A 57,671-nucleotide genomic window follows, 5' to 3' on the forward strand; every position below is an offset into this window, starting at 1 on the left:
CCTTCTGGGCAGCGCGCCCAGCCGCCTGCGCAACGTCCCGGACATCCGAGACGTGCGGGTCGTGCGCGGCCTGCTCCAGTTGCACGGCGTGACGGTGCGGCCGGGCGAGGAGCCGGGCGAGCTGATCCTGGACCCGACCTACGTCGAGAGCGCGAACGTCGCCGACATCGACGCCCACGCGGGTTCCAGCCGCATCCCGATCCTGTTCTGCGGCCCGCTGCTGCACCGCCTGGGCCACGCCTTCATCCCCGGCCTCGGCGGCTGCGACATCGGCGGCCGGCCGATCGACTTCCACTTCGACGTGCTGCGCCAGTTCGGCGCGACCATCGAGAAGCGGGCGGACGGCCAGTACCTGGAGGCCCCGCAGCGGCTGCGCGGCACGAAGATCGACCTGCCGTACCCGTCGGTGGGCGCCACCGAGCAGGTGCTGCTGACGGCCGTACTGGCCGAGGGCGTCACCGAGCTGTCCAACGCGGCCGTGGAGCCCGAGATCGAGGACCTCATCTGCGTACTGCAGAAGATGGGCGCGATCATCGCCATGGACACCGACCGGACGATCCGCATCACCGGTGTGGACTCGCTCGGCGGCTACAACCACCGCGCCCTCCCGGACCGCCTGGAGGCCGCCTCCTGGGCTTCCGCGGCGCTCGCGACCGGCGGCAACATCTACGTCCGGGGCGCCCAGCAGCGCTCGATGATGACGTTCCTGAACACCTACCGCAAGGTCGGCGGCGCCTTCGAGATCGACGACGAGGGCATCCGGTTCTGGCACCCGGGCGGCCAGCTCAAGTCCATCGCGCTGGAGACGGACGTGCACCCCGGTTTCCAGACCGACTGGCAGCAGCCGCTGGTGGTGGCCCTCACCCAGGCCACGGGTCTGTCCATCGTCCACGAGACGGTGTACGAGTCCCGGCTCGGCTTCACCTCGGCGCTGAACCAGATGGGCGCGCACATCCAGCTCTACCGCGAGTGCCTGGGCGGCTCGGACTGCCGCTTCGGCGCGCGGAACTTCCTGCACTCGGCGGTCGTGTCCGGCCCGACCAAGCTCCAGGGCGCCGACCTGGTCATCCCCGACCTGCGCGGCGGCTTCTCTTACCTCATCGCGGCGCTGGCCGCCGAGGGCACCTCGCGGGTCCACGGCATCGACCTGATCAACCGCGGCTACGAGAACTTCATGGAGAAGCTCGTGGAACTGGGCGCGAAGGTCGAGCTGCCCGGCAAGGCGCTCGGCTAGAAGTCCCGAAACCCCGGGTACCCCGGGTACGCAGAATGGGCGGCCCCCCTCACGGGGAGCCGCCCACTTTGCGTTTGGGGATTACTTGCCCTTGGCGGCTTCCTTGAGCTTCGAGCCCGCGGAGACCTTCACGCTGAAGCCGGCCGGGATGTTGATGGGCTCACCGGTCTGCGGGTTGCGCGCGGTACGAGCGGCACGGTGGGTGCGCTCGAAGGTCAGGAAGCCGGGGATGGTGACCTTCTCGTCGCCCTTGGAGACGATGTCGCCGACGACCTCGGCGAACGCGGCCAGCACGGCGTCGGCGTCCTTGCGGGTCACCTCGGCGCGGTCGGCCAGCGCGGCCACCAGCTCACTGCGGTTCATGTTCTTACTCCCGTGTTCTTCTTGCCAATGAGGCGTGAGGTGAGATCGATGCCGATGCGCTCGCGCCCAGAGACGCATCCTGCCCCTACCTGCGGCGGGAAAGCCAATCCGGCACCCGTAGGAGTCATGAGACCACCCTGGGGAGTCACAGGAAAGCGCCTGCCCCGCCGACACCCTAGAGGGCGTCACGACCGGGGAACCGACGACTCGCCGTAGGGGAGGCCGCGCCGGTCCACACAACCTCCCCGACCCTACGGCAAGCGCTGCTAAGACGCCGCAGGCGCCGCTCCGGCCGCCTTGGCGGCCTCCCGGACGGCCCCGGCCACCGCGCCCGCGACCTTGTCGTTGAAGACGCTGGGGACGATGTAGTTCGCGTTCAGCTCGTCCTCGGTCACCACGTTGGCCAGGGCCTGCGCGGCGGCGAGCATCATCTCGGTGTTGACGGTGCGGGACTGGGCGTCCAGCAGGCCCCGGAAGACACCGGGGAAGACCAGCACGTTGTTGATCTGGTTGGGGAAGTCCGAGCGGCCGGTGGCCACCACGGCGGCCGTCTGGCGGGCGATGGCGGGGTCGACCTCGGGGTCCGGGTTCGCCAGTGCGAAGACGATCGCGCCGTCCGCCATGGCGGCCACGTCGGTGCCGTCCAGGACGTTCGGGGCGGAGACGCCGATGAAGACGTCGGCGCCGCGCACGGCCTCCTTGAGGGTGCCGGTGAGGTTCTCGGGGTTGGTGTTGTCCGCGATCCAGCGCAGCGCGGAGTCCGGGTGGGCGTCCACCAGGTCCTCGCGGCCGGCGTGCACCACGCCGTGGATGTCGGCGACGACGGCGTTCTTGACGCCGGCGGCCAGCAGCAGCTTCAGGATGGCCGTGCCGGCCGCTCCGGCGCCGGACATGACCACCCGGATGGACTCCATCGAACGGCCGGTGACGCGCAGCGCGTTGGTGAGCGCGGCGAGCACCACGATGGCGGTGCCGTGCTGGTCGTCGTGGAAGACCGGGATGTCCAGGGCCTCGCGCAGCCGGGCCTCGATCTCGAAGCAGCGGGGCGCGGAGATGTCCTCCAGGTTGATGCCCGCGAAGCCGGGGGCGATGGCCTTGACGATCTCCACGATCGCGTCGGTGTCCTGGGTGTCCAGGCACAGCGGCCAGGCGTCGATCCCGGCGAACCGCTTGAACAGGGCCGCCTTGCCCTCCATGACCGGCAGCGCGGCCTTGGGGCCGATGTTCCCGAGGCCGAGCACCGCGGAACCGTCCGTCACGACCGCAACGGAGTTGCGCTTGATGGTCAGCCGGCGGGCGTCCTCGGGGTTCTCCGCGATGGCCATGCAGACGCGGGCCACACCGGGCGTGTAGACCATGGAGAGGTCGTCACGGTTGCGGATGGGGTGCTTGGACTGCATCTCGATCTTGCCGCCGAGGTGCATCAGGAACGTACGGTCGGAGACCTTGCCGAGCGTGACGCCCTCGATGCCGCGCAGTTCCTCGACGATCTCGTCGGCGTGCGCGGTGGAGCTGGCCGCGATGGTGACGTCGATCCGGAGCTTCTCGTGCCCGGAGGCGGTGACGTCGAGGCCGGTGACGGAGCCTCCGGAGGACTCGACGGCGGTGGTGAGCTGCGATACGGCCGTTCCGCTCGCGGGCACCTCCAGCCGGACCGTCATCGAGTAGGAGACGCTGGGCGCCGTTGCCATGGCCGACTTCCTCTGCTTTCACCGTGTCGCGTGTTGTGCCGTCCGATCGTCGCACCTACCGCCGAGTACGTGGTAGTCGGCTCCGATTGCGGACGTTGTGTTCTCGGGCCCTCGCCCAAGACGAGAGGCCCACGTCACAGGGACGTGGGCCTCTCTCACGTTCATGACACCGACCCGCCATGCTCGCCTCGCGGCAAGTGGTCGCTCGTAGCGACGAAGGTTGGGCCCGGGGGCTTGGATCGGGCCGGTGCCACGTCAAGGCTAACAAACGGACCCCGAGGGGCATTCCCCCGTGCGCACAGTTGTGGAAAGTCGTGCGGAACAGTTCCCGTTCAGTCCCGCAGCAGGTCCGGGACGCGGGCCGCGTCCGGCTCGTCGCGGTCGCCGGAGACGACGGTGAGCTGCTGGGTCGCGCGGGTGAGGGCGACGTACAGCACCCGCAGGCCGGCCGGGGACTCGTCGGCGATCTCGGCCGGGGAGACGACCACGGTCGCGTCGTACTCCAGGCCCTTGGCCTCCAGGCTGCCGAGGGCGACCACGCGGTCCCCGAGCCCGGCGAGCCAGCGGCGGGCCTCCTCGCGCCGGTTCATGGCGACGACGACGCCGACGGTGCCGTCGACCAGGGAGAGCAGCCGCTCGGCCTCCGCGCGGACCGTGGCGGCCAGGGAGTCCCCGGCGACCTCGAAGCGCGGCTGGACGCCGGTGGAGCGTACGGCGCGGGGGGACTCGGAGCCGGGCATGGCGAGGGCGAGCACCTTGGCGGCCAGCTCGGCGATCTCGGCGGGGTTGCGGTAGTTGACGGTCAGCTCGAAGCGGCGCCGGGGTCTGGAGCCCAGGGCCTCGTCGCGGGCCTCGGCCGCCTCGTCCGGGTCGGACCAGGAGGACTGGGCGGGGTCGCCGACGACCGTCCAGGTGGCGTGCCGGCCCCTGCGGCCGACCATGCGCCACTGCATCGGGGTGAGGTCCTGCGCCTCGTCCACGATGACGTGCGCGTACTCGGTGCGCTCCTGGGCCAGCCGCTCGGCGCGCTCGCGCTGGGTCTCCTCGCGCACCGGCATCAGCTCCTCCAGGCCGGTGAGCTGGTCCAGCGGGTCCAGTTCGCGCTTCTTGCGGGGGCGGGCCGGGGCGCCCAGGATCGCCTGGAGTTCGTCCAGCATGGCGATGTCGTGCACGGAGAAGCCGTCCCGCTTCAGCGCGCGGGCGACCTTGCGGACCTCGCCCGGGTTGAGCACCCGGCGGGCCCAGCGGCCGAGGCGTCTGTCGTCGGCCATGGCGGTGAGGACGCCCTTGGGGGTCAGCTCGGGCCACCAGGCGTCGAGGAAGGCGATGAAGGAGTCCTCGTCGGCCACGTCGTCGTCGAAGGAGGCGCGCAGCTCGGCGGCGAGTTCCGGGTCGGTGTGCCGGGAGGCGGCGCCGGACTTGGCCCACAGGGCGTCCAGCAGCAGCTTGCGGGCACGGGGGCGGAGCAGGTTGACCGGGGCGGTGCCGCCGAGCGCGGTGCGGCGGACGTTCTCCAGCTCGCCGGCCTCCAGTTCCAGGCGGCGGCCGAAGGCGACGACGCGGAGCCGGTCGGGCAGCGCGTGGTCGTCGGTGCCGAGTTCGAGGGCGCCGCGCGCGGCCCGGCGCAGCACCTTCAGCATCCGGTACGAGCCCTTGGCGCGGGCGACGGCCGGGGAGTCGTGGAGCGTGGCCTCGACACCGTCGACCAGGGAGCCGATGGCGCGGATCGCGACCTGGCCCTCCTCGCCGAGCGAGGGCAGCACGCCCTCGGTGTAGGCCACCAGCAGCGGGGTCGGCGAGACGATCAGGATGCCGCCCGCGTAGCGTCTGCGGTCCTGGTAGAGCAGATAGGCCGCGCGGTGCAGGGCGACGGCGGTCTTGCCGGTGCCGGGGCCGCCCTCCACGTAGGTGACGGAGGCGGCAGGGGCGCGGATGACCTGGTCCTGCTCGGCCTGGATCGAGGAGACGATGTCCCGCATGGTGTGCCCGCGCGCCTGGCCGAGAGCGGCCATCAGGGCGCCGTCGCCGATGACGGGCAGTTCCTCGCCGTGCAGGGTGGCCTTCAGCTCGGGGCGCATCAGGTCGTCCTCGACGCCGAGGACCCGGCGGCCCTTGGAGCGGATGACCCGGCGCCGCACGACCCGGCCGGGGTCGACCGGGGTGGAGCGGTAGAACGGCGCGGCGGCCGGCGCCCGCCAGTCGATGACCAGCGGCGAGTAGTCCTCGTCCAGCACGCCGATCCGCCCGATGTGCAGGGTCTCGGCGATGTCGGCGGTGTTGTCGGGACGCACGGCCCCCTCGGCGGGCTCGACGGCGGTGTACGCGCCGTCCGGGCCCTTCTTGCCGTCCTTGCCCTGGAGCAGGTCGACCCGGCCGAAGAGGAAGTCCTCGAACTCGTTGTTGAGCCGGTTGAGGTGGATGCCGGCCCGGAAGACCTGCGCGTCCCGCTCGGCCAGCGCGCCCGGTGTGCCCACATGGCCGCGCTGGGCCGCGTCGTGCATCAGGAACTCGGCCTCGTGGATCTTCTCCTCGAGGCGCCGGTACACCCGGTCCAGGTGTTCCTGTTCGACGCTGATCTCTCGGTCCCGGACGGAGTCGTTCGCGCCGTGTACCGAGAGATCCGCGGACTGCTGAACCTGAGCGGCCACCGGGCCCCCTTCTGACGTGCTGGGCAGCCGTCAACCGTACGCGAAGAGGACCCGGCAAAGCTACGCGGGCGTGATTCCGGGCGCCTGTCAGGCGTCCACTTGGACCAGCTTCTTGCCGTCCAGGGTCATGACGTCGAAGTGGTCGATGTCGCCGGGCTGGAGAGCGGTGCCGCCCCCGATGAACAGCGGGTTGCGGGCCTGCTCGGTCTTGGCGTCCGGGAGGCCGTAGCCGTCCTTGGGCACGCTCCAGGAGCCGAGGGTCTGCCGCTCGCCGTTCTTGCCGACCGCGATCAGGGAGCACTTCTGGTCGCCCTTGACGCCGCCGAGCCGCAGCACCGCGTCGGTGCCCCACGCCTTGCTCTGCAGGGCGACGGTCGCGGTGACGCCGGTGCCGGCGTCCGTGCCGGTGACCTTGGTGGGCAGCTGGTCGAAGTGGTCCTTGGCGGAGGCGGCCAGCGGGGTCGCCGTCTGACTCGTGCCACCGCCGCTCACCGACATCACGGCCACCGGGCCGCCGATGATCAGCGCGGCCGCGGCGGCGACCAGGTAGAAGCCGCGGCGCCGCTTGCTCGCGCGCCGTTCCGCGACCTCGTCGACCAGCTTCTCGACCAGTCTCGGGGTGGGCCGGGCGGACAGCGACTCCCCGATGACCGGGGTGCTGCCGGTGCCCGGCAGGTCGGCGAGGGCGGCCAGCATGGGCTCCATCCCCGCGAGTTCGTCCAGCTGCTGGGCGCACCACTCGCAGCCCGCGAGGTGCGTCTCGAACGCGGTCGCCTCGGTGTCGTCGAGAATCCCCAGCGCGTAGGCGCCGACGGTCTCGTGCTCGTTCGGCACCGGAGATCCCTGCATGGGGCCAGACATACCCGTACTCCCCGCGCCGAATCCTCGCATTCCCCCGTACACACCCATCACGCCGTCACCCCCCGCTCCTCCAGCGCCAGCTTCATCGATCGCAGGGCGTAGAAGACCCGTGAGCGGACGGTGCCGCTGGGTATCCCGAGGGTCTGGGCCGCCTCGTTGACGGTACGCCCCTTGAAGTAGGTCTCGACGAGCACCTCCCGGTGGGCCGGGGTCAGGTCGTCGAGCGCGTCCGTCAGCGTCATCAGCCACAGCGCCTTGTCGATCTCGTCCTCCGCGGGGATGACCTCCAGCGGCGACGGATCGACCTCCTGCGGCCGGGCCTGCCGGCTGCGGTGGCCGTCGATGACGATGCGCCGGGCGACCGTCACCAGCCAGGGGCGTACCGAACCGGTCGCCCGATTGAGCTGACCGGCGTTCTTCCAGGCACGGATGAGCGTTTCCTGTACGACGTCCTCGGCGCGCTGCCGGTCACCGGCGACCAGCCGGAGGACATAGGCGAGCAGCGGTCCGGCGTGCTCCCGGTACAGGGCACGCATCAACTCCTCGTCGGGTTCCGACGACTGCGAGGGCTGCGAGGACATGCGATGTCGGGCCCTCGATCCACGTTCATTGGCCACGGCCGCATCCTTGCGCACGCCCACCTCCGGTGTCCGGGGCTTGCCCCCGTCGGTCGCTCGCCCCTTCGTACGGGGCGGGAGGCGTGGTTGTTCAAGGTGAGGTGGTGTTTTTCTCAAGGCCGGTGTGACGAGCGGGACATGCGCGCACATTCTCACCGCGCGATCTTTACATTTCCGACACGGCGCCAAGTGGGCGCGGACTGCCCTGACTCATGGTCAGGCAAACCCCGTGTTGCCCAAATCACACGGCTCAAGTGGATGTGTCTTTCCGGCACTTGGGCCGTACCGGGACGTTCAGGGCCGGGCGAGCGCGATCCGCCTGCGATGCCGGGCGACCCGCTCACGATTCCCGCACACCTCGCTGGAGCACCACCGCCTGCGCCGCCCGCGCGAGGTGTCGAGATACAGCAACGGGCACCCCTCCCCCGCGCATTCACGCACGGCCGCCCGCGCGAGGGGATCGGTGAGGAGGTCGACGGCGTCACGGGCGAGCAGGGAGAGGAGCGCGGCGGCCGTGGGCACCTCGGCCAACTCCCGGACCAGCGGCCCGCTCTGCTGGGCGACGGCCCGGACGGCCGGGGGCGCGGCGGCGCGGGCGGTTCGGTTGAGCCGGTCAAGGGAGTCGGCGGGGGCTCGGGAGGCCCGTAGCAACCGCTCGGTGTGCAGGCGCAGTTCGAGGAAGCGGGTGACCCACACCCCGTCCGCCTGCCCCAGCGGGGTCCCGGCCGGCACCAGTCCGGCCGCGACCACCCAGGCGGCCAACTCCCCCGCTGTGCCGATCCGTTCCTCCGGGTGCGCGGTGGCCAGCAGGTCCAGGCAACTTCGCCCGGCGTCGAATCGGGGCGTACCGAGGGCCATGCGCTGCGTCACCGCCTGGGCAGGAGGGCGTCTTCTCGCTCCCCTCCACAGTGCGCCTCCGTCCCGGCGGCCGGAACCCCCCGTGCCCCGGCGGCCCGGTCAGGCCGCGCGGTGGCGGCTGGCCGGGCGGGGGCGGCCGTCCGGCCACAGCCGGGGGCTCCGTTTCGCCGCCAGGTCCTCCGCCCAGCCGAAGGTGACGACGCAGGCGCAGACCAGGACCCAGGTGAGGGCGAGGACGGGCCAGGAACTCTCCAGGAGCCAGGGGCACTTCTCGTCCAGGACGTCGTAGCGCCAGAGCTGGTCCCAGAGGGTGGAGGCGATCAGGATGCAGAGGTTGTGCCAGAGATAGACGGTCACCGCGCGGGAGTTGAGCAGGGTGACCAGGCGGTCGAAGGGGCGCAGCAGGCGGGGCCACTCGGTCCACGTCGGGCTGATGTGCAGCAGGAGCAGCACGGTGGCCATGGACCAGAGGGACTGGGCGAACGGGATGTCGTCCAGGTCGTGCCCCTGCCGGAAGCCGTGCGTGAGCGCGTACCAGAGGCCGAGCCCGGCGACGACCGGGGCGACGGACGGCACCACGTAGCGCGGGACGCGCTTCAGCACCCCCTGCTGATGGGCCATGCCGAGAATCCAGCAGGCACCGAAGGTGCTGAAGTCGGTCAGCGCCGACGGGACGCGCTCACCGGGGAGCTGGAGGTGGCCGAACTCGAAGGCGGCGGCCAGCGCGACCGGCGCCAGCACGGTGGTCCACGGGATCGCCTTCAGCGCCCTCAGCAGGAGCGGGGAGAGCAGCACGAACCACAGGTATGCGCGGAGATACCAGAGCGGTCCGGCCAGTTCGGCCGCCCAGTCCGGGCCGAGCACCCCGTGGACGCCGGGCAGCGTGCCCGCGTACGGCGGGTCGCTCAGCGGCAGCACCCAGAAGCCGAGGTGGACGAACCACCAGCCGGGGTGCCCCTCGGCGTCCGGACGCCAGCCCTGGAGCACCATGCCGGACACCCCGAGGGCCCCCAACAGCCAGAGCGGGGGCAGCAGCCGTCGCAGCCGGCCCCGGACGACCTCCACCGGGGGGCGTTTCAGGGAGCGGACCATCAGGTTGCCGGCCAGGGCGAACATCACGCCCATGGACGGGAAGACCACGGGCAGCCAGGCCCATCCCATGAGGTGGTAGAAGACGACCCGGAAGAGGGCGAGCGCGCGGAGCAGGTCGAAGTAGCGGTCCCGGGCGGGGGCGCGCCGCCGTACCGGCTCGGGCGCCACCTCGGGAGTGAGGGCCGTGGTCATCGCAGTGCTCCTTCGGCCGGGACCGGGGCCGACACCCCGCCCTTGCGGCGCAGCTTCTGCCAGCGCAGCCGGCCGCCGGTGAGTGCCGTGATCCAGGACTGGAGCAGCACGACGTACATGAGCTGGCGGTACAGGAGTTGCTGGAGCGGCAGGGAGATCAGCGGGGCGAGCCGCTCCCGGTCCAGCGCGAAGGCGTAGGCCGCGCAGACGGCCTGCACGGCCAGGACGGCGAACCAGGACGCGATGGTCTTGCCGGTGGGGCCGAAGACCAGGCCGTAGACGAGGAAGAGGTCGATCAGCGGGGCCAGCAGCGGGGCGAGCACCATGAACAGGGAGACCAGCGGCAGCCCGATGCGGCCGAACCGCCCGGAGGGCCCGCGTTCCAGCATGGCCCGGCGGTGCTTCCAGATGGCCTGCATGGTGCCGTAGGACCAGCGGTAGCGCTGGGACCAGAGCTGCCGTACGGACTCCGGGGCCTCGGTCCAGGCGCGGGCCTTCTCGGCGTAGACCACCCGCCAGCCGTCGCGGTGCAGGGCCATGGTGATGTCGGTGTCCTCGGCGAGGGTGTCGTCGCTCATCCCGCCGACCCGCTCCAGCGCGGTACGGCGGAACGCGCCGACGGCGCCGGGGATGGTGGGCATGCAGCGCAGCACGTCGTACATCCGGCGGTCCAGGTTGAAGCCCATCACGTACTCGATGTGCTGCCAGGCGCCGATGAGGGTGTCCTTGTTGCCGACCTTGGCGTTGCCCGCGACGGCGCCGACGCGCGGGTCGGCGAAGGGCTGCACCAGCTCGCGGACGGTGGACGGCTCGAAGACGGTGTCGCCGTCCATCATCACGATCAGGTCGTGACTGGCGTTCGCCAGGCCCCGGTTGAGGGCGGCGGGCTTGCCCGCGTTGTGCTGCCGGACCACCCGGACGCCGGGCAGCGCGAGCCCCTCCACGATGCGGGCGGTGCCGTCGCAGGAGCCGTCGTCGACGACGATCACCTCCACCGGGTGCTCCCCGCCGACCAGTGAACGCACCGTGTTCTCGATGCACTTGGCCTCGTTGTACGCGGGCACCAGCACGGTCGCCGGTTCGGTGACCGGCTCCGGGCCCCAGCGGAAGTCCCGGCGGCGGGTGCGGCGGGCGTGCGCGGCGGACAGCAGCAGCATCAGCCCGAACCGGCCGAAGACCAGCACCCCGATGACGGCGAGGCCCACGACGAGCCCTGTGGTGATGCCGTCGGCCGCCCCGACCAGCGCGATCCACGCCTTGCCGGTCCACAGCCCGGCCCCGGTGACCGGGGTGTCGGCGCTCGGCGCGTCGAGCGCCTGGGTGAGGGTCTGGAAGCGGTAGCCCTCGGCCTGGAGCCGGGGCAGCAGGGTGTCGATCGCCTGGACGGTCTGGCTCCGGTCGCCTCCGGAGTCGTGCATCAGGACGACCGCGCCCCTGCCCTTCTCCGGTGTCGCCCGGCGGATGATCTCCTCCACCCCCGGGCGGCGCCAGTCCTCGCTGTCCCGGTCGTTGAGCACGATCAGATAGCCCCGCCCGCCGACGTACCTGGCCACCGGCCAGGACCGGTCGTCCATCGCGGAGGCGAAGGAGGAGTACGGGGGCCGGAACAGCGAGCTGCGGATGCCGGCCGCGCCCGCGAGGGCCAGCTGCCCCTGGGACAGCTCCCAGTCGACCCGGCGCTGGGACTGGTAGGAGAGGTCGGGGTGGTTGAAGGTGTGCAGGCCGACCTCGTGCCCCTCGGCCACCATGCGCCGGACCAGCTCGGGATAGCGGGAGGTCATGGTGCCGGTCACGAAGAAGGTGGCCCGCGCGTGGTTCCGCTTGAGCGCGTCCAGGACCTGGGGTGTCCAGGTCGGGTCGGGACCGTCGTCGAAGGTGAGCACGACGCGGTGCTTCGGCACCCGGAGGCTGTCGGTGCGGCCGCCCCGGGTGTCGATGACGGGACCGCCGCCGGTGACCTTCGCGGGTACGTGTCCGCCGGGCGCCTCGGGCCGCACACGGTGGTCGGCGAGGATCTCGTTGTGGACGTAGCCGCGCAGCATGAGCATGGCCAGCGTGGCGAGCAGGAACAGGAAGGCCAGCACCGGGCGCAGCGGGAGCCGGCGGCGCCGGGGCAGCGCCCGGCGGGCGGTTCGCGGAGTCATCGGAGGTTCGTTCTTCCGGTGTCAGGACGCGGCGGGCCGGCCGGCCGAGCCCTGGGGCTGCTGGGCACCGCCGCCCACCGGGGACTCGGTGGCGGCCGGGCTGGGCGCGGTGGTGCCCGGCTCCGGGGACGCCTCGGTGGACGCGGTCGCGGTGGGCGTCGGCCTCGGGCTGCCCTCGCCGGGCGCGGGCGGCGCCGACCGCCGGGGCGTCGGGCTCGCGGCGGCGGGCGGCCGGGCCGCCGTGGTGCCGGTGGCGGCCGGGCTGTGCCCTCCCGTGACGGGTACGGCGGCGACGGTGGCCGGCGCGCTGCCCGGCGCCGCCGGCTGCGTGGCGCCGCCGGTACCGGTGCGGGCGTTTCCTCCGGGCGCGGCCGGGGCCGAGGCGCTGGGGGCCGGCGAGGAGTCGACCCGGCTGGCGGGCTTGTCCCCCTTCTGCGGCACCGGCAGCCAGGGCGCGTCGGAGCTGCCGGAGAGCAGGGTGACGCCGATGACGACCGCGTATCCCGCGCAGAGCCCGGCGACCAGCAGGCCGAGGCGGCGGAAGGTACGGCTGCGGCGGCCGGACTCGTCCACGAAGACCGGGCGGTCCGAGGCGTCGGCCGGATCAGGACCCTCGGCCCGGACGGAGTCGAGCTGGACGGTCACCTCGTGCGGGTCGTGCGCCCCTGGTGCGGGCCGGGTGGGCAGCAGCGCCGTCCGCTCGGTGCCCGAGGGGCGGAACTCGGCCGCCGCGCGCGGGGTCACGGTGCGCGGGAGCAGGGCTGTCGCCTCGGCCCCGGCGAGGGCGGCCGGACCGCCCCGGAGTATCTCCGTCGCCGCGAACATCCCCGCGTCGGACGGACGTACGACGCGGGGGAACGCGGCGCGTCCACCGCCCGGCCGGTTCCCGCGCGATGGCGCCGAGTCGGCCTCCGCGAAGGTTCCGGTTTCCGGAAAAGCCTGCGTCGAACCCCCTGCCACCTGCATGTCTCGTGCCGCCGAGGCCACATCGGGCCATTCCGGTCGGCGCTCTTCCCGCCACTGTTCCATGTATGCGCATCCCCCCACGGGACTGTTCCGGGGTGCGCCGGCGACACCGAGCACGCGCCGGCCGGACCAGGCCCCCACCCGGTCCGAGCGCCCCCCTCTACCCCAGTGCTCGGGTCCCCGAATGTAGCGCAAGGTGAGTTCGCGTGTGCTCGGAGTGTCAGAAAGGGCGGCTCATCACCTCCAGATCCATGGCCGGAATCCATCGGTCACCGGGCGGCGAAAGCCACCTTTCGGCGCGCGCCAGCTCGGCCGCCGCCGCCTTCAGCGCGTCCAGCGCGGGATGGACCAGCCCCTTCCGCCACACCAGCGAGACGGGCGAAAGCGGAACCGGATCGACCAGCGGTCGCAGCGCCGCGCCCGGCATGGCCGGAAAATCCACCACCGCGAGCACCGGCATCCGGCTCGCCGCCATCACACGGGCGAACTCCTCGGCGCCGAGAACCACCGGATGGGGTGGCGCGAGCCGGATGCCGCGTCCCTCGAAGAGCTGACGCGCCAGCTCGGTCCACTCCCGGGTGCCGGGGTTGCCCGCGCCGGCGTACACCGTCTCCCCGGCGAGCGCCCCGAGCGGCACCTCGGGCAGTGCGGCCAGCGGATGGTCCTCGGGCAGCAGCACCGCCATCTGCTCGTGGCGCACGGGTTGTTGGGCGAGGCCGGAGCGCAGCGCCGGGTCCAGACCGGCGTAGCGGCCGAAGGAGACGTCCAGCCGCCCGGCGAGCAGGGCGGCCGCCGCTCCGGTCAGCCCGTGCTCGTAGCGGGCCAACAGCTCGTGTGCGGGCGCCAGTTCGCGAGCCCGGAGCAGCACCCGGTGGGCGGTGAGGGGGCCTTCGGAGTTGACGTCGACCAGCAGCGGGCGGGCGCTGCCAAAGGCGGCGAGGAGGTCGTCCTGGGCGGCGAGCACCCGCCGGGCGTGCGGCAGCAGACGCTCGCCGTCCGGGGTGAGCGTCACCTGCCGGGTGGTACGGACGAACAGCTCGGCGCCCAGCTCCCGTTCGAGCCGCCGTACGTCCCGGCTGAGCGCCTGCTGGGCGACGTAGAGCCGGGCGGCGGCGCGGGTGAAGTGCAGTTCCTCGGCGACGGCCACGAAGGCGCGCAGCAGCCGGGGGTCGATCGCGGGAGGCATGGCCGCGAACTTACAACGCGGGCGCGTGAATCGGCGCGGAACAGGTGTTGGACCGGCGTCCGCCGACCGGGAGAGCGTGAGCGGCATGTCCACACCGACCGCAGTCGCCTACCGCCGGCTCTTCGCCCGCCCCGGCGCCCTCGCCTTCACCGCCGGCAACCTGCTCGCCCGCCTCCCCGTCGGGATGGCCGGGGTCAGCGCGGTGGTGATGATCGCCGGTGCGCGCGGCTCGTACACCCTGGCCGGTGCGGTGAGCGCGACCGGGCTGGTGGCGAGCGGGCTCGCGGGCCCCTGGCTGGCCCGCCTGGTCGACCGGTACGGGCAGGCGAAGGTGGCCCGGCCCGCGACCCTGGTGGCGGTGCTCGGCGCCCTCGCCCTGCTGCTGTGCGTGCGGTACGACGCCCCCGACTGGACGCTGTTCGCCGCGTACGCCTCCTGGGCGGCCACGCCCAACGTCGGCGGGCTGTCCCGCGCCCGCTGGGCCCACCTGCTGCGGGACGACCCCGAAGCCCGGCACACCGCGAACTCCTTCGAGCAGGCCGCCGACGAGCTGTGCTTCATGCTGGGCCCGGCCCTGGCGTCCTTCCTGACCGGCACCCTCTTCCCCGAGGCGGGCACCCTCGCCGGGGCGGCGCTGCTGGCGGCCGGGATGCTGGTCTTCACCGCCCAGAGCGGCACCGAGCCCCCGCCGAGCCCCCGCACCCGGGCGCCCTCCCCGCTGCGTGCCCCCGGTATCCGGCCCCTGCTGGCCTGCTTCACGGCGACCGGGGCGGTGTTCGGGGCGATGGAGGTCGTCACGGTGGCGTACGCCGACGCCCAGGGGCAGCGTGCGCTCGCCGGGGTCGTCCTCGCGCTCCAGGCGGCGGGGTCCTGCGCGGCGGGCCTGCTGTACGGGGCGCTCCCGCCGGGACCGGCCGCCCGGCGGCTCCGGAGGTGCCTGCCCGCGATGGCCGCGCTGATGACACTGCCGTGGCTCGCGGCCACCACCGGCTCGCTGTGGGTGCTGGCGGGGGCCCTGCTGGTGGCGGGCACGGCGACCGCGCCGACCATGGTGACCGCGATGACGCTGGTCCAGGAGCGCAGCCCGGAGGGTCGCCTCAACGAGGGCATGAGCCTGGTGGTGACCGCGCTGCTCACCGGCATCGCCTGCGGCTCGGCCGCCGGCGGCTGGGCGGCGGAGCACCTGGGCGCGGGTACGGCGTACGCGATACCGGCGCTGGCGGCCGCCACGGCCTGCCTGCTGGGCCGGGCGCTGCGGGGCGCCCGGTGAAAAGACGAAGGCCCCGCCGCTGAGAGCGACGGGGCCTTTGCCCACATGGGTTCCGAAGGCCCGAGGGCCTCCCGATCGTGGAGATGGCGGGAATCGAACCCGCGTCCACCGGTGCAGAAACAGGGCTTCTCCGTGTGCAGTCCGCTTCGATTTTCTCGGCCCCGGAGATCACGCGGACAAGTCTCCGACGGGCTCAGTCACTGTTGGATTTCCCTCTTCACCCCGTGACCGGGATCAAGGTTTAGTTCCCTAGCTGATGCCAGGATCCGGGTCGGGAACAGCCCCGGGCTGACACTTCGCAAGTCGCTACTTAGGCAGCGAGGGCGAAGGAATCGCGCTTGGTGTTGGCGATTATTTTTTGCGACATATGGTTTACGAGATCATTGCCGCTTCCTCGACACGCTTCCCCTGCTTCGACATCCGCTGTCGAAACCGATCATCCCCATGTTGTTTTTTCAATGCCCCCCGCAGGAGGCGGCGCACCCTCGACGGGGTGCTGTGCCATCGTACGTGACCAACGCGGGAGTGTGCCAGCCTATTCCCGCGGGCCCGGTCAGACGCCGCGCTGCTTGCGCTTGGCGGCCGCGATGGCCCGGTCCGACTCGCGCCGGTCCTGCTTCTCGCGCAGGGTCTGCCGCTTGTCGAACTCCCTCTTGCCCCGGGCCAGCGCGATCTCCGCCTTGGCCCGGCCGTCCTTGAAGTACAGGGCGAGGGGCACGATGGTGTGGCCCGTCTCCTGCGACTTCGCCTCCAGCTTGTCGATCTCCTCGCGGTGCAGCAGCAGCTTGCGCTTGCGGCGCACCGAGTGGTTGGTCCAGGTGCCCTGGCTGTACTCGGGGATGTGGGCGTTGTGCAGCCACGCCTCGTTCCCGTCGATCTGGACGAATCCGTCCGTCAGCGAGGCCCGGCCCTGGCGCAGCGACTTCACCTCGGTGCCGGACAGCACGATCCCGGCCTCGTAGGTGTCGATGATCGCGTAGTCGTGCCGGGCCTTCTTGTTCTGGGCGACGAGCTTGCGCTTGCCGTCCTTGACCTTGCCCTTGGCCGGGGCCGCCCCGCCCTGCTTGGGCTGGGACTCCTTCGGTACGTACATTCCCTTGCTCATAGTGCCGCCCATTTTCGCACCATGGAGGGGGGCGAAGGGAAGCGGATTAGGGGTGGGGTCAGGGAGCTATCGGGGGTCGCCCAGGCCGGTGAGGACCGTCTCGGCGCGCTTCAGGGCGCTCGGGCCCGGCTCCAGGTCCGGGGTGATGCCCCGGCCGTCGACGGCGTGACCGGAGGGGGTGCGGTAGTGGCCGACGGTCAGCTCGGCCACCGAGCCGTCCGGCAGCGCGGTCGGCATCTGGACCGAGCCCTTGCCGAAGGTGCGCGAGCCGATCACCACGGCCCGGCCACGGTCCTGGAGGGCGCCGGTGAGCAGCTCGGCCGCGCTCATCGTGCCGCCGTCGACCAGGGTGACCAGCGGGCGGGCGGTGTCGCCGCCGGAGGCCGCGTGCAGGGCGCGCTGGGCGCCGTCCACGTCGTAGGTGGCGACCAGGCCGCCGTCGAGGAAGCAGGAGGCGGTGGCGACGGCCTCGGTGACCAGGCCGCCGGAGTTGCCGCGCAGGTCGAGCACCACCCCGGCGCCGGCCGGGGCGCGCCGTACGGCGTCGCGCACGGCCTTCGCGGAGCCCTTGGTGAAGGCGGACACCCGGACCACCACGACCCCGGCGACCGGGTCGGTGACGGTCACCGGGTCGGTGGAGAGGCGGGCCCGGTACAGGGTGCGGGACCAGGAGTCGGCGCCGCGCTGGATGCCGACGGTGACCGGGGTGCCGGCGGAGGCGTCGTCGGCATTGCCGCGCAGCAGGGAGACCACCTCGGTGACCGGGCGGCCGTCGACCCCGTGCCCGTCGACGCTGCGCAGCCGGTCGCCCTCGCGGATGCCGGCGTCGGCGGCGGGCGAGTGGGACCGTACGCGGCTGACGGTGACCTTTCCGTCGCGGGCGCGCTTGGCCCACAGGCCGACGCCGGTGTACTCGCCGTCCAGGGCGTCGCGGAACTCGGCGTACTCGTCCTCGGAGTAGACGGCGGCCCAGCGGTCCCCGCTGCGGCTGACGGCCTGTTCGGCGGCCTCGGTGGGCGACTCGCCCTTCGCCATGGCCTCGGCGGCGGCCCGGCGGACGTCCTCGGGCCGGGGCTTCCCGGTGGCCCGACCGGCTTCGGCCGAGCGGGAGTTGGCGTCCAGACGGCGGGCCTGGGCGGTGTCCGGCAGGGAGCCCGTGACGGCCCCCGCGGTCAGCGCTCCGGCGAACACCAATGTCAGGGCGGCCCCGCGGCGTTTACGGCGGGGCTGGCGGAACAGGGCGTTGCCTGACATGGCGGTGAGTCTAGGACAACGCGAAGGGCCGTACAGACGGATGCCTGTACGGCCCTCTTGGCATGTGTCACACCTTCAGATACTTGCGCAACGCGAAGAACGCCGCCAGGGAAGGCATCAGCACGCTGGTCGCGAGGATCAGCGGCAGCTTGGTCAACACCGAGTCCCAGCCGATGAAGTTGATGAGCGTCAGCTTGCTGGAGAGGGCCATGCCGTGGTCGATGGTGAAGTACCGGCCCAGCACCAGGAAGACGCACGCGAGGCTGCCGCCGATGAGTCCGGCGACCGCGGCCTCCATGATGAACGGCGCCTGGATGTAGAACCCGGAGGCGCCGACCAGCCGCATGATCCCGGTCTCCCGGCGGCGGCTGAACGCGGACACCCGCACCGTGTTGACGATCAGCAGCAGCGCGACGAACAGCATCAGCGCCATCAGGAACAGCGCGGCCCGGTTCATCAGGTTGAGCAGCTGGAAGAGGTTGTCGAGGATGCTCCGCTGGTCCTGCACCGACTGCACCCCGGCCCGCCCGTTGAACGCGGTCGCGATCACCTGGTACTTCTGCGGGTCCTTGAGCTTGATCCGGTACGACTCCTGCATCTGGTCCGGCGTCAGCGAGCTGGCCAGCGGGGAGTTGCCGAACTGCTCCTTGTAGTGCTTGTAGGCGGTGTCCTGGGACTCGTAGGTGACCTTCTCCACGATGGAGGACATCTTGCCGAGGTCGGCCTGGATCTGCTTCTTCTGGTCCTCGGTGGCCGCGCCCTTGGCGCAGTTGACGTCCGACTGGGCGTCGCTCTTGTTGCAGAGGAAGATCGAGACGTTGACCTTGTCGTACCAGTAGCCCTTCATGGTGCTCACCTGGTCGCTCATCATCAGGGAGCCGCCGAAGAGGGCCAGGGACAGGGCGACGGAGACGATGACGGCGAAGGTCATCGTCAGGTTGCGGCGGAGACCGACACCGATCTCCGACATGACGAACTGGGCGCGCATGGCGTCTGGTCGAGCCTTTCCGCTTAGTGCTGGTAGCCGTAGACGCCGCGGGCCTGGTCGCGTACGAGGCGGCCCTTCTCCAGCTCGATGACGCGCTTGCGCATCTGGTCCACGATGTTCTGGTCGTGCGTCGCCATGATGACGGTGGTGCCCGTCCGGTTGATGCGGTCGAGCAGCTTCATGATGCCGACGGAGGTCTGCGGGTCGAGGTTGCCGGTGGGCTCGTCGGCGATCAGCAGCTTGGGCCGGTTGACGAACGCCCGCGCGATGGCGACGCGTTGCTGCTCACCGCCGGACAACTCGCCCGGCATGCGGTCCTCCTTGCCGCCGAGCCCGACGAGGTCGAGCACCTGGGGCACGGACTTGCGGATCTCGCCGCGGGACTTGCCGATGACCTCCTGCGCGAAGGCCACGTTCTCCGCGACCGTCTTGTTGGGCAGCAGGCGGAAGTCCTGGAAGACCGTCCCGAGCTGGCGGCGCATCTGCGGCACCTTCCAGTTGGACAGCCGGGCGAGGTCCTTGCCGAGGACGTGCACCTGGCCGTGGCTGCACCGCTCCTCGCGGAGGACGAGCCGGAGGAAGGTCGACTTGCCGGAGCCGGACGACCCCACGAGGAAGACGAACTCGCCCTTCTCCACTTCCAGGGACACCTCCCTGAGGGCGGGCCGGGTCTGCTTGGGGTAGACCTTGGAGACACTGTCGAATCGGATCACGGATGCACCACGGGTCGCCGGGGGATGATGAGCGTGACCATACGCGAACCGGGAGTGCCTACGCAGGGCCCGGTCGCCGTTGGGAGAGACTTGTGCGTTTTTGTACGGGCGTTTGTACGGGCGGCCCTCCCCGCTTTTCCCGGGCGCCCGCGCTCTTTCGGGGGGAACCTGGCAGAGTGGAGGGGGAACGTTCTCGTTCCCGTCGGCGTTGTACGGGGTTGAAGGGCCTGGCACGAGGAGGGCGAGCGCATGACGTACGACCGGTTGGTGTGCGCGAACTGCGCGGCGCCCGTGAACGAGGGCCGCTGCCCGGTGTGCCGGGCGAGCCGTGAGCGGCTCCAGCAGCAGACGGGGTTCCTGGGCGGGGTGAGCCCGGCGGCGCTGGTCGCGCTGCTGGTGGTGCTGATCGCGCTGACGGCGCTGCTGGCGCACCAGACCGTGTAGGTCCGGCGGGTTCGGCCGAAGACACGGGGAAGGGCCCGGAGCGGGTGCTCCGGGCCCTTCCCTTTCTCCGTGCGGGTTGCGCGGAGTGATGTCTCGGCTACTCTCAGGCGGCCGTGCCGCCGCCGCGGTTGCCCGCGAGGCGCGGCAGAACGCGGAAGGCGACGCCGCCCGCGATCATCGTCGCGGCGCCGACCAGCAGGAAGGTGGTCTCGCCCGCGCCGGTCTCGGCGAGCTGCTTGCCGTTCCCGTTCTGCTGCGCGGCGGTGTCCGAGCCGGTGTCGGTGAGGGCGGAGGTGCCCTCCTCCTGGGAGACGTTGTCGTTGCCGCCGTCGGGGGTGGTACCGCCGGTGGTGTCGGTGCCGCCCGTGGTGGAGGAACCACCCGTGGAGCCGCCGCCCGTGGTGGAACCACCGGAGGTGGAGCCGCCCGAGGTGGAGGAGCCGCCGGTGGAGCCGCCGCCGGTGGTCGAGCCGCCCGTGGTGTCACCGCCGCCGGTCGTGGTGGAGCCGCCGGTGGTGTCGCCACCCGTGGTGCTGCCGCCGGTGTCACCGCCGGTGTTACCGCCCGTGGTGTCACCGCCGGTGTTACCGCCCGTGGTGTCGCCACCGGTGTTGCCACCCGTGGTGTCACCACCGGTGTTACCGCCGGTGGCGTCACCGCCCGTGTTGCCGCCGGTGGCGTCACCGCCGGTGTCACCGCCGGAGTCGCCGCCGCCGATCACGCCGCCGATGACTCCACCGATGCTCGCGTCACCGCCCGTGGTGTCGCCGCCGGTGGTGTCGCCACCCGTGGTGTCCCCACCGGTCGTGTCGCCCCCGGTGGTGTCCCCGCCGGAGGAGTCGCCGCCGCCCGTGCCGGGGTCCGGTTCGGTGCAGGTGCCGAGGATGCCGCAGGTCGGGTCCGGGTCGGGGCCCGGGTCGGCGGAGGCCACGCCGGCCACCATCAGCGAGGCGCCGGCGGCCATCACGGCGCCGGCGGCTATGCGTGCGACGCGGACGCGCGTCTTCTTCGTCATATGGTTGCTACCCCCAGTAGCTGTTGTCGATGTGGCTGCGCATGGGGCGGGCCGTGCTCGACGGAGGCAGCTGACGACACCGGCGCCGGCTCTCGGCCGGCACCTGGCACTCTCCCGATCCCCCGGTTCACATGCGCCCCACGGATACGCATGCCGCGTTTCACCTTTCCCATTTTTTTAAGCAACGTCAAGGCCGTTGCGGGCGCAATGTCCCATGGGGGTGTGTTTGGCGGGAGTTGGTTGATGTGACTGTGACCTGATGCCCACACATAAAACAACTGCCGCCCATCGGACGGCAGTTGCCTTACGTTGTCATGTCGACAAACTTACTTCTCCTGCTGCTTGCGCCAGCGAATTCCGGCCTCCAGGAAGCCGTCGATCTCGCCGTCGAGCACGGACTGCGGGTTGCCGACCTCGAACTCGGTGCGCAGGTCCTTGACCATCTGGTACGGGTGCAGCACGTACGACCGCATCTGGTTGCCCCAGGAGCTGCCGCCGTCACCCTTGAGGGCGTCCATCTTGGCGCGCTCCTCCTGCCGCTGGCGCTCCAGCAGCTTGGCCTGGAGCACGTTCATCGCGGTGGCCTTGTTCTGGATCTGCGAGCGCTCGTTCTGGCAGGAGACCACGATGCCGGTGGGGAGGTGGGTGAGGCGGACCGCGGAGTCCGTCGTGTTCACGCCCTGGCCGCCGGGGCCCGAGGAGCGGTACACGTCGATACGCAGGTCCGACTCGTCGATCTCGACGTGGTCGGTCTGCTCCACGACCGGGAGCACCTCGACGCCCGCGAAGGAGGTCTGGCGGCGGCCCTGGTTGTCGAACGGCGAGATGCGCACCAGGCGGTGCGTGCCCTGCTCGACGGAGAGCGTGCCGTAGGCGTACGGGATCTGCACGGCGAAGGTGGTCGACTTGATGCCGGCCTCTTCCGCGTACGACGTCTCGTAGATCTCCGTCTTGTAGCCGTGCCGCTCCGCCCAGCGGAGGTACATGCGCTGGAGCTGCTCGGCGAAGTCGGCGGCGTCGACGCCGCCCGCCTCGGCGCGGATGTTGACCAGCGCCTCGCGGGAGTCGTACTCGCCGGACAGGAGGGTGCGGACCTCCATCTCGTCCAGCGCCTTCTTCACCGCGACCAGCTCGGACTCGGCCTCGGCGAGGGTGTCCGGGTCGTCCTCCTCCTCGGCCATCTCGAAGAGGACGGCGAGATCGTCGATCCGGCCGCGGAGCCCCTCGGCCTTCCTGACCTCGGCCTGGAGGTGGGAGAGCTTGCTGGTGATCTTCTGCGCCTCGTCCGGGTTGTCCCAGAGGGACGGCGCGGCCGCCTGCTCCTCGAGCACGGCGATGTCTGCCCTCAGCTGGTCGAGGTCCAGGACGGCCTCGATCGACTCCATGGTCGAGGAGAGGGACTTCAGCTCTTCGGATACATCGACGACTGCCACGCCCCCAGCGTAACGGCTCCGCCGGGTGGGGTCGGTCCTCGGCGGTCTGGCCCACGATGGTGCGGGGCGTTATCCGCGGCGTACCAGGGGCTCCGCCCCCGGACCCCCCTTGTCGGCCCCTGAAGGGCCTCGTCCTCAAACGCCGGACGGGCCGGATATGCCTGACCTGGGCTGCGTGGCACCCCGATGTCCCCGACCTGGGCCGGACGCTCGCCCACCCTCGCGGTGCCCGGCGTGTGTGGCCGGGACGGAGTCCGTCGCCGCCCGTCTCGCATGGCAACTCACTCGCCGTCCGCCTCCGCGCCTCGCCTCTCTGCCTGTCAGGGCGTCGACGTGGTCTGGGTCTGTTGGGGTGGGGTGTCGTCGGTGGTGGTGGTCCAGATTCCGTAGCCGGCCGCTGCTGCGAGGAGCAGGGCGGCCACGGTGAGGGTGACTCGGCGGCGCCGGGCCGCTGCCCGGTGGCGGGCCGAGCCGGGGCGGGGGGCGCCGGAAGGACGCGGGGCGCGAGCCGTGCCGTGGGCGCCGCCGGCGAGTTCGTCGGGGGCCGGGACGCGCATCGAGGTGTGGGTGTCGCGGTTGGAGTCGGGCTTGGGGCCGGGGACGAGGGAGACGGCGCCCCTCCGGCGGACGGGTTCGTCGGCGGGGAGGGGGGCCGGGGGCTCCTCGGGGGCCGCCTCGGGGTCGGGCTCGTCGACCTCCAGCGGGGGGATGCCCGCGAGGGCGGGGAGCTGTTCGCGCAGCCGGGCGGCGAGTTCGGAGGCGCGCAGCCGGGAGGCGGGGCCCTTGGCGAGGCACTGGACGATGAGCTGCCACAGCTCCTCGGGGATGCCGGGCAGCGGGACGACGGTCTCCGTGACGTGCCGCCGCAGCACCGCGCCGGGGTGGCCGCCGCCGAAGGGGGTGAAGCCGGCGAGCAGCTCGTAGAGGACCGTGGCGAGGGCGTAGATGTCGACGGCGGCGCGCGGGGGCAGGCCCTCGACGATCTCGGGGGCGAGGTAGTCCGGGGTGCCGATGATCTTCGTCGCACGGGTGCGCCGGGGCGAGTCGATGAGCTTGGCCACGCCGAAGTCGGTGAGCAGCGCCGGGTGCGCGCCCCCGGGGCCGAGCGGGCCGCGCATGTCGAGGAGGATGTTCTCGGGCTTGACGTCCCGGTGGACGACCCCGGCCGCGTGCGCGGCGGCGAGCCCGTCCGCGACGTCCGCGACGATCGCCGCCGCGGCCTCGGGCGCGAGCCGGCGCTCGCGGTCCAGCCGGGTGCGCAGGTCGGTGCCGCGCACGATGTCCATGACGAGGGCGAGGTCGTTGCCGTCGACCACGAGGTCCCGCACGGTGACGATGTGCGGATGCTCGAGGCCGAGCAGCGCGGTCCGCTCCTGCACGAAGCGGCCGACCAGCTCCTGGTCGGAGGCGAGGTCCTCGCGCAGCATCTTGATGGCGACGGGCCCGTCGGGTCCCTCGCCCAGCCACACCGTCCCGGCGCTGCCCCGCCCCAGGATCTGGTTGGCGGTGTACCGGCTGCCGATCTTCCGTGCCAAGACTGCTCCCACCAGACGCGTGTTGCCCCGGTCGACAAAACTACGCGCCCGTGGGGGTCACCTTCGCCGCGGAGCCGGAAATCACCCGCTGGGTGTCGACAAGTCCCCAGAACCGGCTCCGCGAGCGGCAGTTCAGTTGCCGCCGGAGGAACTGTTCAGGTTCTTGACCCAGTCGGAGACGGAGCCGGCCCAGTCGCTGATCTGGTCCCAGTAGCCCTTGCCCTGGCCGACCCAGGTGTGCAGCGGGGTCAGCTCCCAGATCAGCCAGCTCGCCACGACCAGGATGACGATCGTGAAGAGGCAGCCCTTCAGACAGCCCAGGCCGGGGATCTTCATCGGGTTGGCGCTGCGCTGCCGGGGCGGCCGGGGCTCGCGCGCGGGCCGCTGCGGCTCCGGCGCGTACCGCTGGGGCTGCGGCGGCGGGGAGTACTGCTCCGGCTGCGGGGTCGAGCGCCGGGGCGCCGGGCGCTGCTGCGGCTGCTGCTGACGCGGCTGCTGGGGCTGGTGCTGCGGACGGGCGGCCTGACGCTGGGGGCGGCGGCGCAGCGGGTCCTCGTTCGGGTCGAGGTACTGCACCTGCGTCTGTTCGTTGCGGTCGCGGGCCGCGCGCAGCTGGGTCTGCCAGGGGTGCGGCTGGTCCGGGTTCTGCGGGTTCTGCTGGTTCTGTCCGTACGGGCCCTGCGGGTCGTACTGGCCCGGCCGGCCCTGCGGCATCGGGGGCATGACCGTGGTGGGGTCGGCCGCGCCGGTGCTGGGGAGGACGGTGGTCGGGTCGGCGGCGCCCTGCGGGCCGGCGGTGTGCGGCAGGAAGCTGGTGGCCGCGTTGGGGTCGTAGGCCGCCTGGGCGGTGTTCGGGGGCAGTACCTGGGTGGCGCTGTTGGCGTCAGGGGCGCCGGGCACGTCCGGTACCGGGGCCGGGGCGGGGTCGGGCGCGAGCAGGGCGGCGACGCCCTCGGCGGCGGCGATCTGCGCCGGGTTGGCGTGCACCCCGACGCCCTCGGCGACCACGCGCAGGGCGCGGGCGAGGTTCTCGGCGCTGGGCCGCTCGTCCGGGTTCTTGCGCAGACAGCGCTCCATCACCGTCCACAGCGGGTCGGGGACGGTGGAGGGGCGGCGGGGCTCGGCGCTGAGGTGCTGGTGCAGGACTTCCAGGGCGGTGGCGCCGGAGAACGGCGGACGCCCGGTGACCAGCTCGTACAGCAGGATGCCGGCGCCGTAGACGTCGACGGCGGAGGTCTGCGGGCGGCCCTCGGCGGACTCCGGGGCGACGTACGCCGGAGTGCCGACGAACTCGTGGGTGCGGGTCAGGCCGGGTGAGTCGGCCAGCCGGGCGATGCCGAAGTCGGTCAGCATCGGGTACATCTGGCCGTCGTACTGGCGCAGCAGCACGTTGGCGGGCTTCAGGTCGCGGTGGACGACGCCGTCGGCGTGGCTGGCGGCGAGCGCGTCGGCGACCTGGGCGGTGAGCAGGGAGGCGGCGACGGGCGAGAAGGTGCCGTTCTCCCGCAGGTAGCGGTGCAGGTCGGGACCGTCGACGAGGTCCATGACGAGCGCCAGCAGATCGCCCTCGACGACCAGGTCGCGGACCCGGACGATGTTGGGGTGGGTGAGCCGGAGCAGGACGGAGCGCTCGCGCAGGAAGCGCATCACGATGTCCGGGTCGCTCGCCAGCTCCTCCTTGAGGACCTTGATGGCGACCGTCTCGCCGGGCTGGCCCGCCACGGCCGCCTCGGCGCCCGCCGTCTCCCGCTGGCGGGCGCGCCAGACGGTGCCCGTGGCGCCGCGTCCGAGCGGCTCCTCGAGCAGGTACTTGCTGCCGACTGGCCGCACGTCACGCGCTCCCTGCTGCTTGTTCGCTGATCCGCGCCGGGGTGTTCCGGCGTTCCGACCACTGTAGTGGCCCCCTGGGAAGCCGCCCCTTGAGTACTACGTGCGGCTTCCGGCCCGTGTTCGGTGGAAAGACGCTCACCTCCGTCCACCGGTTGCCCGTTCCGGTGCGTGACCGATCTCAAGTGATCGCCGCCGCGTTACTGGTCAGGCACTTTTGGGGGCAGAGCTGACCAATCAAGATCACTTCGCACCGGGATGCGGGCGGGAGGGCCGCGACAGGTGCGAGGATGCGTGCAGTACTGGCCTACGTGCCCGCGCGGAGTGGGGGACCTCCGCGGCCGGGCGGAAGGGACCGCTGACGGCGATGCAGATCCGGCTGACCGTCGTAGATCCGCAGGGCGCGTCCCCGAGGCGGGGTGGCGCCGCGACGCGCGACGTGCTGGTCACCGCGCCCGCCGGCACCGAGCTGGCGGCGGTGGCGCCCGCGCTGGCCTCGGCGGTCACCGGCGAGAGCGGGGCCGGCCGGGACGGCGGCGGCGGTACCTCCGTGGCGCTGTACGCGGGCACCGACCGTCTGGACCCGCGCCGTCACACCCTCGGCGAGCCCCCGCTGGTCGACGGCGCGGTGCTCTCGCTGGGCGCCCCGGCGGCCCCGGAGCCGCATCCCGAGCTGGACGACGCCCCGACCCAGCTCCATGTGGTCGCGGGCCCGGACGCGGGCGGGGTCCATCTGCTGCACGGCGGCCGGATAACGGTGGGCCGCTCCGCCGACGCCGACGTACCCCTGGACGACCCGGACGTGTCCCGGCTGCACTGCGCGGTCACCGTCACCGCCGAGGGCCGGGTCTCGGTGGCCGACCTCGACTCCACCAACGGCACCACGCTGGACGGTGCCCGCGTCACCGACCGCCCGCTGCGCTTCCCGGCGGGCGGTCTGCTGCGCCTGGGTGAGTCCGCGCTCCGGGTGACCCCGTCGGCAGGACCCGGAGCCCGGGTGCGCTCCGTGCCGGACGGCGAGGGCTGTGTCCGGGTGCCCCTCGGGGAGGACCCGGACGCCTGCCCCTGGGACACCCCGGAGAAGACCCCGGCCGCCACCGCGCCGGACGGCCCGACCGGGCACGCGTACGGCACCGCCGGCCGGATCGGCGCCGAGCGTGTGGAGCGGGCCGCCGTGCCCGAGCAGGGCCGCGCGCCTCGCATCGAGAGCCGGGCCCCGGACCACCTCACCGGCGGATACCGGGAGCACGACACCCACGCCGGCCACCGTCCCGACGACGCCCACCCCGACGAGCCCGCCACCCGTAAGGGCACCCCCCTCCGGGGCACCGAGATGCCCAGGCGCCGGGGCATCGGCGCCTGGGCCCGCAAGCTGACCGGCGGCCGGGACGAGCACCTCCCGGCCGAGGAGGCGCCGTACGCCGAGGCGGCCCCCGTCGCGCTGCCCGACGCGTTCCGGCGCCCGGAGACCTGGCCCGACCCGGCCGCGCTGCTGCTGACGGCGCTCGGTCCGGGCCCCCGGCTCTGGGAGCGGGGTCCGGGACACCACGAGGCGCTGGCCGTGCGGCTCGGCACCGCCGACCGGACCGTGCCCGACGGCTCGGCGCTGCCCGCGGTGCCGGTGACGGCCGCGCTGCGCGAGGCGGGCGCCCTGGGCCTGGCCGGGCCGCGCCCCCGGCTCGCGGGGCTGGCCCGCGCGGTGCTGGCGCAGCTGGCCGCGCTGCACTCGCCGGACCTGCTGGAGATCGTGCTGATCAGCGCCGACCGCGCCCGCCCGGTGGAGGAGCGCGCCGCCGAGTGGTCCTGGCTGGGCTGGCTGCCGCATGTGCGGCCGGGGCACGGCCAGGACTGCCGGCTGCTGCTGGCCTACGACCGCGAACAGGCGGCGGCCCGCACCGGCGAGCTGCTGCGCCGCGTGGAGTCCCACTCCGACCCCGCCTCCTTCCGGCACGGCCCGGACGGGCACCCGGGGCCGTACACGGTGGTCGTGGTGGACGGCGACCCCGGCGGCTCGGCGCTGCGGGAGGACGTGGCACGGCTGGCGGTGAGCGGCCCGCGCGCCGGGGTGCACGTGGTGTGCCTGGCCGAGACCGTGCCCGCCTCCCCCGCCTCGCCGCTCATGGAGACCTACGAGGCGGCCTGCTCGGTGACACCCACCTTCCGCGAGTGCGGCGCGGTGGCGCTGCTCAGCGGGGACGTGGCGACCGCGCTGCGGCTGATGCGGGTGGCGCCGACCGGTCCGGTGGGACCGGGCACCCTGGCCGCCGTGGACGCGGTGTCGCCCGCCTGGGCGGAGCGGTTCGCGCGGGCGCTGGCCCCCCTGCGCCCGGACGCCCCGGACGAGGACCGGCACACGCGGGTGGCGGTGCCGCTGCCGCTGTCGGCCCGGCTGCTGGACGAGCTGGGTCTGGCCCGTGCCACCCCGGCCTCGCTGATGGCCCGCTGGGCGGACGCGGCCGACGACTCCGAGTCGCTGGGCGGCCGGGCCCGCGCGGTGCTGGGCGCAGGACCGCGCGGCCCGGTCACCGCCGACCTCGTGACCGACGGCCCCCACCTGCTGGTCGAGGGCCCGCCCGGCAGCGGGCGTACGGAGCTGCTGCGGGCGGTGGTGGCGTCGCTTGCCGCCGCCGAGCGCCCGGACCGGCTCGGCATGGTGCTGATCGACGGCCGGGACGGCGTGGGCACGGCGGCCGGGGCCGGCGAGGGGCTGCGCTCCTGTACCGACATACCGCATGTGACCACCCACCTGATCGCCAACGACCCCGTGCGCATGCGGGAGTTCGCGCAGTCGCTGAGCGCGGAGCTGAAGCGCCGGGCGGAGCTGGTCGGGCTGACCGACTTCGCGCACTGGCACACCGCGCACGAGGTGTCCGGCCGGATGGTCGCCCAGCGCGGTCCCGGCGGACGCGGTCCGGGCAACGGCGACCTGGAGGCGCCGCCCAGCTCCACGCTGCGGCTGCGGCCCGGTGCCGCCCGGCAGCAGACCGAGGCGGCGCCCCCGCTGCCCCGGCTGGTGGTGGTCGTGGACGACCTGGACGCGCTGGTCTCCCCGGCGCTGGGTTCGCCGGGCCGGCCCGCCGCCGGTTCGGTGGTCCGGGCGCTGGAGGCGGTGGCCCGCGAGGGCGAGCGGCTCGGCGTGCACCTGGTGACCGCGACCGGCACCGGCGGCCGTACGGCGGAGACGGAGCCGGCCCGGCGGGCCACCCTGCGGGTGACGCTGGACGCGCCCTCCGGCGGACGCGGTACGAGCCCGGCCGAGCGCGGCGCCGAGGGCGAACCGGCGCCGGGGCGCGGGGTGCTGGCGTACCCCGACGGCCGGGTCACGGGGGTGCAGGGCGGCCGGGTGACGGGCCGTATCCCGCGCACCGCGACCCAGCGGCCGACCGTGCTGCCGCTGGACTGGCAGCGGATGGGCGATCCGCCCACCCGGCGCCCGGTGCGCGAGCTGGGCAACGGCCCCACCGACCTGGCCCTGCTGGCGAGCGCGGTGGAGCGGGCGGCCCGTCAGGTGTCGGCCGGTCAGGTGCCCTCGCTGCTCTGACCGTCGGGCGCCGGAATTACCCCTGTCGGGCACGCATACCCCGATGATCACGAGCCGGTCACGATGCGTGGCCGGACCGTGCGGGTGCTCTTGCCGCACCGGGGCGGCCCGGCGTACACCGGAGCGCACACGCAGAGTTCAGGCGTTCAACGGAGAACGACGAACGGGGAAGTGATGCGCAAGCCGAGCGACACCATGCGAGGACACCGGGCCGGCGCCGCCCTCGCCGCGCTGCTGGCGGGGGCCCTGACGCTCACCGCCTGCTCCGGCGGTGACGGGAAGAAGGAAGCCGACGAGGGCGGCGGCGGGGCCACCGGCTCCACGGTGACCCTGCCGAAGCTGAACGGCACGGAACTCGAGGTCGCCGCCGTCTGGACCGGCACCGAGCAGGCGAACTTCAAGAAGGTGCTGGCCGAGTTCGAGAAGCGCACGGGCGCGAAGGTGACGTTCGTGCCCGCGCAGGACCCGATCATCAACTTCCTCGGTTCCAAGATCGCGGGCGGGCAGCCGCCGGACGTGGCGCTGCTGCCGCAGCCGGGCGCGATCAAGCAGGCGGTGGAGAAGAAGTGGGCCAAGCCGCTCGGCCCGGACGCCGTGAAGGAACTGTCGAAGAACTACTCGCAGGGCTGGCAGGACATCGGCAAGGTCGACGGCAAGCCGTACGGCGTCTACTACAAGGCCGCCAACAAGTCGCTGATCTGGTACAACGCGCCGGTCTTCGAGAACGCGGGCGCCAAGGAACCGAAGACCTGGGCCGAGCTGCTGACCGCCGCCCAGGCGGTGTACGACTCCGGTGTCACCCCCTTCTCGGTGGGCGGCGCGGACGGCTGGACGCTGACCGACTGGTTCGAGAACGTCTACCTCTCCCAGGCGGGCCCGGAGAAGTACGACCAGCTCGCCAAGCACGAGATCAAGTGGACCGACCCCTCGGTGAAGCAGGCGCTCACCACGCTCGCCCAGATCTGGGGCAAGAAGGACTATGTGGCGGGCGGCGCGGACGGCGCGCTGCAGACCGAGTTCCCGGCCTCGGTGACCCAGACCTTCACCGGCGGCGACCAGCCGAAGGCCGCGATGGTCTACGAGGGCGACTTCGCGCAGGTCAACATCGGTGAGACCAAGGCGAAGGTGGGCGCGGACGCCAAGGTGTTCCCGTTCCCGTCGGTCGGCTCGACCGCGCCGGTGGTCTCCGGCGGTGACGCGGCGGTGATCCTGAAGGACTCCAAGGGCGCCCAGGCGCTGGCGACCTTCCTGGCGTCCCCGGACGCGGCGACGGTTCAGGCCAAGCTCGGCGGCTATCTCTCGCCGAACAAGAACGTGCCGGACTCGGCCTACCCGAACGAGACCCAGCGCACCATCGCCAAGGCGCTCATCAAGTCCGGCGACGACTTCCGCTTCGACATGTCCGACCAGGCGCCCCAGGCCTTCGGCGGCACGCCCGGCAAGGGCGAGTGGAAGGACCTCCAGGACTTCCTGAAGAACCCGAAGGACGTCGCGGGCGCCCAGGCGAGGCTGGAGAAGGACGCGGCGGCCGCGTACGGGAACGGGGGCTGATCCGGTCATGGCATCGGCAGCGGCGGCCGGCGCCCCTCCGGGCCCGGCCGCGCCGAAGAGCCGCAGGAGCGTGACCGGGACGCGCAAGGTGGTGGCGGCGCTCTTCCTGCTGCCGGCCCTGGTGCTGCTCGGCGCGCTCGTGCTCTACCCGATCGGGTACTCGCTGGTCCGCAGTCTCTACGACTCCTCCGGCGACCAGTTCGCCGGATTCGACAACTACAAGGCGCTGTTCACGGACGACGGCATCCGCACCGCGCTCAAGAACAACGTGATCTGGGTGGTGTTCGCGCCCACCGTCTCCACCGCGCTCGGCCTGGTCTTCGCCGTGCTGACCGAACGGGTGCGCTGGGGAACGGCGTTCAAGCTGGTCGTCTTCATGCCGATGGCGATCTCGATGCTGGCGGCCGGGATCATCTTCCGGCTGGTGTACGACCAGGACCCGGACAAGGGGGTCGCCAACGCGGTGTGGGTCGGGGTGCACGACTCCTTCGCCCAGGCGTCGGCGTTCCCGAAGGCGCACCCCGGCCGCCAGTCGCCGCTGGTGGGCCAGGGCGGGGCCTTCGTCACCAAGGACCCGGTGAGGGCGGGCACCCCGGTCGCGCTGCCCATGGTCGGCGTGGCCCCGGACCAGTTCCCGGACGACGCGAAGCGGGCCGTCGCCGCCCGGCCGGAGCCGGGGAAGGTCACCGGCACGGTCTGGCAGGACTTCACCCGGGGCAAGGGCGTCGGGAAGCTCGGGGCGCCGGACCCGACCGAGCGCGGGTACGCCGGGATGCGGATCGAGGCCGTGAAGGACGGCAAGGTGGTGGCCTCGGCCAAGGCGGCTGGTGACGGCACCTTCACCCTGCCCGCCTCGGCGGAGGGGGCTCAACTGCGGCTCCCGGCGGCCAACTTCAAGGAGGCGTACAACGGCGTCGACTGGCTCGGCCCGGCCCTGGTCACCCCGGCGATCATCGGCTCGTACGTCTGGATGTGGGCGGGCTTCGCCATGGTGCTGATCGCGGCGGGGCTCGCGGGGGTGCCGAGGGAGCTGCTGGAGCAGGCGCGGGTGGACGGTGCCAGTGAGTGGCAGGTCTTCCGCAAGGTGACCGTGCCGCTGCTGGCGCCGGTGCTCGCGGTCGTCACCGTCACGCTGATGATCAACGTGCTGAAGGTGTTCGACCTCGTCTACATCATCGCGCCGGGCTCGTCCCAGGACGACGCGAACGTGCTGGCGCTGGAGCTGTACCGCAAGGGCTTCTCCGAGGGGCGGCCCGGCGTGGCCAGCGCCATCGCGGTGTTCCTGCTGCTGCTGGTGATCCCGGTGATGCTGTTCAACATCCGCAGGCTGCGGCGGGAGGGCAGGCGATGAGCACGCACACCGAGAGCGCGGAACGGGTGCGCGAGCCGGCCGCCGAGGACACCGGGCGGGGCCGGCGCTCACTGGGCGCCCGGCTGGTGGAGAAGCTGGGCGGCGGGCTGATCCAGTTCGTGCTGGTCGTCGTGGCCCTGTTCTGGCTGGTGCCGACCGTCGGGCTGCTGATCTCCTCGCTGCGCTCGCCGGAGGACATGAGCGGGAGCGGCTGGTGGACGGTGTTCACCGAGCCGTCCAAGCTCACCTTCGAGAGCTACGGCAAGCTGCTGGAGAACGGCGACATCACCCACTCGCTGGTCAACACCGTGCTGATCACGGTCCCGGCGACGCTGGGCGTGGTGGTGATCGGCTCGCTGGCGGCCTACGCGTTCGCCTGGATGGAGTTCCCCGGCCGCGACTGGTGGTTCCTCGGCGTGGTCGCGCTGCTGGTGGTGCCGGTGCAGGTGGCGCTCATCCCGATCGCCGAACTCTTCGGAAAAGTCGGGCTGTTCGGCTCGATCCTGGGTGTGGTCCTGTTCCACATCGGCTTCGGGCTGCCGTTCGCGGTGTTCCTGCTGCGGAACTTCTTCGCGGAGATCCCGCGCGAGCTGCTGGAGGCGGCCCGGCTGGACGGCGCGGGCGAACTCCGGCTGCTCGCAAGGGTGGTGATGCCGCTGGCCGCGCCCGCCATCGCGAGCCTCGGCATCTTCCAGTTCCTGTGGGTGTGGAACGACATGCTGGTGGCCCTGGTGTTCACCAAGTCCGGCTCCCAGCCCATCACGGTGGCGCTCCAGACCCAGGTAAGACAGTTCGGCAACAACATCGACGTGCTCGCGCCCGGCGCGTTCCTGTCGATGGTGATCCCGCTGGCCGTGTTCTTCGCCTTCCAGCGGCAGTTCGTGTCCGGGGTGATGGCGGGGGCGGTCAAGTAATCGTGCCCGTACAGGTGTTGCCCGGGGGAATCGGTACGGCTCCCCCGGGCGTCCCCCGTATGCCGTAGGAGCCGTAACCAAGTCACCTGGGCGGCCGTTGCCGGGCAGAAGGCCCGCGCCGACCGACCCATGGATGTGCCTTGCCCAGGTTCAGCGTCATCGTCCCCGCGTACCAGGTCCAGGCGTATCTCGCCGAGTGCCTGGACTCGGTGCTCGCGCAGTCGTACCCGGACTTCGAGCTGATCGCGGTGGACGACCGCTCGCCGGACGGCTGCGGCGCGATCATCGACGAGTACGCGGCCCGCGACCCCCGGGTACGGGCGGTGCACCTCGCTCAGAACGCCGGGCTCGGCATGGCCCGCAACGCCGGGATCGACGAGGCACGCGGCGACTACCTGCTCTTCCTCGACGGCGACGACACCCTCACCCCGCACTCCCTGCAAGCGGTGGCGGACCGCCTCGCGGCGACCGGCGACCCGGACGTGCTGGTCTTCGACTACGCCCGCACCCACTGGGACGGCACCACCCTGCGCAACCGGCTCGCGGACCGGCTCACCGAGGACGGCCCCGCCCCCTTCACCCTGGCGGACCGGCCGGGACTGCTCCGGGTGCTGATGGTGGCGTGGAACAAGGCGTACCGCGGGGAGTTCGTCGCCCGCGAGGGCTTCCGCTTCCCGGCGGGCTACTACGAGGACACCCCCTGGACCTTCCCGGTGCTGATGGCGGCCGGGTCGCTCGCCACCCTGGACCGGGTCTGCGTGCACTACCGCCAGCGCCGGCAGGGCAGCATCCTGCGCACCACCAGCCCCCGCCACTTCGACGTCTTCGACCAGTACGACCGGGTCTTCGCCCACCTGACCGCCCGACCCGAACTGGAGCGCTGGCGGCCGGAGTTGTACGCGCGCATGCTCGACCACCTCACCACGGTCGCCACCCGCCGGGACCGCCTCCCGCGCGGCAGCCACCCCGCCTTCCTGCGCCGGGCCCGCGCCCACTGCCGCCGCCACCGCGCCCCCGGCACCCCGGTGCCCCCCGGCCTCCGCCGCGCCCTGGTCCGCCACGGCCTGCACCGCACCTTCCGCACCCTGCGCCTCGCCGCCGCCCTGCGCCGCCGCGCCCGCGCCTCGGCCGGACGCGGGACACGGAAGCTGCGGGCGGCCCTGCTGCGCCTGCACTACCGGGTCCAGCGGCACCTCCCCCTGCGCGCCGACCACGCCCTCTTCGCCGCCGACCCGGCACCCGACCACGGCTGCGACCCGAGCGCCCTGGAGGCCGCCTTCCACGCGCACGCCCCGCACATCCGCACCGCGTGGCTCGGCCGCCCGGACACCGCCGCCCACTTCACCGCGCTCGCCCGCTCCAAGTACCTGGTGCACAACGCCGGTTTCGGGCCGGGCCTCGTCAAGCGCCCCGGCCAGGTCTACGTACAGACCCGGCAGGGCACCCCGCTCGGCCACACCGGCCTCGACCTCCTGGAACACCCGGCGGCAGCCCACGGCACGGACTTCGCCGGGCAGCTGCGCGAGGTCGACTGTTGGGACTACGTCCTCTCCGGCAACCGGCACTCCACCCTGACCTGGGAGCGGGCCCACCCCGGCGGCTACACCACGCTGGAGTACGGCAGCCCGCGCAACGACGCCTTCCAGCACGCCACTTCGGCCGACGTGGCCCGGCTGCGCGCGTCCCTCGGCGTGCCCGAGGGGGCGGTCGCCGTGCTGTACGTGCCCGCGCGCCGCGAGCACCGGCGCACCCAGACCCCGCCGCTGGACCCCGGCCGGCTGCTCGGCCTGCTCGGACCCCGGTTCACCCTGCTGACCCGCGCCCCGCTCGGCGAGCCCGTGCAGGGCGCCCGGCTGGTCGACGTCTCCGGCCATCCCGACCTGCCGTCCCTGTGCCTGGCCTCGGACGCGCTGCTCACCGACTTCTCGCCGCTGATGTTCGACTACGCCGGGCTGGACCGGCCGGTGGTGCTGCACACCGGGGACTGGGACACCTTCCGCACGGTCCGGGGGGCCTACCTCGACCTGCTCGCGTGCCCGCCGGGCCCGCTGGCCCGCACCGAGGAGGAGGTCGCCGGCGTGTTCGCCTCCGGCCACTGGCGCGGGGTGCGCTCGGCCCGGCTGCGGGCCGCGTTCCGCGCGCGCTTCTGCCCGTACGACGACGGCGGCGCGGGCGAGCGGGTCGTCCGGCATGTGGTGCTGGGGCAGCCGGCGGTGCCGCCCGGGGCGCGCGGGCCGGTGCGGCCGCCGGCCGAGACCCAGGTCAGGGCGCCACTGGCGTCCGTCCCGCAACCTTCCGGGCCGCTCCCCGTCACCGAGGGCCGCTGAACACCGTTGGACCTTCCGGGAGTCTCCATGCCCCTCGGCACGACGCGGCCCACGCCGACCCGGCCGTCCACCTGGCGTCCCGCCGGGCGACCGGGCCGCGTCCGCAAGACGACAGAAAGAACAGCATGCCCCGCTTCAGCATCATCGTCCCCTCCCACGGGGTCCCGGGCCGGCTGTCGCAGGCCCTGGACTCGGTCCTCGCCCAGTCCTTCGGCGACCTGGAACTGATCCCGGTCTGCGACTCCCCCGACGCCCCGGCCGCCGCCGTGGCCGCCGGACACGCCGGGCGCGACCGGCGGGTGGTCCCGGTGAACTCGCCGCCGTCGGCCGGACTGAGCGGGGCGCGCAACGCCGGGCTGCGGGCCGCGCGCGGCGGATACGTGCTGTTCCTGGACGGCGACGACCTGCTGCTGCCCGGCGCGCTGGCCGCGCTGGACCAGCGGCTGACGGAGACCGCGGGCGTCGACGTGCTGTACGCGGAGTACGAGCGGGTGCCCTGGTGGGAGGGCGAGCCCGCGAACCCGGCCGCCCCGCTACTGGCCAAGGCCCCTCAGGGCGCCTTCGCGCCCGGCGCGGCCCCCTGGCTCACCGGCGCCCAACTCCCCGCCTGGAGCGCCTGCTACCGCCGCTCCTTCCTCACCGAGCACGAACTCACCTTCCCCGAAGGCCACTTCACCGACCTCGGCTGGGGCGGCCTGGTCACCGTCGCCGCCGGGCGGATCGCGGTGCTGCGCCGGGCGGTCATCCGGCACCGGGCCCGGCGCCAGGGCAGCAGGCTGAACGCGCCCGGACCGCACCAGCGGGACCTGCTGGACCAGGTGGACCGGGTGCTGCGCCGGGCCGCCGAGCGCGGGCTCCCGGCGGAGCGGGCCGGAGCCCTCTTCGGGCAGCTCTTCACCCAGGTGCTGAAGACCGTGTCCCGCCCCGAGCGGCTCATCGAGGGCCACCGGGCGTTCTTCCGCCGCGCCGGACGGCTGTACCGCAGGCACCGCCCGGCCGGGTACCGGATGCCCGGCGGCAGCCTCGGGACACAGCACCGGCTGCTGGCGGCGGGCGCGTACACCCCGTTCCGCGCGCTGCGCGGGGTCAATCGGGTGGCCGCCGGCATGCTGCGCCGGCTGCCGAAGCCGCGCATGCTGCGCACCCGGCTGCGCTACGCCCGCGCGCTGCGCCGCCCGCTCGATCCCAACCTGGCCGTGTACTGCGCCTATTGGGGCCGGGGGTACGCCTGCAACCCGGCCGCGATCCACGCCAGGGCCCGCGAACTCGCCCCGCACATCCGGTCGGTGTTCCTGGTGGAGGCCGACCAGGCGCACACGGTCCCGGAGGGCGTGGAGTACGCGGTGATCGGCTCGCACCGGTACTGGGAGGTGCTGGCCCGCGCCACGTACCTGATCAACAACGCCAACTTCGCCGAGGGCGTCGTCAAGCGCCCCGGCAGCACGCATCTGCAGACCCAGCACGGCACCCCGCTGAAGAAGATGGGCGTGGACCAGTCGACGTACCCGGTGGTGGCCGCGCGCTCGGGCAGCTTCGCCAAGCTGCTGGGCCGGGTGGACCGCTGGGACTTCAACCTGTCGTCCAACCGGCACTCCACCCAGATGTGGGAGCGCGCCTTCCCCGGCTCCTACGAGCAGCTGGAGTACGGCTATCCGCGCAACGACGTGTACGTGACGGCGACCGCCGACGACGTGGCCCGCGTCCGCCGCGAGCTGGGCGTCCCCGACGGGGCCACGGCGGTGCTGTACGCCCCCACCCACCGCGACCACGCCACCGGCTTCGAACCCGGCCTGGATCTGGCCGCGTTCTGCGAGGCGGCCGGGGACGACGTGGTGGTGCTGCTGCGCGCCCACTACTTCTATGACCGCGGCACGGCCCGCGGTTCGGACCGGATCATCGACGTCACCGCCCACCGCTCGGCCGAGGACGTGTGCCTGGCGGCGGACGCGCTGATCACGGACTACTCCTCGATCATGTTCGACTACGCCAACCTGGACCGCCCGATCGTGGTGTTCGCGGACGACTGGGAGGTCTACCGCGAGACACGGGGCGTGTACTTCGACCTGATGGCCGAGGCGCCGGGCCCGGTGGCCCGTACGCCCGAGGAGCTGGCGCGGGTGTTCCGCGAGGGCGAGTACCGGGGCGCGGAGTCCGCCGCGCGCCGGGCCGTGTTCCGGGAGCGGTTCTGCGAGTTCGACGACGGGCGCGCGGCCGAGCGGGTCGTGCGCCGGGTGCTGCTCGGTGAGCCGCCCGAGGCGCTGCCGCCCGTGGTGCCGCTCGCGGAGCGTGTGCCCGCCCCCGCCGCCGCGTCCCTCGTGAGGAGCTGATCCGCCGTGCCCCGCTTCAGTGTCATCGTCCCCTGCTTCAAGGTGCAGGGCTTCCTGCGCGAGTGCCTGGACTCGGTGCTCGGGCAGTCCTTCGGCGACCTGGAGGTGATCGCCGTGGACGACCGCTCACCGGACGGCTGCGGCGCGATCCTCGACGAGTACGCCGCGCGCGATCCCCGCGTGAAGGTGCTGCACCTGCCGGAGAACGTGGGCCTCGGCCGGGCCCGCAACGCCGGGATGCCGCACGCCACCGGCGACTACCTGCTCTTCCTCGACAGCGACGACACCCTCACCCCGGGCGCCCTCGCCGCCGTCGCCGGCCGCCTCGCGGAGACCGCCGACCCGGATGTGCTGGTCTTCGACTACGCCCGCACCTACTGGTGGGGCGGCACCCGCCGCAACGTCCTCGCGCAGGTGCTGGCGGCCGAGGACGGCACCTTCACGGCGGCCGAGCGGCCGGAGATCCTCGACCTGCTGATGGTGGTGTGGAACAAGGTCTACCGCCGCGACTTCGTCACCCGGCACGGCTTCGCGTTCCCGCCGGGCTACTACGAGGACACCCCTTGGACGTTCCCGGTGATGCTGAGCGCCGGGCGGATCGCCACCCTGGACCAGATCTGTCTGCACTACCGCCAGCGCAGGCAGGGCAACATCCTCTCCACCACCAGCCGCAAGCACTTCGACGTGCACGAGCAGTACGAGCGGGTCTTCGCCTTCGTCGAGGGCGACCCGGAGCTGTGGCGCTGGCGGCCTTATCTGCACCGCAAGATGGGCGAGCACTGCCTGGACATCCTGGCCAAGCCGGACCGGCTGCCGCCGGGTGACAAGGCCGAGTTCTTCCGGCGCACCGCGGAGATGTTCCGCACCCACAAGCCGGAGGGCACCCGCGCCAAGGGCGAGACCCGGCTGCTGGAGGGCGGTTACGGGGCGTACCTGCTGCGGCGCCGGGCCGCGCAGGCGGGCCGGGAGGCCGGGCGGCGCGCGGCACGGCTGCGGACGGCGGCCGGTGCGCGGGCCCGGCGCGGCTGGTCGGCGGTGCAGTCGCGCCGCCCGCTCGACCCCGGTCTGGTGGTGTACTCGGCGTCCTCGCACCGGGGCATGCTCGGCGACCCGGCGGCCGTGTACCGGGCGGCGAAGGTGATCGCGCCGCAGCTGCGCGGAGTCTGGGTGGTGCGGGACGAGGAGACCGCCGCGACCCTGCCCCCGGACACCGAGTACGTGCTGCTGGGCTCCCGGCGCTATCTGGAGGTCACCGCGCGGGCGGCGTTCTTCGTCAACGACGTCAACTGGCCCGGCGCGCTGGCCAAGCGGCCCGGCGCCACGCACATCCAGACCCACCAGGGCACCCCGCTGAAGTACCTGGGCGCCGATCTGCTGGACCGGCCCGGCGCCCGGCTCGGTTTCGACGTGCCCCGGATGCTGCGCCGGGCGGACCGCTGGGACTACGGTCTGGTCGCGGGCCGGCACGCGGAGCTGGTGTGGGAGCGGGCCTTCCCCTGCCACTTCACCTCGGTCCGCACCGGCAGCCCGCGCAACGACGTCCTGGTGGGCGCGGGCGCCTCGCGGGGCCGGGAGTTCCGCCGCAGGCACGGCATCCCCGAGGACCACACGGTGGTGCTCTACGCCCCGACCCGGCGTGATCATGTCCGGGGCGGCCACGCGGACCGGATCGACCTGGCGGCGTTCGCGGCGGACCTGGGCGAGGACCACACGCTGGTGGTGCGGCTGCACCCCTCGCTGGCGAACGGCCCGGCGCGCGGGGCGGGGCTCTCGGAGCTGGCCCGGCGCGGGGTGGTGGTGGACGCGACCGACGAGCCGGACGCGGCGGAGGTGATGCTGGCCTCGGACGCGCTGGTCACGGACTACTCGTCGATCATGTTCGACTACGCCGTGCTGGACCGCCCGATCGTGGTCCACGCCGACGACTGGGACACCTTCCGGGCGAGCCGGGGTGCCTACCTGGACATCACCGCCCAGCCGCCGGGTCATGTGACGTACTCACAGCCGGAGTTGGTCCGGCTGTTCGAGTCCGGGGCGTGGCGGGACCGGGAGTCGGCGGCGTTGCGGGCCGGATTCCGGGCGCGTTTCTGCGAGTTCGAGGACGGCCGGGCCGCCGAGCGGGTGGTGCGCACCCTGCTGCTCGGCGAGGCGATGCCCGCCACCGGTGCGGCGCGCATCCCCGGCCCGGCCGTGGGAGCCGATCAGCTCACCCGGTCCTCGTGAGAGGTGAGCCGGGGGCTCACTCGACGACGAGGGTGACCTCGACGTTGCCGCGGGTGGCGTTGGAGTACGGGCAGACCTGGTGGGCGGTCTCGACCAGCTTGCGGCCGGTCGCCTCGTCCACGGTGTCGGGCAGCTCGACGCGCAGCGTCACCTTGAGGCCGAAGCCCTCGCCCTCCTTGCCGATGCCGACCTCGGCGGTGACGGCGGCGTCGGAGACGTCCACCTTGGCCTGGCGGCCGACCAGGCCGAGGGCGCTGCCGAAGCAGGCGGCGTAACCGGCGGCGAAGAGCTGCTCGGGGTTGGTGCCCTGGCCGTCGCCGCCCATCTCGGGCGGCATGGCCAGCGGCAGGTCGATGCGGCCGTCGGAGGAGACGGCGCGGCCCTCGCGGCCGTGGGTGGCGGTGGCGACGGCGGTGTAGAGCGCGTCCATGGGAGACCGGTCCTCTCGGGGAAGTCGGTGGCGGCGGACCGGGGGAGGACCGCCGCCCTCGCCGTCGAGTAGAGCACACAATTAAATTGTGCACAACCAAATCGCCGCGGTCCGGCTATCCTGGGTGGCATGAGCGTCTCGCCCACCCCGTCGGCCGGCCCCGTCACCGACGCCGCCGACCCGGACTGGCTCCGCCTGGACCGGCAGATCTGCTTCTCCCTGAACGCCGCCTCCCGTGCCTTCAACGGCGTCTACCGGGTGCTGCTCAAGGACCTCGGGCTCACCTACCCGCAGTACCTGGTGATGCTGGTGCTGTGGGAGCACGGCGCGCTGCCCGTCAAGCAGCTAGGCGAGCATCTGCGCCTTGACTCCGGCACCCTCTCCCCGCTGCTGAAGCGGCTGGAGGGCGCCGGTCTGGTGCGCCGGGAGCGCAGCGCGAGCGACGAGCGCTCGGTACGGGTGACGCTCACCGGCGAGGGCACCGCCCTGCGCGAGCGGGCGCTGGAGGTGCCCCGCCGCATCACCGCCGCGACCGGGGCCGACCCGGCCGAGATCGGCGAGCTGCGCGACCGTCTGGACCGGCTCACCGGCGCGCTGGACGCTGCGGTACGGGAACTGGAGCAAGGCCCGGCAGAGCGCTGAGGGCGACCCGGCGGACGTAGAGCCGTACGCTCGCGTCGCCGTCGGCCGACTCCCCGGCGGGCAGGAACTCCTGGGCCAGTACGGCCATCTTGGCGCGCTCGGCGGGGCCGCTCGGGCTCCAGCGGCCGGCCAGCAGGTCCCGGTCGGCCACCACCCACACCCGGTCCAGGCCGGACAGCCGGCGGCGCAGTTCGGCCGCGTCGGCCTCCCTGCCGTACAGCGTCCCGGACTCGGGGCCCGGCTCGTCCAGGGCGACGTCGCGGACGCCCGCGAAGGCGCCCGGGTAGGCGAGGGCGGCGTTGCGGGCCTGGGTGGGCAGGAACAGCACCGGCTGACCGGGCTTCACCTCGCGCGCCGCGACCCGTGCGACGGCGGCCAGGTCGTCCGGGCGGTGGGCCGGATCGCGGTCGTCGCTCATCAGCGGGAGCTGGAGGCAGAGCGCCAGGGCGGCCAGCGCGGCTCCGGCCAGGGCCAGCACCGGCGGCCGGGGCACCCGCAGCCGCAGCCGGGCGGCGAGCCGGGCCAGCCGGTCGGCACCGGCGGCGACCAGCAGGGGCGCGCCGGAGAGGGCGTAGAGGACGTACCGGTCGACGTAGAGCGGGGAGAGCCGCGAGACCAGCATCAGGGCGGCGGGCGGCACCACGGCGAGCGGCAGACCGACCCGCGCGCAGGTCAGCCGTCCCGGTGGCCCGGCGAGTCCGGCCAGGCCCAGCAGGGCCAGCGCCAGGCAGGTCCAGAACACGCCCTCGCCCGGCCCGAGGAACCAGCGCAGCAGGCTCTCGGCGGTGGCCCAGGTCGGCGGGCGCACCCAGGCCAGCTGGGCGGACTGGGCGTGCGAGACCAGGATCATCGGCAGCAGGCCGAGCACCACGAGCCCGGCCGCGCTCCCCCAGCCCCGCCACAGCCGGGAACCGGCGCGGGCGAGCGCCAGGGACGCCGCGTGGGCGAGGAGCAGCAGCACGGCGAACTCGTGCAGCCAGCAGGTGAGAGCGAGGACCGTACCGTAGGCCCGCCAGGCGCCGGCGCGCACCCCGCGCACGAACAGCAGGGTCGCGCCGGTGGCGCCGACGGCGACGAGCGCGTACGAGCGGCCCTCCTGGGCGTAGTGGCCGGCCAGCGGGGAGACGGCGTACAGCAGCCCGGCCCACAGGCCGACGCGCGGCCCGGCGAGCCGGACGCCCAGTTCGCCGACGAGGGCGGCGGTGACGGCCGCCGCGCACACCGAGGGCAGCCGCAGCATTACCTCGTCCGGGTGAACCGCGAGGACGGCGTGCATCAGCAGGTAGTACAGGCCGTGCACCGCGTCGACGCCGTGCAGCAGCCGCCAGATCTGCGGCACCGAGCGGCGGGCGACCTGGAAGGTGACGGCCTCGTCGCGCCATATCCCGCCCCGGTCCACCCCCCACAGCCCGAGCCCGAGCATCACCAGCGCGGGCAGGCACACGGGCGCGCCCCACCGGACGCGCCAGGGCACCCGGCCGGTCCGCTCCACGCCCGTGCCGCCCGGCACGACCGCCGTTCTTCCAGCCGCTCGGGGCGGCTGCGTTTCCACCAGAGGCCCGACGTCCACCACGGCCCGATCTTTTGCGATGTGACAGTCTTTTCCGATCATTGACGGCGTATCGGCAGGGATACACCATCCGCGCGGATTAGGCTCCCACGCGATGAACCGTCTCCGTGTCACCTCCGGTCCGGTCCTCGCCCTCGTCGCCGGCTGGCTCGCCACCCGCGCGCTGATGCTGGGGCTCCTCGTCCTCGGCTCGGCGCACGTGCTGGGCGGCGGCTCGGTGTCGCGCGAGGTGTGGCGGCTGTACTTCCACTGGTACGGCGTCCTGTCGCAGGGCACGTTCCCCACGCACGACACGCTGTGGCAGTACCCGCCGGGCGCGGGGCTGGTGCTGCTGGCGCCGGGGCTGCTGCCGTGGCTGTCGTACTTCGAGGCGTTCGTGCTGCTGACGCTGGTGGCGGACGCGGCCGTCACGGTGGCGCTGGCCGTCGCCGGGCGGCGCACCGGGCGCAGTCTGCGCGGCGCCGCGCTCTGGGCGGGCGGCCTTCCGCTGCTGCTGCACATGCCGCTGGCCCGTTACGACGTCCAGGTCACCGCGCTCGGCGTGGCAGCCCTGCTGGCGCTCGGCCGGTCGCCGCGCACGGCCGGGGTGTTCGGCGCGCTCGGCGCGGTGGTGAAGGTGTGGCCCGCGCTGGTGCTGCTCGGCGTGTCACGCGGACGGGCGACCCGCTCGGCGTGGTCCTGGGCGACGGCGGCCGCCTGCGCCTCCCTCGCGGTGCTCGCGCTGCTGTTCGCCAACCCCTTCGCCTTCCTGCGCGAACAGGGCGGCCGGGGCGTCCAGTTGGAGTCCCTGGGCGGCACCGCGCTCAACCTCGCCCGGCACGCGGGCTGGTCCGGCACGGTCCGCTACCAGTACGGCTCCATGGAACTGGTCGGCCCCCATGTGCACACGGTCGCCACCGCCTCCCTGGCGCTGACGGCGGCCGCCTTCGCGCTGTTGGTCGTGTGGCGGCTGCGGGCCCGGCACTTCTCCCCCGCGACGCCGTACGACGCGGCACTCGCCGCCGTGCTGCTGTTCACCGTCACCAGCCGGGTGATCAGCCCGCAGTACCTGATCTGGCTGCTGGGCCTGGCCGCCGTCTGCCTGACCTCCCGGCACACCCGCCAGCGCCCGGTGGCCGTGCTGATCCTCCTCGCCACCGGGATGAGCACCCTGGTCTTCCCGGTGAGCTACGGCGCGGTCATCGACGGCACCTGGCCGGGCTGCCTGCTCATCCTGGCTCGCAACGCGCTGCTGCTGGCCGCCGCCGTGCTGTCCTTCGTCCGGCTGTGGCAGTCCACCCGGACCCCGGCGAAGGTGCCCGCGAGCCGTGCCCTGCCGGAGCCCGGCCGGGTCCCGGACCGCGCGCTGACCGGTTCCTGACGGCCCGGCAGCGATCATGAACCCCGTGCCCGAAGCCCCCCAGGTTGCCGTCGTGGTCATCGGCTACGACGACGCCGCCCATGTCACCGACGCCGTGCGCTCCGCGCTGGACCAGGGTCCGGCGGTGGGCGAGGTCATCGCCGTGGACGACCGCTCCACCGACGGCAGCGCCGAGCTGTTGGACCGGCTCGCTGCCGGAGAGCCCCGGCTGCGGGTGATCCGGCACGCCGTCAACAGCGGCGGCTGCGGCACCCCGCGCAACACCGGCATCGACGCGGCGACCCTGCCGTACGTGATGTTCCTGGACAGCGACGACCTGCTGCCGCCCGGCGCGGTGGACGCGCTGCTGCGGGCGGCGGCCAAGACGGGCGCCGAGGTGAGCGCCGGGCTGTGCGTGCGCCGGGAGCTGCCCTCGGGCCGCGAACACCTTTGGCAGGCGGGGCTGTTCGCGGAAACCTCGCTGATCGGCCACCCCAGCGAGCGCCCGCACCTCGTCCACGACACCCTGTGCGTCAACAAGCTGTACCGCACCGACTTCCTCCGGGTGAACGGCATCCGCTTCCCCGAGGGCCGCTACCTCTACGAGGACTTCGTCTTCACCGCCCGCGTCCTCGCCGCCGCCCCCCGCCTCGCCCTCGTCCCCGACCTCGTCTACGTCTGGCACGTCCGCCGGGCCGCCGAACAGCTCTCGCTCTCCCTGGACCGGGAGCACGTCGGCAACTGGCACGCCCGCACCCGCGCCTGCGCCGAGGCGTACGAGATCCTGCGGGCCGCCGGAGAGACGGAACTGGCACGGGCGGCCCGCACCAAGTTCCTCGACCACGAACTGCGCATGTACCTGCGCGAACTGGCCCTGCGGGACCCGGAGTACCGCCGCGCCTGGTGGGCGCACACCCGCGAGTACCTCGCCGGGTACGACGACGGGGACTGGGCGCGCGACCCCGCCGCGCCCGGCACCCTGCTGGGCCGGTTCGTGCGGGAGTCCCCCGAGCCGCGCGACCTGCCCCGGCTGCGCGAGCTGGCCGCCCGCCCGGCCCGCCTGCTCCCGCCGTACACCCGCACCCCCGAGGGCACCCCCGTCTGGTCCGAGGAGCATCCCGGCGTCGATCTGACCCCGCTGCTGGCCTGCCCGACCGAGGCGCTGCCCTGCGCGATGGACGCCGAACTGCTGCCGCACGCGCGCGGTGCCCGGCTCCGGCTGCGCCTGCACGAGCTGTACGGCCGGCTCGCCGGGGCGGGCCCGCTGGCGGTGACGGCCCGCTGGCACGACCGCGTGACCGGCCGCCCGGCCCGGCACATCACCCTGCCCCTGGTCCCCGCGCCGGACGGCGTCTGGACCGCCGAGGCGGCCGTCGACCTGCACGCGCTGGGCGCGGGCGTCTGGGACCTGTGCCTGACCGTGCACTTCAAGGACGGCGCCCACCGGGACATCACCGCCCACGCCCGCACGGACAGCCCCCACCTGCGCCGGCGCGCGCTGCCCAGCGCGCGCCGTCTGGTCCTGCTGGCCCACCCGTACGCCACCCACTCCGGCGCCCTGTCCCTGCGCGTGGCGACGGGCCCGGCGGGGGCGGCCCGGGTGGCGCGGGGGCGGCTGCGACGGCTGATCGGGGGCTGAAGCAGGGCTGAGCGGGGCTGATCAGGGGCCGGGCGGGGGCTGGAGCGCCTTCAGCGCGCCCGCCGTCGCCTTCGCCAGGTTCGCCAGGTAGCCCTTGGGCAGCTTCGGGCTACGGATGATCACCGCGCGCCAGTAGAGCGGGCCGGAGATCAGGTCGAGGGCGAGGTCCAGATCGAGGTCCGCGCTCACCTCGCCCCGCTCCCGCGCCGCCGCCACGATCTTGGACGCGACGCCGTCCTGCCCGTCCCGCACCGCCTTCTGGAGGGTCTCGGCCATCTCCGGGTTGCGGGCGGCCTCCGCCTGGAGGTCGGGGATGATCTGCGAGGCGACCGGGTGGCGCAGGGCGCGTGACATGACCTCGTACAGCAGCCGGAGGTCGCCCTCCAGGGAGCCGGTGTCCGGGGCGGGCAGGCCGAGGACCGCCATCGCGGAGACCACGTCCAGCACCAGGTTCAGCTTGGAACGCCAGCGCCGGTACACCGCCGTCTTGCCGACCCCGGCCCGGCGCGCGATGCCCTCGATGGACATCCGCGCGTACCCCACGGCGGCCAGTTCCTCGAAGACGGCCGCGCGGATCGCCTCCGTCACGTCCTCCCGGAGCACGGCGGCACCGGCCGGGGCCCGACGCGGGCGCGCCGTGGATTCGTCGGCGTTGGTCGTCATGCCCACCAGCATAGGCGGGACGACGCAACGGTTGCGTTCCGTCGCCCGATGGGCCTACTCTCCCGTTACGACGATACGGTCCCGTCCCGACGTAAGTAAACGTACGGGAAAGCGTGCGGAAACGGCGGGCAACGGCCGGACCGCGCTTCCCCCACCACCCGACCGAAAGCAGCGGATGTGAGCCAGGTCCTCGACGCACCGCCCCCGATGCAGGTTCCGGACGACGGCGGTCTGGCGGCACTGGCCGCCCGGCACGGCCTGACCGTCAGCGGCGCCCGCCCCTCCGTACCGGCGTACGTCCGGCAGCTCTGGGACCGGCGGCACTTCATCACCGCCTTCGCCACCGCCAAGCTGACCTCCCAGTACAGCCAGGCGAAGCTCGGCCAGCTGTGGCAGGTCATGACCCCGCTGCTGAACGCGGCGGTCTACTACTTCATCTTCGGCGTGCTGCTCGGCACCAAGCGCGGGGTCTCCGACTTCATCCCGTTCCTGGTGACGGGCGTGTTCGTGTGGACGTTCACGCAGAGCTCGATCATGGCGGGCACCCGGGCCATCTCCGGCAACCTCGGCCTGGTGCGGGCGCTGCACTTCCCGCGCGCCGCGCTGCCGATCTCGTTCTGCCTCCAGCAGCTCCAGCAGCTGCTGTTCTCGATGCTGGCGCTGATCGCGATCATCCTCTGCGTCGGCGTGCCGGTCTCCGCGTCCTGGCTGCTGGCGCTCCCCGCGCTGGCGCTGCAGTTCGTGTTCAACGCGGGCCTGTCGATGGTGCTGGCCCGGATGGGCGCCAAGACGCCTGACATCGCCCAGCTGATGCCGTTCCTGCTGCGCACCTGGATGTACGTGTCCGGCGTGATGTGGAGCATCGACCAGCACACCAAGGACCAGCCGCGCGTGATGTCGGTGCTGCTGGAGTACAACCCCGCCGCGCTCTACATCGACCTCATGCGGTTCGCGCTGATCGACAGCTTCGGCGCCGACAAGCTGCCGCCGCACGTGTGGCTCGCCGCGCTCGCCTGGGCGGTCGCCACCGGGATCGGCGGCTTCATCTACTTCTGGAAGGCTGAGGAGACCTACGGCCGTGGCTGAGCAGACCATCTCCCCCGTCCCCGCCCCCGGGGGCGCGAGCACCGAGCAGGTGCCCACCGTCGTCGCCGACCGCGTCGACATCGTCTACCGGGTCAACGGCACCGGCGCGGGCCGGGGCTCGGCCACCGCCGCCCTCAACCGCATCCTGCGCCGGGGCAAGGCCGAGAAGGCGGCCGGGGTGCGCCGGGTGCACGCCGTGAAGAAGGTGTCCTTCGTCGCCCACCGGGGCGAGGCGATCGGCCTGATCGGCTCCAACGGCTCCGGCAAGTCCACCCTGCTCAAGGCGGTGGCGGGCCTGCTCCCGGTGGAGAACGGCCACATCTACACCGACGGCCAGCCCTCCCTGCTGGGCGTCAACGCGGCCCTGATGAGCGACCTGACCGGCGAGCGCAACGTCCACCTCGGCGGCCTCGCCATGGGGATGTCCCGCGAGCAGATCAAGGAGCGCTACCAGGACATCGTCGACTTCTCCGGGATCAACGAGAAGGGCGACTTCATCACCCTGCCGATGCGCACCTACTCCTCGGGCATGGCGGCCCGGCTCCGCTTCTCCATCGCCGCCGCCAAGGACCACGACGTGCTGCTGATCGACGAGGCGCTGGCCACCGGCGACCGCTCCTTCCAGAAGCGCTCCGAGGAACGCATCCGCGAGCTGCGCAAGCACGCCGGCACGGTCTTCCTGGTCAGCCACAACAACAACTCCATCCGCGACACCTGCGAGCGGGTGCTCTGGCTGGAGCGCGGCGAGCTGCGCATGGACGGCGCCACCGAGGACGTGCTCAAGGAGTACGAGGCGTTCACGGGCGACCGCAAGAAGAAGTGAGCCGGGGGCTTCCGCTTCACGCGTGGATATCCCTTTCAGTCGTGTAATGACAGTATGTTATGAAAGGTGACCGCCGGGACGAAGAGCCGAAGGAGCCCCTCCAGATGCCCCAACTCAGCGTCATCGTCTACGGGCCCAACACGCAGGGACATCTGACCGAGCTGCTCGACTCCCTGGACGCGCACCCGCTCCCGGACACCGAGGTGATCGTCGCGGCGGTCGGCGACTGGGCGCGGGAGACGGCCGAGGGCCACGCCCCGGAGACGGTCACCGTGCCGCTTCCCGAGGGCACCCCGGACGCCGAGGCCCGGTCGGCGGGGGCCGCGCGGGCCTCGGGCCGCTGGCTGCACTTCGTGCACGCCAAGGACGGCCTGCCCGCCGGCGCCCCCCGGCTGCTGGCCGAGCGCACCGCCGAGCTGGACGAGCGCACCGACGTCGTCCTGCTGGACCACGTCACCACCACCTGGCGCACCACCGCCGTCCCCTCCCGCGACGGCCGCCTGCTCGCCGGGACCGGCCGGGCCGCCGTCACCCTGGACGACGCGCCCGACCTGCTCCGCCTCACCCCGCTGCTCGGCACCCGCGCGGTGCGCGCCGCGTTCTGGCGGGAGCACGAGGAGGAGTTCTCCGGCGGCGACGAGAACTTCACCGCCCAGGCCGCCCTGCTCCGCGCCGACCACCTGGCCTGCCTGGACCAGACGGCGTACGACGACCGCAGACTGCGCCCGGAGAGCCTGCCCCCGCGCACCCCCGAGGACCGCTACGCCCTGATCGACCGCTACGAGCGCCTGCTCGCCCTCACCGAGGGCCGCCGCCCGGTGCGGGCGGTGCTGTACGGGCTGATGGTCCGTGACCTGGTGCGGGTCTTCGCCCGCGAGGGCATGCCGGAGCCGGTGGCCCGCGAGTTCTTCCGCCGCGCCTCGGCCGCCGCCGTCCGCTGGCGCCCGGCGGACCACCAGCGCCCGGCGGGCCTGGAGGGCGTACGGCACGCGCTGCTGGAGGAGGGCGCGTACACCCGGTACCGGGCGCTCCAGACCGCCAACCGCACCCGGCGCTCGGCCCGGAAGGCGGTCCGCGCCCGCAAGCGGCGGCTCGGGGTGCGGCTGCGCGAACAGCAGTACCGCAGGGCGCTCGGCCGCCCGCTCGATCCGGGCCTGGCCGTGTTCGCGGCCTACTGGGACCGGGGGGTGGCCTGCAACCCGGCCGCCATCGCCGCCAAGCTGGCCGAACTCGCCCCGCACATCCACCCGGTGTGGGTGGTGACCAAGGAGAACGCGGCCCTCCTCCCCCACGGCACCGACCACGTCATCCCCGGCACCCGGCGCTACTGGGAGACGCTGGCCACCGCGAAGTACCTGGTCAACAACGTCAACTTCCCCAACGCGGTGGTCAAGCGGCCGGGCGCCGTGCATCTCCAGACCCACCACGGCACCCCGCTCAAGCGCATGGGCCTGGACCAGCGGGAGCATCCGGCGGCCGCGCAGGGGCTCGACTTCGCGGCGCTGCTGTCCCGGATCGACAAGTGGGACTACAGCGTCAGCGCCAACAGCCACTCCACCCGGATGTGGGAGCGCGCCTACCCGGCCCGCTACACGTCCCTGGACCACGGCTATCCGCGCAACGACGTCTTCTACACCGCCACCGCCGACGACGTGCGCGCCGCCCGTGAGCGCCTCGGCATCGCCCCCGGCCGCACCGCCGTCCTCTACGCGCCCACCCACCGCGACTACGAGGCCGGGTTCACCCCCCGCCTGGACCTCGCCACCCTCGCCGACCGGCTCGGCGAGGACACCGTGCTGCTGGTGCGCGCCCACTACTTCTACGGCGGCGGCGCGGCCTCCCCGCTGACCGGGCTGCGCCGCACCGGCCGCATCATCGACGTCTCCACCTACGACCCGGTCGAGGAACTCTGCCTGGCCGCCGACGTGCTGGTCACGGACTACTCGTCGATCATGTTCGACTACGCCAACCTGGACCGGCCGATCGTCGTGCACGCCGACGACTGGGAGACCTACCGCACCACGCGCGGGGTCTACTTCGACCTGATGGCCGAGGCCCCCGGCCGGGTCGCTCGCACCCAGGAGGAGCTGACCGAGATCCTCACCTCGGGCGCCTGGCGCGACGAGACCGCGACGAAGGCCCGCACGGCGTTCCGGCGCCGCTTCTGCGAGTTCGACGACGGCCGGGCCGCCGAACGGGTCGTGCGGCGGGTGTTCCTCGGTGAGCCCGAGGAGGCGCTGCCGCCCGTGCTTCCGCTGGAGGAACGTATCCCCGCCCCGACGCCCGAGGAGCTCCAAGGATGACGACCCCCGACGTCACGGTCACCGTCATCGTCTACAACGACGCGGCCCGGCTGCTCCGTGCGGTCGCCTCCCTGCGCGCGCAGACCCACGAGAACATCGAGATCGTCATCAGCGACGACCACTCCACCGACGACACCCCCGAGGTGGCCCGGCGGCTGGCCGCCCAGGACAGCCGGGTGCGCTATCTGCGCCTGCCGGAGAACAGCGGCGGGTGCAGCGCCCCGCGCAACCGGGCCATCGACATCGCCCGCGCCCCGTACCTGATGTTCCTCGACAGCGACGACGAACTCCCGCCGCGCGCCGTCGAGTCGCTGCTCGCCGCGCACCGGGAGCGCGAGGTCGACTTCACCATGGGCGCGGTGCGCCGGGTCCGGGTGGACAACGGCCGCTGCACCACCTGGATGCCGCACCTGGTCCGCGAGCGCCGCACCCTGGACGGCATCGCCGACGACCCCCGGCTGCTCTTCGAGCACCTGTCGACCAGCAAGATGTACGCCCGCGCCTTCCTCGACCGCCACCACCTGCGCTTCCCCGAGGGCATCCACTACGAGGACCAGCTCTTCTCGGCCCAGGCGTACTGCCTCGCGCGGGCGTTCACGATCCTCCCGGACCCGGTCTACACCTGGTACATCGAGCCGTACGCGGACCAGTCCAGCGCCTCCATCTCCAACCAGCGGCACAAGATCTCCAACGTCGCCGACCGGGTGCACGTCCAGCGCCTGATCGACGCCTTCCTGGTGGAGAGCGGGCAGCCGGAGCTGCGCGAGGACAAGGACTTCAAGTTCCTCAAGCACGACTTCCGGATGTACGCGGGTGACCTGCCCTACCGGGACGACGCCTGGCTCGCGGAGTTCGCCGAGATCATGAACCCGTACCTGGACACCCTCGCCGAGGGCGCCTACGCCCGGCTGCCCCGCCCGGAGCGGGTGGTGCTGGAGCTGCTGCGCGAGGGCGACCTCGACGGCGTCCGGCTCGCCGCGCGCGGCCTGGGGCATCCGGTGGCACCCCGCGAGGTCACCGCCGACGCCGACGGCACGCCGTACTGGGGCGGCTCGGTGCCCGCGACCGAGCGGGGGCGCCGGGAGCTGGACCTGACCGACCTGGAGCTGGAGACGCGCCCCTTCTCCACCGCCTTCTTCCGGCACGAGATCACCGGCCTGCGGCCCGGCCCCGGCGCCGCGCTGACCCTGACGGTGCGCACCTACGACCCCGGGCTGCGGCTCCCGGTGGGCCCGCAGCGGGCCGGGCTGCTGCTCTCCCCCGGCCGGCGGCGGCTCACGGTGCCGTTCCGGCTGGACCCGGTGCGGCCCGGCGTGTTCGAGGGCCGGGTCCAGCTGGACCTGACCCGGGCCCGGCTCCCGCTCCAGGGCTTCGAGGGGGTCCGGCATCCGCAGGTCCGGCTCCAGCAGCAGGGCCTCGCGCACTCCGGGCTGCTGCTGGCGCCGCTCGCCTTCCCGGCGCTGACCGCGCGGGTGGAGTCGGGTGGCGCCGCGCACCGGATCACCGTCGAGCCCGAGGGCCGCAACCCCGGCCGGCTCCAGATCCGCTGGCAGCCGGTGGGGGTCACGGCCCGGGTGCTGCGGCCGGTGGTGCGCAGGATCGACCGGCCCCGGGTGCGCAACGCGTTCCGGCTGGTGACGAGCGCGCTGAAGTGAGCCCCGCTCAGCCGCGCACCTCGTAGAGCACCTGTCCGGACGGGCCGGTCGTCACCGGGCGCAGCCACGGCTCGGCGTCGGCGGCCGGCCCGATCACCCAGCGCACCCCGTACCGGCGCGCTATGGCCCGCCGGGTGCCGGAGGAGGTCCCGGCGTCGAAGTACCGCGCCACCGCCGCGTCCCGCCCGGCCTGGTCCGGCAGGAACACGTCCGGGTAGCCGGGCGCCACGGTGTACGGCCCGTACGCGGGGATCTGCCGGGACGGCACGGTACGGGCCATCACCACCTGTCCGTAGCCGACCCAGGGCGTGATCCAGCGGTAACCGACCCACGGCGGGCGGTACTTGGCGGCGATCGGGGCGGGCAGCGCGTCACGCGGGACGACATAGCCGAGCATCCCCGCCTGGCCCCAGGCCCCCACGGCGAGCGCGGCCCCGAGCACGCAGGCCCAGCCGAGCCGGAACGCCCGCCGCCCGGCCGACACGGTCTCCAGCGCGGCCGCGAGCTGGGCCGGGATCAGCGCGGCGGGCGCGGCGCGGCCCCACGAGTAGTGCCCGGTGAGCCCCCCGGCCGCGAACAGCAGGGCGCCGAGGACGAAGAACAGCACCAGCGGGTCCCGGTGGTCGCGCCGCCAACGCAGGGCCAGGGCGACGACCCCGAGCAGGGCCAGCCCGAAGCGGCCGAGCAGGTCGGAGTAGAGCGAACGGTGGATCGCCTCAAGTCCGGTGCCGGCGGAGAACAGCGCGAAGAAGTCGTAGTACGGCCACAGCCACAGCAGGACGATACCCACGGCGAGCGCGGCGGCGAGCCTCGGGAGGAGGTGGCGGTCCGGGCGGGCGGCGAGGACCGTGGCGAGGGCGCCGAGGGTGGCGACCACGCCGGTGAACTGGTGGCAGAGCAGGATCAGCGCCCACAGCGCGCCGAGCGCGATCCAGCGCGGCCAGTCCGGGTGCGCGCGGAGGGTGGTGGTGAGCCACGCCCAGAAGTGGAAGGAGAGCCCGAGCGCGAACACGCTGGGGTACGCGACCGTCAGCGCGAGGGAGTTCAGGCCGAGGAAGCCGCTCCAGTTGAGCAGGTCGGGCCCCCACAGGAGGACCAGGCACAGCAGGGCGAGCGCGGGCGCGGCCCGGTGCGCGCTGAGCGTGCGTACGTACCGCCACACCCCGGTGAACAGCAGCCCGAGCCCCGCCAGCGCGCCGATCCGCAGCACCACGAACACCGGCAGCCCGGTCAGCCGGGCGAGCAGGCCCAGCACCAGCATCCAGGGCGAGTAGTACGGGCTCGGGGTGTCCGCGTCGACCAGCGGGTTGCCGGGGGCGAGCAGGCTGTGCCGCAGCCGCTGCACGGTCGCCGCGTGTATGCCGAGGTCACCGGCCCAGGGCAGCCGCAGGACGGCCAGCAGCATCAGCAGCGGGACGAGCGCGGCGAGGGCGACGGCCACCAGTGACGGAGTCGCCGGCGACGGACGGACGCGCCGCGCGCGGGACCCGGTGAGGTTCGCTGTCACGGGCCAGACCCTATCCGAAACGGACAGAACACCCCTAAAGCGACAGGGGCGCCCCCGGCCGGGTTCTCCGGTCCGGGGGCGCCCCTCGCGCTCAGGCGGCGCCGGTCACGCGTGCGTGCGCAGCAGCGTCCGCATCGTGCGCATCGCCACCGAGAGGTTGGCGAGGTCGAACGCGTCCGAGCCCCGGATCTCCTCCAGCGTGGCGCGGGCCCGGCTCAGGATGGGCGCGTTCTTCTCCTCCCACGCCTTGAACCGCTGCTCCGGCGTGGAGGTGCCGTTGCCCGCCGCGAGCACGTCCGCGGTGAGCGCCGCGTGCGCCGCGTAGAGGTCCTCGCGGATGGAGGCGCGGGCCATCGACTGCCAGCGGTCCGCGCGGGGCAGCTCGATGATGCGGTCCATGAGCTGGGTGATGTGCAGCCGGTCGGCGAGGTCGTAGTACACCTCGGCCACGTCCAGCGGCTCCTTGCCCATGCGGTCGGCCACCGAGACGATGTCCAGCGCCGGGAAGGCGGAGGAGAACCCGGCCACCCGGGTGGCCAGTTCGGCCGGGACACCGGCGGCGGACAGCTCGTCGTACACGTGCTGGTACCACTCCAGGTCCGCGCCGCGCAGCAGCTTCGGCATCTGCTGCCAGACCTGCTCGACCCGGTCCGCGAAGAACTCCACGGTCTCGGCGAGCTGGAGCGGCTGCGGCCGGTTGTTCAGCAGCCAGCGGGTGCCGCGCTCGACCAGCCGGCGCGAGTGCAGCCGGATACGGGTCTGGACGGCCGCGTCGACCTGGTTGTCCAGCGCCTCCACCGCGTCCCACACCGGGGACGAGCAGAAGATCGCGCGGGCCGCGGTCTGGGCGCGGACGATCTCCTCCAGCGAGGCGCCCGTCTCCTCGCGCAGCCGGTGCAGATACGTGGTGCCGCCCGTGTTCACCGTGTCGTTGACCAGCACCGTGGTGGTGATCTCCCGGCGCAGCGGGTGACTGTCGATGACCTCGGCGAACCGCTCGCGCAGCGCGGTCGGGAAGTACGCGTGCAGCAGCCCGCGCAGGTACTCGTCGTCCGGCAGCGAGGTGTGCAGCAGCTCCTCGGCGACCGTGATCTTCGTGTACGCCAGCAGCACCGCGGTCTCGGGGCTGGTGAGGCCCTGGCCCTGGTTCAGCCGCTCCCGGATCTGGCGGTCGGTGGGCAGGAACTCCAGCGCCCGGTTCAGGTGGCCCTCGCGCACCAGGTGCCGGATGAACCGGGCCTGCGCGTGCAGCATGTCCTTGGACTGGGCGAGCGCGTTGGCCAGCGCGGTGTTCTGCGCGTAGTTGTTCCGCAGGACCAGGGCGCCGACCTCGTCGGTCATCTCCGCGAGCAGCTTGTTGCGCTGCTTGACGGTCATGTCCCCTTCGGTGACCAGGCTGTTGAGCAGGATCTTGATGTTCACCTCGTGGTCGGAGGTGTCCACACCGGCGCTGTTGTCGATGGCGTCGGTGTTGATCCGGCCGCCCTGGAGCGCGAACTCGATCCGGCCGAGCTGGGTCAGGCCCAGGTTGCCGCCCTCGCCGACGACCTTGACGCGCAGGTCGGCGCCGTCGACGCGGATGGCGTCGTTGGCCTTGTCGCCGACGTCGGCGTCGGTCTCCGCCGAGGACTTGACGTAGGTGCCGATGCCGCCGTTCCACAGCAGGTCGACCGGCGCCTTGAGGATCGTCTTCATCAGGTCGGCCGGGGTCATCTTGGAGATCTTCTCCTCGATGCCCAGGGCTTCCCGGATGTGGTGGTTCAGCGGGATCGACTTGGCGCTGCGCGGGAAGATCCCGCCGCCCGCCGACAGCAGCGAGGTGTCGTAGTCGGCCCAGCTGGAGCGGGGCAGGTCGAACAGGCGGCGGCGCTCGGCGTAACCGGTGGCCGCGTCCGGGACCGGGTCGATGAAGATGTGCCGGTGGTCGAAGGCGGCGACCAGGCGGATGTGCTCGGAGAGCAGCATGCCGTTGCCGAACACGTCGCCGGACATGTCACCGATGCCGACGACCGTGAAGTCCTCGGACTGGGTGTCCAGGTCCAGCTCGCGGAAGTGCCGTTTCACCGACTCCCAGGCGCCGCGCGCGGTGATGCCCATGCCCTTGTGGTCGTAGCCCGCGCTGCCGCCGGAGGCGAAGGCGTCCCCGAGCCAGAAGTCGTAGGACTGGGCGACCTCGTTGGCGATGTCGGAGAACGTCGCGGTGCCCTTGTCGGCCGCGACCACGAGGTAGGTGTCCTCGCCGTCGTGCCGGACCACGTCCTGCGGCGGGACGACCTCGCCGGCCACCATGTTGTCGGTGATGTCGAGCAGGGCGGAGATGAACGTCTTGTAGCTGGCGATGCCCTCGGCCAGCCAGGCGTCCCGGTCCACGCCCGGGTCGGGCAGCTGCTTGGCGACGAAGCCGCCCTTGGCGCCGACCGGCACGATGACGGTGTTCTTCACCATCTGCGCCTTGACCAGGCCGAGGATCTCGGTACGGAAGTCCTCGCGCCGGTCCGACCAGCGCAGACCGCCGCGCGCGACCTTGCCGAAGCGCAGGTGCACGCCCTCGACCCGCGGCGAGTACACCCAGATCTCGTACGCCGGGCGCGGTGCGGGCAGGTCGGGGATGGCCTGCGGGTCGAACTTCATCGACACGTACGCGTGCGGGCCGCCGTCGCGGGCTTCCTGGAAGAAGTTGGTGCGCAGGGTGGCCTTGATAACGGTCAGGAAGGAACGCAGGATGCGGTCCTCGTCCAGGCTCGCCACCTGGTCCAGCGCGGCGTCCAGCTCCTCCAGCAGGGCGTCGGTGATCTCCAGGCCGGCCTTCTGCCGGTCCGGGGACATCCGGGCCTCGAACAGGGAGACCAGCAGCCGGGTGGTGTGGACGTTGTTGCGGAGGGTGTCCTCCATGTAGTCCTGGCTGAAGGTGGAGCCCGCCTGGCGCAGGTACTTGGCGTAGGCGCGCAGCACCATCGCCTGCCGCCAGGTCAGCCCGGCGCTCAGCACCAGGGCGTTGAAGCCGTCGTTCTCCGCCTGGCCGGTCCAGGTCGCGGCGAAGGCGTCCTGGAACCGCTCGCGGCCGTCCTCGCCGAGGTGGTCGATGCCGCCGGCGGTCTGCGGCAGGCGAAGGCCGAAGTCGTAGATCCACGCGGTGCTGCGGTCGGCGCGGCGCAGCTCGTAGGGGCGTTCGTCGACGACCTCGACGCCGAGCCGGTTGAGGACCGGCAGCACGGCGGAGAGGGAGACCGCGTCGCCCTTGCGGTAGATCTTGAAGCGGCGCTCACCGGGGGCGGCGCCCACCGGCTCGTACAGGCTGAGCGAGAAGTCGTTGCCCTTGTCGTTGCTCAGCCGCTCCAGGTGGACCAGGTCGGAGACCGCGGCGCGCGGGGAGTGGTCGGCCTTGTAGCCCTCGGTGAAGGCGTTGCTGTAGCGGCGCAGCAGCTCGGCGGCGCGCTCCTCGCCGCACTCGGCGTTGAGCGCCTCGGCGAAGCCGTCGGACCAGGAGCGGGTCGCCTCGACCAGGCGGGCCTCGATGCGCTCCTTGTCGGCGTCGGACAGCTGCGGCAGCTCGGTGCCCTGGGGGACGCGGACGACGAAGTGCAGCCGGGACAGGATCGACTCGGTGTTCCAGGCGGTGAAGTCGACGCTGATGCCGCCCAGTTCCTCCTTGAGGATGTCGATGATCCTCAGGCGGACCCCGGTGGTGTACCGGTCGCGCGGCAGGTAGACCAGGGCCGAGTAGTAGCGGCCGTATTCGTCCTGGCGCAGGTAGAGCCGCAGCCGGCGGCGCTCCTGGAGGTACAGCACGCTGGTGGCGATGGACTGCAGCTCGGCGGGCGGGGTCTGGAACAGCTCGTCGCGCGGGTAGGTCTCGAGGATCTGGGTGAGGTCGCGGCCGTCGTGGCTGTTGGGCGAGAACCCGGCGCGCTCCAGCACCTCGGCGACCTTGCGGCGGATCACCGGCACCCGGCGCACCGACTCGGTGTAGGCGGCGGAGGAGAACAGCCCGAGGAAGCGGCGCTCGCCGACGACGTTGCCGTCGGCGTCGAACTTCTTGACGCCGATGTAGTCCAGGTACGACGGGCGGTGCACGGTGGCCCGGCTGTTGGCCTTGGTCAGCACCAGCAGGCGGTGCTCGCGGGCCTTGGCGCGGGCGTCCGCCGGGAGCCGCTCGAAGGAGGGGCTGACCGGGTGCTCGTCGTCCTCGGAGTGGTGCGGGTCGGAGCGCAGGATACCGAGACCGGTACCGGCCTTGGCGCTGAGCGAGTCGTCGCCGCGCAGCTCGTACTCGCGGTAGCCGAGGAAGGTGAAGTGGTCGGCGGAGAGCCAGCGCAGCAGCTCGCGGGCCTCGTCCACCTCGGC

General features: G+C 73.0%; 40 protein-coding genes and 1 other RNA gene (2 of these 41 running past the window's edge). 17 read left to right on the top strand and 24 right to left on the bottom strand.

Features of this window, described 5'->3' with window-relative positions; translation table 11 throughout:
* Nucleotides 1-1,234, top strand: partial view of a UDP-N-acetylglucosamine 1-carboxyvinyltransferase gene (gene murA, locus D0Z67_RS10835; RefSeq protein ID WP_031182632.1) — the 3' portion only. The gene continues 107 nt to the left of window position 1, outside the view; 1,234 of the gene's 1,341 nt are visible here — the last part of the coding sequence; the start codon falls outside the window, past its left edge; it ends in the stop codon at nucleotides 1,232-1,234.
* 81 nt (nucleotides 1,235-1,315) lie between these two features.
* On the opposite strand, the gene D0Z67_RS10840 is transcribed toward murA, so the two are convergent.
* From D0Z67_RS10840 to D0Z67_RS10885, 10 genes are all read right to left on the bottom strand, one after another.
* Nucleotides 1,316-1,597, bottom strand: coding sequence for an HU family DNA-binding protein (locus D0Z67_RS10840; protein WP_018549700.1), 282 nt, complete (start codon nucleotides 1,595-1,597; stop codon nucleotides 1,316-1,318).
* 266 nt (nucleotides 1,598-1,863) lie between these two features.
* On the bottom strand, nucleotides 1,864-3,288 hold the full coding sequence (locus D0Z67_RS10845; RefSeq protein WP_031182633.1) for an NAD-dependent malic enzyme: 1,425 nt from the start codon (nucleotides 3,286-3,288) through the stop codon (nucleotides 1,864-1,866).
* A 332-nt stretch (nucleotides 3,289-3,620) separates the two neighbouring features.
* Nucleotides 3,621-5,936, bottom strand: coding sequence for a HelD family protein (locus D0Z67_RS10850; RefSeq protein WP_031182634.1), 2,316 nt, complete (start codon nucleotides 5,934-5,936; stop codon nucleotides 3,621-3,623).
* An 87-nt stretch (nucleotides 5,937-6,023) separates the two neighbouring features.
* Nucleotides 6,024-6,845, bottom strand: coding sequence for an anti-sigma factor family protein (locus D0Z67_RS10855; RefSeq protein ID WP_078873490.1), 822 nt, complete (start codon nucleotides 6,843-6,845; stop codon nucleotides 6,024-6,026).
* On the bottom strand, nucleotides 6,845-7,438 hold the full coding sequence (locus D0Z67_RS10860; protein WP_030810966.1) for a sigma-70 family RNA polymerase sigma factor: 594 nt from the start codon (nucleotides 7,436-7,438) through the stop codon (nucleotides 6,845-6,847). Before D0Z67_RS10860 ends, D0Z67_RS10855 begins: the two co-directional genes overlap by 1 nt.
* Nucleotides 7,439-7,708: 270 nt before the next feature.
* Nucleotides 7,709-8,272 carry a CGNR zinc finger domain-containing protein gene (locus tag D0Z67_RS10865; protein WP_031182636.1) on the bottom strand — a complete coding sequence of 188 codons (564 nt, stop codon included), beginning with the start codon at nucleotides 8,270-8,272 and terminating at the stop codon, nucleotides 7,709-7,711.
* 99 nt (nucleotides 8,273-8,371) lie between these two features.
* Nucleotides 8,372-9,556: an acyltransferase family protein gene (locus tag D0Z67_RS10870; RefSeq protein WP_031182637.1), complete on the bottom strand. Its 1,185-nt coding sequence runs from the start codon at nucleotides 9,554-9,556 to the stop codon at nucleotides 8,372-8,374.
* Nucleotides 9,553-11,700, bottom strand: coding sequence for a bifunctional polysaccharide deacetylase/glycosyltransferase family 2 protein (locus D0Z67_RS10875; protein WP_031182638.1), 2,148 nt, complete (start codon nucleotides 11,698-11,700; stop codon nucleotides 9,553-9,555). The genes D0Z67_RS10870 and D0Z67_RS10875 overlap by 4 nt, the downstream gene beginning before the upstream one ends.
* 21 nt (nucleotides 11,701-11,721) lie before the next feature.
* The gene (locus D0Z67_RS10880) at nucleotides 11,722-12,525 is read right to left on the bottom strand and encodes a hypothetical protein (protein WP_051887907.1); all 804 of its coding nucleotides are present in this window, start codon (nucleotides 12,523-12,525) and stop codon (nucleotides 11,722-11,724) included.
* A 361-nt stretch (nucleotides 12,526-12,886) separates the two neighbouring features.
* Nucleotides 12,887-13,852, bottom strand: a complete 966-nt coding sequence (locus D0Z67_RS10885; RefSeq protein WP_031182640.1) for a LysR family transcriptional regulator — start codon at nucleotides 13,850-13,852, stop codon at nucleotides 12,887-12,889.
* Between the two features lie 85 nt (nucleotides 13,853-13,937).
* On the opposite strand from D0Z67_RS10885, the gene D0Z67_RS10890 reads away from it, so the two are divergent.
* Nucleotides 13,938-15,122: an MFS transporter gene (locus D0Z67_RS10890; protein WP_037775553.1), complete on the top strand. Its 1,185-nt coding sequence runs from the start codon at nucleotides 13,938-13,940 to the stop codon at nucleotides 15,120-15,122.
* A gap of 75 nt (nucleotides 15,123-15,197) precedes the next feature.
* Here D0Z67_RS10890 and ssrA read toward each other — a convergent pair.
* From ssrA to ftsE, 5 genes are all read right to left on the bottom strand, one after another.
* Nucleotides 15,198-15,566, bottom strand: a transfer-messenger RNA (tmRNA) gene (gene ssrA, locus D0Z67_RS10895).
* Between the two features lie 109 nt (nucleotides 15,567-15,675).
* Nucleotides 15,676-16,227 (bottom strand): SsrA-binding protein SmpB, encoded by a 552-nt coding sequence (gene smpB / locus D0Z67_RS10900; RefSeq protein ID WP_037775555.1) that lies wholly within the window; start codon nucleotides 16,225-16,227, stop codon nucleotides 15,676-15,678.
* A gap of 66 nt (nucleotides 16,228-16,293) precedes the next feature.
* The gene (locus D0Z67_RS10905) at nucleotides 16,294-17,481 is read right to left on the bottom strand and encodes a S41 family peptidase (RefSeq protein WP_199812219.1); all 1,188 of its coding nucleotides are present in this window, start codon (nucleotides 17,479-17,481) and stop codon (nucleotides 16,294-16,296) included.
* Nucleotides 17,482-17,548: 67 nt separating this feature from the next.
* Nucleotides 17,549-18,469, bottom strand: coding sequence for a permease-like cell division protein FtsX (gene ftsX, locus D0Z67_RS10910; RefSeq protein ID WP_030810990.1), 921 nt, complete (start codon nucleotides 18,467-18,469; stop codon nucleotides 17,549-17,551).
* 23 nt (nucleotides 18,470-18,492) lie between these two features.
* Nucleotides 18,493-19,182, bottom strand: coding sequence for a cell division ATP-binding protein FtsE (gene ftsE / locus D0Z67_RS10915; RefSeq protein WP_030810993.1), 690 nt, complete (start codon nucleotides 19,180-19,182; stop codon nucleotides 18,493-18,495).
* Nucleotides 19,183-19,431: 249 nt separating this feature from the next.
* Here ftsE and D0Z67_RS10920 point away from each other — a divergent pair, with 249 nt between their 5' ends.
* Nucleotides 19,432-19,626 (top strand): hypothetical protein, encoded by a 195-nt coding sequence (locus D0Z67_RS10920; RefSeq protein ID WP_031182644.1) that lies wholly within the window; start codon nucleotides 19,432-19,434, stop codon nucleotides 19,624-19,626.
* A gap of 103 nt (nucleotides 19,627-19,729) precedes the next feature.
* Here D0Z67_RS10920 and D0Z67_RS10925 read toward each other — a convergent pair whose 3' ends face one another.
* The 4 genes from D0Z67_RS10925 to D0Z67_RS10940 all read right to left on the bottom strand — a co-directional run bounded on the left by D0Z67_RS10925 (nucleotide 19,730) and on the right by D0Z67_RS10940 (nucleotide 25,439).
* Nucleotides 19,730-20,641, bottom strand: a complete 912-nt coding sequence (locus tag D0Z67_RS10925; protein ID WP_031182645.1) for an LPXTG cell wall anchor domain-containing protein — start codon at nucleotides 20,639-20,641, stop codon at nucleotides 19,730-19,732.
* Between the two features lie 326 nt (nucleotides 20,642-20,967).
* Nucleotides 20,968-22,074 carry a peptide chain release factor 2 gene (gene prfB / locus D0Z67_RS10930; protein ID WP_031182646.1) on the bottom strand — a complete coding sequence of 369 codons (1,107 nt, stop codon included), beginning with the start codon at nucleotides 22,072-22,074 and terminating at the stop codon, nucleotides 20,968-20,970.
* Between the two features lie 320 nt (nucleotides 22,075-22,394).
* Nucleotides 22,395-23,609 carry a serine/threonine-protein kinase gene (locus D0Z67_RS10935; RefSeq protein ID WP_031182647.1) on the bottom strand — a complete coding sequence of 405 codons (1,215 nt, stop codon included), beginning with the start codon at nucleotides 23,607-23,609 and terminating at the stop codon, nucleotides 22,395-22,397.
* A 132-nt stretch (nucleotides 23,610-23,741) separates the two neighbouring features.
* The gene (locus D0Z67_RS10940) at nucleotides 23,742-25,439 is read right to left on the bottom strand and encodes a serine/threonine-protein kinase (RefSeq protein ID WP_031182648.1); all 1,698 of its coding nucleotides are present in this window, start codon (nucleotides 25,437-25,439) and stop codon (nucleotides 23,742-23,744) included.
* Between the two features lie 364 nt (nucleotides 25,440-25,803).
* Between D0Z67_RS10940 and D0Z67_RS10945 the strand changes: the two genes are divergently transcribed.
* The 7 genes from D0Z67_RS10945 (at nucleotide 25,804) to D0Z67_RS10975 (ending at nucleotide 39,670) form a co-directional block, all read left to right on the top strand.
* Nucleotides 25,804-28,977, top strand: a complete 3,174-nt coding sequence (locus D0Z67_RS10945) for an FtsK/SpoIIIE domain-containing protein (protein WP_031182649.1) — start codon at nucleotides 25,804-25,806, stop codon at nucleotides 28,975-28,977.
* Nucleotides 28,978-29,151: 174 nt separating this feature from the next.
* The gene (locus tag D0Z67_RS10950) at nucleotides 29,152-30,528 is read left to right on the top strand and encodes an ABC transporter substrate-binding protein (RefSeq protein ID WP_031182650.1); all 1,377 of its coding nucleotides are present in this window, start codon (nucleotides 29,152-29,154) and stop codon (nucleotides 30,526-30,528) included.
* A 7-nt stretch (nucleotides 30,529-30,535) separates the two neighbouring features.
* Nucleotides 30,536-31,879: a carbohydrate ABC transporter permease gene (locus D0Z67_RS10955; RefSeq protein WP_199812220.1), complete on the top strand. Its 1,344-nt coding sequence runs from the start codon at nucleotides 30,536-30,538 to the stop codon at nucleotides 31,877-31,879.
* Nucleotides 31,876-32,793 (top strand): carbohydrate ABC transporter permease, encoded by a 918-nt coding sequence (locus D0Z67_RS10960; RefSeq protein ID WP_051887909.1) that lies wholly within the window; start codon nucleotides 31,876-31,878, stop codon nucleotides 32,791-32,793. The genes D0Z67_RS10955 and D0Z67_RS10960 overlap by 4 nt, the downstream gene beginning before the upstream one ends.
* A gap of 140 nt (nucleotides 32,794-32,933) precedes the next feature.
* Nucleotides 32,934-35,120, top strand: coding sequence for a bifunctional glycosyltransferase/CDP-glycerol:glycerophosphate glycerophosphotransferase (locus D0Z67_RS10965; RefSeq protein WP_031182653.1), 2,187 nt, complete (start codon nucleotides 32,934-32,936; stop codon nucleotides 35,118-35,120).
* Nucleotides 35,121-35,245: 125 nt separating this feature from the next.
* Complete coding sequence (locus tag D0Z67_RS10970; protein ID WP_031182654.1) at nucleotides 35,246-37,447, top strand: bifunctional glycosyltransferase/CDP-glycerol:glycerophosphate glycerophosphotransferase; 2,202 nt, start codon at nucleotides 35,246-35,248, stop codon at nucleotides 37,445-37,447.
* Nucleotides 37,448-37,453: 6 nt separating this feature from the next.
* Complete coding sequence (locus D0Z67_RS10975) at nucleotides 37,454-39,670, top strand: bifunctional glycosyltransferase/CDP-glycerol:glycerophosphate glycerophosphotransferase (protein WP_031182655.1); 2,217 nt, start codon at nucleotides 37,454-37,456, stop codon at nucleotides 39,668-39,670.
* Between the two features lie 16 nt (nucleotides 39,671-39,686).
* Here the strand turns inward: D0Z67_RS10975 and D0Z67_RS10980 are convergent, their stop codons facing one another.
* Nucleotides 39,687-40,100, bottom strand: coding sequence for an organic hydroperoxide resistance protein (locus tag D0Z67_RS10980; protein WP_031182656.1), 414 nt, complete (start codon nucleotides 40,098-40,100; stop codon nucleotides 39,687-39,689).
* A 129-nt stretch (nucleotides 40,101-40,229) separates the two neighbouring features.
* On the opposite strand from D0Z67_RS10980, the gene D0Z67_RS10985 reads away from it, so the two are divergent.
* A complete protein-coding gene (locus D0Z67_RS10985) occupies nucleotides 40,230-40,742 on the top strand; it encodes a MarR family winged helix-turn-helix transcriptional regulator (RefSeq protein ID WP_037775559.1) in 513 nt (170 codons plus the stop codon).
* On the opposite strand, the gene D0Z67_RS10990 is transcribed toward D0Z67_RS10985, so the two are convergent.
* On the bottom strand, nucleotides 40,684-42,252 hold the full coding sequence (locus D0Z67_RS10990; protein WP_234312859.1) for a glycosyltransferase family 39 protein: 1,569 nt from the start codon (nucleotides 42,250-42,252) through the stop codon (nucleotides 40,684-40,686). The two genes, D0Z67_RS10985 and D0Z67_RS10990, sit on opposite strands and share 59 nt — an antisense overlap.
* A 154-nt stretch (nucleotides 42,253-42,406) precedes the next feature.
* Between D0Z67_RS10990 and D0Z67_RS10995 the strand changes: the two genes are divergently transcribed.
* On the top strand, nucleotides 42,407-43,672 hold the full coding sequence (locus D0Z67_RS10995; RefSeq protein ID WP_031182659.1) for a glycosyltransferase 87 family protein: 1,266 nt from the start codon (nucleotides 42,407-42,409) through the stop codon (nucleotides 43,670-43,672).
* Between the two features lie 16 nt (nucleotides 43,673-43,688).
* A complete protein-coding gene (locus D0Z67_RS11000) occupies nucleotides 43,689-45,290 on the top strand; it encodes a glycosyltransferase family 2 protein (RefSeq protein WP_031182660.1) in 1,602 nt (533 codons plus the stop codon).
* A 21-nt stretch (nucleotides 45,291-45,311) separates the two neighbouring features.
* Here D0Z67_RS11000 and D0Z67_RS11005 read toward each other — a convergent pair whose 3' ends face one another.
* On the bottom strand, nucleotides 45,312-45,953 hold the full coding sequence (locus tag D0Z67_RS11005) for a TetR/AcrR family transcriptional regulator (RefSeq protein ID WP_031182661.1): 642 nt from the start codon (nucleotides 45,951-45,953) through the stop codon (nucleotides 45,312-45,314).
* A gap of 177 nt (nucleotides 45,954-46,130) precedes the next feature.
* Between D0Z67_RS11005 and D0Z67_RS11010 the strand changes: the two genes are divergently transcribed.
* From D0Z67_RS11010 to D0Z67_RS11025, 4 genes are all read left to right on the top strand, one after another.
* Nucleotides 46,131-47,039, top strand: a complete 909-nt coding sequence (locus D0Z67_RS11010) for an ABC transporter permease (protein WP_031182662.1) — start codon at nucleotides 46,131-46,133, stop codon at nucleotides 47,037-47,039.
* Entirely contained in the window at nucleotides 47,032-47,862 is an 831-nt protein-coding gene (locus D0Z67_RS11015; RefSeq protein WP_078873494.1) for an ABC transporter ATP-binding protein, read from the top strand. Before D0Z67_RS11010 ends, D0Z67_RS11015 begins: the two co-directional genes overlap by 8 nt.
* 104 nt (nucleotides 47,863-47,966) lie before the next feature.
* Complete coding sequence (locus tag D0Z67_RS11020; RefSeq protein ID WP_031182664.1) at nucleotides 47,967-50,165, top strand: CDP-glycerol glycerophosphotransferase family protein; 2,199 nt, start codon at nucleotides 47,967-47,969, stop codon at nucleotides 50,163-50,165.
* Nucleotides 50,162-51,820, top strand: coding sequence for a glycosyltransferase family 2 protein (locus D0Z67_RS11025; RefSeq protein WP_031182665.1), 1,659 nt, complete (start codon nucleotides 50,162-50,164; stop codon nucleotides 51,818-51,820). Before D0Z67_RS11020 ends, D0Z67_RS11025 begins: the two co-directional genes overlap by 4 nt.
* A 7-nt stretch (nucleotides 51,821-51,827) precedes the next feature.
* Here the strand turns inward: D0Z67_RS11025 and D0Z67_RS11030 are convergent, their stop codons facing one another.
* A complete protein-coding gene (locus tag D0Z67_RS11030; RefSeq protein WP_051887922.1) occupies nucleotides 51,828-53,225 on the bottom strand; it encodes a hypothetical protein in 1,398 nt (465 codons plus the stop codon).
* A gap of 207 nt (nucleotides 53,226-53,432) precedes the next feature.
* Nucleotides 53,433-57,671: the 3' portion of an NAD-glutamate dehydrogenase gene (locus D0Z67_RS11035; RefSeq protein WP_031182667.1), read on the bottom strand. The gene runs 705 nt beyond the window's last position; only the last 4,239 of its 4,944 coding nucleotides appear in the window; its start codon lies off the right edge, out of view; it ends in the stop codon at nucleotides 53,433-53,435.

The sequence above is a fragment of the Streptomyces seoulensis genome, from assembly GCF_004328625.1.
GTDB lineage: Bacteria > Actinomycetota > Actinomycetes > Streptomycetales > Streptomycetaceae > Streptomyces > Streptomyces seoulensis.

Bases quoted from the DNA above. Each gene is read 5' to 3' on its own strand.
- D0Z67_RS10955 (WP_199812220.1), top strand. From the start codon at position 30,536: ATGGCATCGGCAGCGGCGGCCGGCGCCCCTCCGGGCCCGGCCGCGCCG.
- D0Z67_RS10950 (WP_031182650.1), top strand. From the start codon at position 29,152: ATGCGCAAGCCGAGCGACACCATGCGAGGACACCGGGCCGGCGCCGCC.
- D0Z67_RS10980 (WP_031182656.1), bottom strand. From the start codon at position 40,100: ATGGACGCGCTCTACACCGCCGTCGCCACCGCCACCCACGGCCGCGAG.
- D0Z67_RS10985 (WP_037775559.1), top strand. From the start codon at position 40,230: ATGAGCGTCTCGCCCACCCCGTCGGCCGGCCCCGTCACCGACGCCGCC.
- D0Z67_RS10995 (WP_031182659.1), top strand. From the start codon at position 42,407: ATGAACCGTCTCCGTGTCACCTCCGGTCCGGTCCTCGCCCTCGTCGCC.
- D0Z67_RS10970 (WP_031182654.1), top strand. From the start codon at position 35,246: ATGCCCCGCTTCAGCATCATCGTCCCCTCCCACGGGGTCCCGGGCCGG.
- ftsX (WP_030810990.1), bottom strand. From the start codon at position 18,469: ATGCGCGCCCAGTTCGTCATGTCGGAGATCGGTGTCGGTCTCCGCCGC.
- D0Z67_RS10865 (WP_031182636.1), bottom strand. From the start codon at position 8,272: ATGGCCCTCGGTACGCCCCGATTCGACGCCGGGCGAAGTTGCCTGGAC.
- D0Z67_RS10945 (WP_031182649.1), top strand. From the start codon at position 25,804: ATGCAGATCCGGCTGACCGTCGTAGATCCGCAGGGCGCGTCCCCGAGG.
- D0Z67_RS10875 (WP_031182638.1), bottom strand. From the start codon at position 11,700: ATGACTCCGCGAACCGCCCGCCGGGCGCTGCCCCGGCGCCGCCGGCTC.
- D0Z67_RS11030 (WP_051887922.1), bottom strand. From the start codon at position 53,225: ATGCTGCTGGCCGTCCTGCGGCTGCCCTGGGCCGGTGACCTCGGCATA.
- D0Z67_RS10880 (WP_051887907.1), bottom strand. From the start codon at position 12,525: ATGTTCGCGGCGACGGAGATACTCCGGGGCGGTCCGGCCGCCCTCGCC.
- D0Z67_RS10855 (WP_078873490.1), bottom strand. From the start codon at position 6,845: ATGGGTGTGTACGGGGGAATGCGAGGATTCGGCGCGGGGAGTACGGGT.
- D0Z67_RS10870 (WP_031182637.1), bottom strand. From the start codon at position 9,556: ATGACCACGGCCCTCACTCCCGAGGTGGCGCCCGAGCCGGTACGGCGG.
- D0Z67_RS11005 (WP_031182661.1), bottom strand. From the start codon at position 45,953: ATGACGACCAACGCCGACGAATCCACGGCGCGCCCGCGTCGGGCCCCG.
- D0Z67_RS11000 (WP_031182660.1), top strand. From the start codon at position 43,689: ATGAACCCCGTGCCCGAAGCCCCCCAGGTTGCCGTCGTGGTCATCGGC.
- D0Z67_RS10905 (WP_199812219.1), bottom strand. From the start codon at position 17,481: ATGTCAGGCAACGCCCTGTTCCGCCAGCCCCGCCGTAAACGCCGCGGG.
- D0Z67_RS11020 (WP_031182664.1), top strand. From the start codon at position 47,967: ATGCCCCAACTCAGCGTCATCGTCTACGGGCCCAACACGCAGGGACAT.
- D0Z67_RS10840 (WP_018549700.1), bottom strand. From the start codon at position 1,597: ATGAACCGCAGTGAGCTGGTGGCCGCGCTGGCCGACCGCGCCGAGGTG.
- smpB (WP_037775555.1), bottom strand. From the start codon at position 16,227: ATGAGCAAGGGAATGTACGTACCGAAGGAGTCCCAGCCCAAGCAGGGC.
- D0Z67_RS10885 (WP_031182640.1), bottom strand. From the start codon at position 13,852: ATGCCTCCCGCGATCGACCCCCGGCTGCTGCGCGCCTTCGTGGCCGTC.
- D0Z67_RS10890 (WP_037775553.1), top strand. From the start codon at position 13,938: ATGTCCACACCGACCGCAGTCGCCTACCGCCGGCTCTTCGCCCGCCCC.
- D0Z67_RS10925 (WP_031182645.1), bottom strand. From the start codon at position 20,641: ATGACGAAGAAGACGCGCGTCCGCGTCGCACGCATAGCCGCCGGCGCC.
- D0Z67_RS10920 (WP_031182644.1), top strand. From the start codon at position 19,432: ATGACGTACGACCGGTTGGTGTGCGCGAACTGCGCGGCGCCCGTGAAC.
- D0Z67_RS11025 (WP_031182665.1), top strand. From the start codon at position 50,162: ATGACGACCCCCGACGTCACGGTCACCGTCATCGTCTACAACGACGCG.
- D0Z67_RS10845 (WP_031182633.1), bottom strand. From the start codon at position 3,288: ATGGCAACGGCGCCCAGCGTCTCCTACTCGATGACGGTCCGGCTGGAG.
- D0Z67_RS10960 (WP_051887909.1), top strand. From the start codon at position 31,876: ATGAGCACGCACACCGAGAGCGCGGAACGGGTGCGCGAGCCGGCCGCC.